The organism is Staphylococcus sp. HMSC34C02, from assembly GCF_001838705.1.
Classification (GTDB): Bacteria; Bacillota; Bacilli; order Staphylococcales; family Staphylococcaceae; genus Staphylococcus; species Staphylococcus borealis.
Genome location: NZ_KV838572.1, coordinates 57672 through 115342 on the forward strand (window position 1 = coordinate 57672; position 57671 = coordinate 115342).

At 32.4% G+C, this 57671-nt stretch carries 59 protein-coding genes (2 of these 59 cut by a window edge); 57 read left to right on the forward strand and 2 right to left on the reverse strand.

Annotation, left to right across the window (positions count from 1 at the left end):
- The 29 genes from HMPREF3239_RS05020 to holA all read left to right on the forward strand — a co-directional run.
- On the forward strand, positions 1-2086 hold the 3' portion of the coding sequence (locus tag HMPREF3239_RS05020; protein ID WP_070854928.1) for an SF1B family DNA helicase RecD2. Its footprint begins 347 nt before the window's first position; the window shows 2086 of its 2433 coding nt (coding positions 348-2433); its start codon lies off the left edge, out of view; the stop codon is at positions 2084-2086.
- Between the two features lie 297 nt (positions 2087-2383).
- The gene (alaS, locus tag HMPREF3239_RS05025) at positions 2384-5014 is read left to right on the forward strand and encodes an alanine--tRNA ligase (RefSeq protein WP_070854929.1); all 2631 of its coding nucleotides are present in this window, start codon (positions 2384-2386) and stop codon (positions 5012-5014) included.
- A gap of 66 nt (positions 5015-5080) precedes the next feature.
- The gene (locus HMPREF3239_RS05030) at positions 5081-5341 is read left to right on the forward strand and encodes an IreB family regulatory phosphoprotein (RefSeq protein WP_011275600.1); all 261 of its coding nucleotides are present in this window, start codon (positions 5081-5083) and stop codon (positions 5339-5341) included.
- 3 nt (positions 5342-5344) lie between these two features.
- Positions 5345-5773, forward strand: a complete 429-nt coding sequence (ruvX, locus tag HMPREF3239_RS05035; protein ID WP_070854930.1) for a Holliday junction resolvase RuvX — start codon at positions 5345-5347, stop codon at positions 5771-5773.
- 13 nt (positions 5774-5786) lie between these two features.
- On the forward strand, positions 5787-6107 hold the full coding sequence (locus HMPREF3239_RS05040) for a DUF1292 domain-containing protein (RefSeq protein WP_053029554.1): 321 nt from the start codon (positions 5787-5789) through the stop codon (positions 6105-6107).
- A gap of 413 nt (positions 6108-6520) precedes the next feature.
- Complete coding sequence (locus tag HMPREF3239_RS05045; protein WP_070854931.1) at positions 6521-7156, forward strand: O-methyltransferase; 636 nt, start codon at positions 6521-6523, stop codon at positions 7154-7156.
- Positions 7157-7158: 2 nt separating this feature from the next.
- Positions 7159-8082, forward strand: coding sequence for a peptidase U32 family protein (locus tag HMPREF3239_RS05050; RefSeq protein ID WP_070854932.1), 924 nt, complete (start codon positions 7159-7161; stop codon positions 8080-8082).
- Between the two features lie 15 nt (positions 8083-8097).
- Positions 8098-9366 carry a peptidase U32 family protein gene (locus HMPREF3239_RS05055; RefSeq protein WP_070854933.1) on the forward strand — a complete coding sequence of 423 codons (1269 nt, stop codon included), beginning with the start codon at positions 8098-8100 and terminating at the stop codon, positions 9364-9366.
- Complete coding sequence (udk, locus tag HMPREF3239_RS05060; RefSeq protein WP_011275606.1) at positions 9366-9989, forward strand: uridine kinase; 624 nt, start codon at positions 9366-9368, stop codon at positions 9987-9989. The genes HMPREF3239_RS05055 and udk overlap by 1 nt, the downstream gene beginning before the upstream one ends.
- Before the next feature lie 86 nt (positions 9990-10075).
- Positions 10076-10552 carry a transcription elongation factor GreA gene (gene greA / locus HMPREF3239_RS05065; RefSeq protein WP_053029550.1) on the forward strand — a complete coding sequence of 159 codons (477 nt, stop codon included), beginning with the start codon at positions 10076-10078 and terminating at the stop codon, positions 10550-10552.
- 619 nt (positions 10553-11171) lie between these two features.
- Complete coding sequence (pxpB, locus tag HMPREF3239_RS05070) at positions 11172-11900, forward strand: 5-oxoprolinase subunit PxpB (RefSeq protein WP_070854934.1); 729 nt, start codon at positions 11172-11174, stop codon at positions 11898-11900.
- Positions 11890-12891 carry a 5-oxoprolinase subunit C family protein gene (locus tag HMPREF3239_RS05075; RefSeq protein ID WP_070854935.1) on the forward strand — a complete coding sequence of 334 codons (1002 nt, stop codon included), beginning with the start codon at positions 11890-11892 and terminating at the stop codon, positions 12889-12891. Before pxpB ends, HMPREF3239_RS05075 begins: the two co-directional genes overlap by 11 nt.
- Positions 12892-12898: 7 nt before the next feature.
- Entirely contained in the window at positions 12899-13348 is a 450-nt protein-coding gene (locus HMPREF3239_RS05080; protein WP_070854936.1) for an acetyl-CoA carboxylase biotin carboxyl carrier protein, read from the forward strand.
- 14 nt (positions 13349-13362) lie between these two features.
- The gene (locus tag HMPREF3239_RS05085) at positions 13363-14724 is read left to right on the forward strand and encodes an acetyl-CoA carboxylase biotin carboxylase subunit (protein WP_070854937.1); all 1362 of its coding nucleotides are present in this window, start codon (positions 13363-13365) and stop codon (positions 14722-14724) included.
- A complete protein-coding gene (gene pxpA, locus HMPREF3239_RS05090) occupies positions 14724-15476 on the forward strand; it encodes a 5-oxoprolinase subunit PxpA (protein WP_070854938.1) in 753 nt (250 codons plus the stop codon). The genes HMPREF3239_RS05085 and pxpA overlap by 1 nt, the downstream gene beginning before the upstream one ends.
- A gap of 12 nt (positions 15477-15488) precedes the next feature.
- Positions 15489-16745, forward strand: a complete 1257-nt coding sequence (locus HMPREF3239_RS05095; protein ID WP_070854939.1) for an NRAMP family divalent metal transporter — start codon at positions 15489-15491, stop codon at positions 16743-16745.
- 363 nt (positions 16746-17108) lie between these two features.
- On the forward strand, positions 17109-17795 hold the full coding sequence (gene mtnN, locus HMPREF3239_RS05100; RefSeq protein ID WP_053029543.1) for a 5'-methylthioadenosine/S-adenosylhomocysteine nucleosidase: 687 nt from the start codon (positions 17109-17111) through the stop codon (positions 17793-17795).
- A gap of 23 nt (positions 17796-17818) precedes the next feature.
- A complete protein-coding gene (locus HMPREF3239_RS05105; protein WP_070854940.1) occupies positions 17819-18346 on the forward strand; it encodes a YqeG family HAD IIIA-type phosphatase in 528 nt (175 codons plus the stop codon).
- Complete coding sequence (yqeH, locus tag HMPREF3239_RS05110) at positions 18347-19447, forward strand: ribosome biogenesis GTPase YqeH (protein WP_053029541.1); 1101 nt, start codon at positions 18347-18349, stop codon at positions 19445-19447.
- A 12-nt stretch (positions 19448-19459) separates the two neighbouring features.
- Positions 19460-20266, forward strand: a complete 807-nt coding sequence (gene aroE, locus HMPREF3239_RS05115) for a shikimate dehydrogenase (protein WP_053029540.1) — start codon at positions 19460-19462, stop codon at positions 20264-20266.
- A gap of 1 nt (position 20267) precedes the next feature.
- Entirely contained in the window at positions 20268-20558 is a 291-nt protein-coding gene (gene yhbY, locus HMPREF3239_RS05120; RefSeq protein WP_016930857.1) for a ribosome assembly RNA-binding protein YhbY, read from the forward strand.
- Complete coding sequence (locus HMPREF3239_RS05125) at positions 20559-21137, forward strand: nicotinate-nucleotide adenylyltransferase (protein WP_053029539.1); 579 nt, start codon at positions 20559-20561, stop codon at positions 21135-21137.
- Complete coding sequence (gene yqeK, locus HMPREF3239_RS05130; protein WP_011275620.1) at positions 21127-21711, forward strand: bis(5'-nucleosyl)-tetraphosphatase (symmetrical) YqeK; 585 nt, start codon at positions 21127-21129, stop codon at positions 21709-21711. The genes HMPREF3239_RS05125 and yqeK overlap by 11 nt, the downstream gene beginning before the upstream one ends.
- Positions 21712-22065, forward strand: coding sequence for a ribosome silencing factor (gene rsfS, locus HMPREF3239_RS05135; RefSeq protein ID WP_070854941.1), 354 nt, complete (start codon positions 21712-21714; stop codon positions 22063-22065).
- Positions 22066-22791 (forward strand): class I SAM-dependent DNA methyltransferase, encoded by a 726-nt coding sequence (locus HMPREF3239_RS05140; protein ID WP_070854942.1) that lies wholly within the window; start codon positions 22066-22068, stop codon positions 22789-22791.
- 48 nt (positions 22792-22839) lie between these two features.
- Positions 22840-23544, forward strand: coding sequence for a helix-hairpin-helix domain-containing protein (locus tag HMPREF3239_RS05145; protein WP_070854943.1), 705 nt, complete (start codon positions 22840-22842; stop codon positions 23542-23544).
- A 70-nt stretch (positions 23545-23614) separates the two neighbouring features.
- The gene (locus HMPREF3239_RS05150) at positions 23615-24073 is read left to right on the forward strand and encodes a ComE operon protein 2 (RefSeq protein WP_070854944.1); all 459 of its coding nucleotides are present in this window, start codon (positions 23615-23617) and stop codon (positions 24071-24073) included.
- 117 nt (positions 24074-24190) lie between these two features.
- Positions 24191-26263 (forward strand): DNA internalization-related competence protein ComEC/Rec2, encoded by a 2073-nt coding sequence (locus tag HMPREF3239_RS05155; RefSeq protein WP_256323740.1) that lies wholly within the window; start codon positions 24191-24193, stop codon positions 26261-26263.
- 69 nt (positions 26264-26332) lie between these two features.
- Complete coding sequence (holA, locus tag HMPREF3239_RS05160; protein WP_070854946.1) at positions 26333-27307, forward strand: DNA polymerase III subunit delta; 975 nt, start codon at positions 26333-26335, stop codon at positions 27305-27307.
- 73 nt (positions 27308-27380) lie between these two features.
- Here the strand turns inward: holA and rpsT are convergent, their stop codons facing one another.
- Positions 27381-27632 carry a 30S ribosomal protein S20 gene (gene rpsT / locus HMPREF3239_RS05165; protein ID WP_053029533.1) on the reverse strand — a complete coding sequence of 84 codons (252 nt, stop codon included), beginning with the start codon at positions 27630-27632 and terminating at the stop codon, positions 27381-27383.
- 335 nt (positions 27633-27967) lie between these two features.
- Here rpsT and lepA point away from each other — a divergent pair, with 335 nt between their 5' ends.
- From lepA to recO, 19 genes are all read left to right on the forward strand, one after another.
- Complete coding sequence (gene lepA, locus HMPREF3239_RS05170) at positions 27968-29791, forward strand: translation elongation factor 4 (RefSeq protein ID WP_070854947.1); 1824 nt, start codon at positions 27968-27970, stop codon at positions 29789-29791.
- 132 nt (positions 29792-29923) lie between these two features.
- Positions 29924-31045, forward strand: coding sequence for a radical SAM family heme chaperone HemW (gene hemW / locus HMPREF3239_RS05175; protein ID WP_070854948.1), 1122 nt, complete (start codon positions 29924-29926; stop codon positions 31043-31045).
- Positions 31046-31146: 101 nt separating this feature from the next.
- The gene (hrcA, locus tag HMPREF3239_RS05180) at positions 31147-32124 is read left to right on the forward strand and encodes a heat-inducible transcriptional repressor HrcA (protein WP_070854949.1); all 978 of its coding nucleotides are present in this window, start codon (positions 31147-31149) and stop codon (positions 32122-32124) included.
- Positions 32125-32155: 31 nt separating this feature from the next.
- A complete protein-coding gene (gene grpE / locus HMPREF3239_RS05185; protein ID WP_053029529.1) occupies positions 32156-32782 on the forward strand; it encodes a nucleotide exchange factor GrpE in 627 nt (208 codons plus the stop codon).
- A gap of 51 nt (positions 32783-32833) precedes the next feature.
- Positions 32834-34669 carry a molecular chaperone DnaK gene (gene dnaK / locus HMPREF3239_RS05190; protein WP_053029528.1) on the forward strand — a complete coding sequence of 612 codons (1836 nt, stop codon included), beginning with the start codon at positions 32834-32836 and terminating at the stop codon, positions 34667-34669.
- A gap of 151 nt (positions 34670-34820) precedes the next feature.
- Entirely contained in the window at positions 34821-35954 is a 1134-nt protein-coding gene (dnaJ, locus tag HMPREF3239_RS05195; protein WP_070854950.1) for a molecular chaperone DnaJ, read from the forward strand.
- Between the two features lie 4 nt (positions 35955-35958).
- Positions 35959-36897, forward strand: a complete 939-nt coding sequence (gene prmA / locus HMPREF3239_RS05200; protein ID WP_070854951.1) for a 50S ribosomal protein L11 methyltransferase — start codon at positions 35959-35961, stop codon at positions 36895-36897.
- Between the two features lies 1 nt (position 36898).
- A complete protein-coding gene (locus HMPREF3239_RS05205; protein WP_053029525.1) occupies positions 36899-37651 on the forward strand; it encodes a 16S rRNA (uracil(1498)-N(3))-methyltransferase in 753 nt (250 codons plus the stop codon).
- 5 nt (positions 37652-37656) lie between these two features.
- A complete protein-coding gene (gene mtaB, locus HMPREF3239_RS05210; protein ID WP_070854952.1) occupies positions 37657-39003 on the forward strand; it encodes a tRNA (N(6)-L-threonylcarbamoyladenosine(37)-C(2))-methylthiotransferase MtaB in 1347 nt (448 codons plus the stop codon).
- 129 nt (positions 39004-39132) lie between these two features.
- Positions 39133-39309, forward strand: a complete 177-nt coding sequence (gene rpsU / locus HMPREF3239_RS05215; protein WP_000048060.1) for a 30S ribosomal protein S21 — start codon at positions 39133-39135, stop codon at positions 39307-39309.
- Between the two features lie 196 nt (positions 39310-39505).
- Positions 39506-40177: an NfeD family protein gene (locus tag HMPREF3239_RS05220; RefSeq protein WP_371106760.1), complete on the forward strand. Its 672-nt coding sequence runs from the start codon at positions 39506-39508 to the stop codon at positions 40175-40177.
- A gap of 12 nt (positions 40178-40189) precedes the next feature.
- Positions 40190-41176, forward strand: coding sequence for a flotillin-like protein FloA (gene floA / locus HMPREF3239_RS05225; protein WP_053029522.1), 987 nt, complete (start codon positions 40190-40192; stop codon positions 41174-41176).
- 18 nt (positions 41177-41194) lie between these two features.
- On the forward strand, positions 41195-41884 hold the full coding sequence (locus tag HMPREF3239_RS05230; RefSeq protein ID WP_053029521.1) for a hypothetical protein: 690 nt from the start codon (positions 41195-41197) through the stop codon (positions 41882-41884).
- Positions 41885-42162: 278 nt separating this feature from the next.
- Positions 42163-43110, forward strand: a complete 948-nt coding sequence (locus tag HMPREF3239_RS05235; protein ID WP_070854953.1) for a PhoH family protein — start codon at positions 42163-42165, stop codon at positions 43108-43110.
- Positions 43111-43572, forward strand: coding sequence for an rRNA maturation RNase YbeY (ybeY, locus tag HMPREF3239_RS05240; protein ID WP_070854954.1), 462 nt, complete (start codon positions 43111-43113; stop codon positions 43570-43572).
- Entirely contained in the window at positions 43568-43912 is a 345-nt protein-coding gene (locus tag HMPREF3239_RS05245) for a diacylglycerol kinase family protein (RefSeq protein ID WP_053029518.1), read from the forward strand. Before ybeY ends, HMPREF3239_RS05245 begins: the two co-directional genes overlap by 5 nt.
- 19 nt (positions 43913-43931) lie before the next feature.
- Positions 43932-44336 carry a cytidine deaminase gene (cdd, locus tag HMPREF3239_RS05250; protein WP_070854955.1) on the forward strand — a complete coding sequence of 135 codons (405 nt, stop codon included), beginning with the start codon at positions 43932-43934 and terminating at the stop codon, positions 44334-44336.
- The gene (gene era, locus HMPREF3239_RS05255) at positions 44337-45236 is read left to right on the forward strand and encodes a GTPase Era (RefSeq protein ID WP_053029516.1); all 900 of its coding nucleotides are present in this window, start codon (positions 44337-44339) and stop codon (positions 45234-45236) included.
- Positions 45237-45265: 29 nt separating this feature from the next.
- The gene (gene recO, locus HMPREF3239_RS05260) at positions 45266-46018 is read left to right on the forward strand and encodes a DNA repair protein RecO (protein ID WP_070854956.1); all 753 of its coding nucleotides are present in this window, start codon (positions 45266-45268) and stop codon (positions 46016-46018) included.
- 77 nt (positions 46019-46095) lie between these two features.
- Here recO and HMPREF3239_RS05265 read toward each other — a convergent pair whose 3' ends face one another.
- On the reverse strand, positions 46096-47487 hold the full coding sequence (locus HMPREF3239_RS05265) for a glycine--tRNA ligase (RefSeq protein ID WP_070854957.1): 1392 nt from the start codon (positions 47485-47487) through the stop codon (positions 46096-46098).
- A gap of 338 nt (positions 47488-47825) precedes the next feature.
- Here HMPREF3239_RS05265 and HMPREF3239_RS05270 point away from each other — a divergent pair, with 338 nt between their 5' ends.
- The 9 genes from HMPREF3239_RS05270 to HMPREF3239_RS05310 all read left to right on the forward strand — a co-directional run.
- Positions 47826-48449 (forward strand): transcriptional regulator CcpN, encoded by a 624-nt coding sequence (locus HMPREF3239_RS05270; protein ID WP_083324754.1) that lies wholly within the window; start codon positions 47826-47828, stop codon positions 48447-48449.
- Between the two features lie 11 nt (positions 48450-48460).
- Positions 48461-49276 carry a pyruvate, water dikinase regulatory protein gene (locus HMPREF3239_RS05275; RefSeq protein ID WP_053029513.1) on the forward strand — a complete coding sequence of 272 codons (816 nt, stop codon included), beginning with the start codon at positions 48461-48463 and terminating at the stop codon, positions 49274-49276.
- A 59-nt stretch (positions 49277-49335) separates the two neighbouring features.
- A complete protein-coding gene (dnaG, locus tag HMPREF3239_RS05280) occupies positions 49336-51141 on the forward strand; it encodes a DNA primase (protein ID WP_070854958.1) in 1806 nt (601 codons plus the stop codon).
- 307 nt (positions 51142-51448) lie between these two features.
- Entirely contained in the window at positions 51449-52555 is a 1107-nt protein-coding gene (gene rpoD / locus HMPREF3239_RS05285; protein ID WP_070854959.1) for an RNA polymerase sigma factor RpoD, read from the forward strand.
- 188 nt (positions 52556-52743) lie between these two features.
- Positions 52744-53433 carry a tRNA (adenine(22)-N(1))-methyltransferase gene (locus HMPREF3239_RS05290; RefSeq protein ID WP_070854960.1) on the forward strand — a complete coding sequence of 230 codons (690 nt, stop codon included), beginning with the start codon at positions 52744-52746 and terminating at the stop codon, positions 53431-53433.
- Complete coding sequence (locus tag HMPREF3239_RS05295; RefSeq protein ID WP_053029509.1) at positions 53423-54523, forward strand: Nif3-like dinuclear metal center hexameric protein; 1101 nt, start codon at positions 53423-53425, stop codon at positions 54521-54523. Before HMPREF3239_RS05290 ends, HMPREF3239_RS05295 begins: the two co-directional genes overlap by 11 nt.
- Positions 54524-54570: 47 nt before the next feature.
- Positions 54571-55896 carry a DEAD/DEAH box helicase gene (locus HMPREF3239_RS05300; RefSeq protein ID WP_070854961.1) on the forward strand — a complete coding sequence of 442 codons (1326 nt, stop codon included), beginning with the start codon at positions 54571-54573 and terminating at the stop codon, positions 55894-55896.
- A 30-nt stretch (positions 55897-55926) separates the two neighbouring features.
- The gene (locus HMPREF3239_RS05305) at positions 55927-56817 is read left to right on the forward strand and encodes a deoxyribonuclease IV (protein ID WP_053029507.1); all 891 of its coding nucleotides are present in this window, start codon (positions 55927-55929) and stop codon (positions 56815-56817) included.
- A gap of 232 nt (positions 56818-57049) precedes the next feature.
- Positions 57050-57671: the 5' portion of a metal ABC transporter ATP-binding protein gene (locus HMPREF3239_RS05310; RefSeq protein ID WP_053029506.1), read on the forward strand. Its footprint extends 155 nt past the window's final position; only the first 622 of its 777 coding nucleotides appear in the window; the start codon lies at positions 57050-57052; its stop codon lies off the right edge, out of view.

A 57671-nucleotide genomic window follows, 5' to 3' on the forward strand; every position in this document is an offset into this window, starting at 1 on the left:
GCTTGGTGAAAATGCGATCAATGATATTATGTCTGATGCATCTGTTTTAGAAAAAGTTTCCAATTTACCTAAAAAGAAGCAAAAGCAGATTGCTGATCAAATCAATGCCAATCAAGAGTCTGAAAAAATAATGATTCGACTACATGATTTAGGCTTTGGACCTAAATTATCAATGGCGATTTATCAATTTTATCAATCTGACACCCTTCAAGTACTTGAGAATAATCCATATCAACTCGTATATGATGTTAAAGGAATTGGTTTTCAAAAGGCTGATATTTTAGCGCGAAATAATGGGATTGCCTTTAATGATCAAGAAAGATTAAAAGCAGGATTGTTATATACACTTGAAGAAGAATGCATTAAGCAAGGTCACACGTATTTATCAAACGACTATATCATCGACGTAACGCAACAAATTCTAAGTAACAAACAGCAAGGTGAGGCCATAGAGCAACAACAATTAGAAGATGTTCTACAACAATTATCAGAAGAAAGCAAATTAATTCTCGATAATCATCGTGTTGCTATTCCTAGTTTATATTATTCTGAATTAAAAAGTGTTCAAAATTTATATCGCATTCAAACCTATAAGAACAAGTTAAAAGAAATAGAACAATCTGATTTACAATTGCATATAGGGGAAATAGAAGATAGCAATAATGTCAATTATGCACCATCTCAAAAAGAAGCTTTACAAACAGCTATTAATTCTAAAATTATGCTGTTGACAGGAGGTCCTGGTACAGGAAAGACAACGGTGATCAAAGGAATCGTTGAATTATATGCTGAAATACATGGCCTATCGTTAAATTATTCTGATTATCAAGATGATGATTATCCAGTCGTTTTAGCTGCACCAACTGGTCGTGCATCTAAGCGTTTACAAGAGTCAACAGGACTTGAAGCGATGACAATACATCGCTTAATTGGGTGGAATCAGGATACTCAACCTGAAGATATATTAGATAATGAAATAAAAGCTAAACTTATCATTATTGACGAAATGTCGATGGTGGATACTTGGTTATTTCATCAGTTTCTAAGTGCAGTGCCATTAGATGCACAGGTGGTATTTGTTGGTGACGAAGATCAATTGCCATCAGTTGGACCAGGCCAAGTATTTAAAGATCTAATCGATTCTAAAGCAATTCCACGTGTAAATTTAACTGAAGTTTACCGTCAACAAGATGGCTCTAGTATCATTGATTTAGCACACCGAATGAAGCATGGGGAACCTATCGATATTTCACAACGTTATCATGATAGAAGTTTTATTAATTGTGGCGTAGAACAAATACCTTCAGTTGTTGAGAAAGTAGTATCAAGTGCTGTAAATAAAGGATATGACATGAGTGATATTCAGGTGTTAGCACCGATGTATAAAGGTAGTGCAGGTATAAAACGATTAAATCAAGTGTTACAGGATATATTAAACCCTAAGGAAGATGATACGCGAGAAATAGAGTTCGGTGATATCAAATTTCGTAAAGGGGATAAAGTATTACAATTAGTCAATCGACCTAACGATAATATATTTAATGGTGATATTGGTGTTATAGTTGGAATCTTTTGGGCAAAAGAAAATGCACTTAACAAAGATGTGCTTGTAGTAGACTTTGAGGGGAATGAAATCACCTTCACAAGACAGGATTTACTTGAATTAACACATGCTTATTGTACATCTATCCATAAATCACAGGGTTCTGAATTTCCGATAGTCATCATGCCAATTGTAAAGCAATATTTTAGAATGTTGCAGAGACCTATTTTGTATACAGGACTCACTAGGGCAAAACAATCACTTGTTTTACTCGGTGATCCTAAAGCATTTGATATAGGTCTAAACACCCAAGGTCAAATACGTCAAACGCAACTTTGCCATTTAATTTTAAGCTATTTTGAAATTGAAAATAATAATGCTAACCGTCATCAAAATAGCGATAATTCATTAATAGATACAGAGGAAAAGTTGAATTTAGAAGTTGAGGAAAAAGAAATTATTTTAAGTGAATCTACAATATATCAAATCAATCCAATGATCAATATGGGTGATGTATCCCCATACGATTTTGCTGAGCGTTGACATTTAGCTTGAAAATACTTAAAATAATCTTAAGTTCGCATGAAGATGAGTAGACAATACATACTTATATAGAGATGTACTGGTTGGTGTAAAGTACAATGTATATTGTTGAACGCTACTTCATGTTATTTTCATATTGAATTTGAGTGATAATTGTCTTCTGCCTAACGATATTTTATCGATTAAGGGTAGACCATTTATAACTAGGGTGGTACCGCGAGAACGTTCGTCCCTTTTTGAGGATGAACGTTTTTTGTTTTATCTTCTTAATAAATTGATGAAATAGGAGTGTAAATAATGAAAAATTTAAAGGCTAGTGAAATTCGTCAAAAATATATTGATTTCTTTGTTGAAAAAGGACATATGGTTGAACCTTCAGCACCATTAGTACCGATTGATGATGATTCATTATTATGGATTAATTCAGGTGTAGCAACGTTAAAAAAATATTTTGATGGCAGAGAAACACCTAGAAAGCCTAGAATTGTTAACTCTCAAAAAGCAATCAGAACCAACGATATCGAAAATGTTGGATTTACTGCAAGACATCATACATTTTTTGAAATGCTAGGTAACTTTTCAATCGGTGATTATTTCAAAAAAGAAGCAATTCATTTTGCATGGGAGTTTCTAACAAGTGAAAAATGGATGGGAATGGAACCAGAAAAATTATATGTCACTATTCATCCAGAAGATACAGAAGCTTATCGTATTTGGAATGAAGAAATTGGCTTAGAAGAAAGTCGTATTATCAGAATTGAGGGTAACTTCTGGGATATTGGTGAAGGTCCTTCTGGTCCAAATACTGAAATTTTCTATGACCGTGGAGACGACTATGGACAAGATGATCCAGCCGAAGAAATGTATCCAGGTGGAGAAAATGAAAGATATTTAGAAGTATGGAATTTAGTCTTTAGTGAATTTAATCATAATAAAGACAATACGTATACACCACTTCCAAATAAAAACATTGATACTGGTATGGGTCTTGAACGTATGGCATCAGTGTCTCAAAATGTACGTACTAATTACGAAACAGACTTATTCATGCCAATTATTAATGAAGTTGAAAATGTCGCTGGCAAAACGTATTTAGAAAATAGTGAGCATGATGTAGCATTTAAAGTCATCGCAGATCATATTCGTACGATTGCATTTGCAATAGCTGATGGCGCATTACCTGCAAACGAAGGACGAGGCTATGTATTACGTCGACTTCTACGTAGAGCGGTTCGATTCAGTCAAACGTTAGACATTAATGAACCGTTTATGTATAAATTGGTTGATATTGTTGCAGACATTATGGAACCTTATTACCCTAATGTTAAAGAAAAAGCAGATTTTATTAAACGTGTAATTAAATCTGAAGAAGAACGTTTCCACGAAACACTTCAAGAAGGTTTAGCAATTTTAAATCATTTACTAGCTAAAGCCAAAGATTCAACAAACGAAATTAACGGATCAGATGCTTTTAAATTATATGATACGTATGGTTTCCCAATTGAATTAACTGAAGAATTAGCTAGTCAAGAAGGCATTTCTGTAGATATGGCTACATTTGAAGTAGAAATGGAGCAACAACGTACACGAGCTCGAGAAGCACGTCAAAGTTCACAATCAATGCAAATTCAAAGTGAAGTGCTCAAAAATATTACTACAAATAGTAAATTCGTTGGCTATGAAACGACAGATTATCAAACAACATTAACAGATTTAATTTATAATGGTGAATCAGTTGAAAGTGCTGAGCCTGGAGAAACAGTTTACTTCATTTTGGAAGAAACACCATTTTATGCAGTTAGTGGTGGACAAGTAGCTGATAAAGGAACCGTAGGCAATGAAAACTTTGAAATAGAAGTAACCGAAGTAACTAAAGCACCTAATGGTCAAAACTTACATCAAGGTGTAGTCCAATTCGGCCAAGTTACTATTAATAGTAATGTAGATGCAAGTGTAAATAGAGATGAAAGAAAAGATATTCAAAAAAATCACAGTGCCACTCACTTACTTCACGCTGCTTTAAAAGAGGTACTAGGAGAACATGTTAACCAAGCTGGTTCTTTAGTCGAAAGTGAACGTTTACGTTTTGACTTCTCACATTTTGGTCCTATGAGTCAAGAAGAAATAGATCGTGTTGAGAGACGTGTTAACGAAGAAATTTGGAGAGGTATTTCAGTTAATATTCAAGAAATGCCAATTGATGAAGCTAAACAAATGGGTGCTATGGCTTTATTCGGTGAAAAATACGGTGATATTGTACGCGTTGTAAATATGGCGCCATTTTCAATAGAACTATGTGGTGGTATTCACGTAAGTAACACTGCTGAAATTGGTCTTTTCAAAATTGTTAGCGAGTCAGGAACAGGTGCGGGTGTTAGACGTATTGAAGCATTGACTGGTAAGTCAGCATTCCTTTATTTAGAGGATATTCAAACGAAATTTAATGCTGTTAAAGATCAAGTTAAAGTAAAATCTGACAATCAAGTTTTTGATAAAATTGTGCAGTTACAAGAAGAAGAAAAACAACTTCATAAACAATTAGAGCAACGCAACAAAGAAATTACAGCACTTAAGATGGGTAATATTGAGGAACAAATTGACGATATAAATGGATTTAAAGTATTAGCTACAGAAGTCGAGGTATCAAATGCTAAAGAAATCCGACAAACAATGGATGATTTTAAATCTAAACAACAAGATGCTATCATTATCTTAGCAAGTAATTTAGGAGATAAAGTGTCATTAATCGCAACTGTACCTAAAGAACAAACTGACAGCATCAAAGCTGGGGATATTATTAAAAACATGGCACCTATCGTTGGTGGTAAAGGTGGCGGTCGCCCTGATATGGCTCAAGGTGGCGGTACGCAACCTGAAAATATCTCAGAAGCATTACGCTTTATTAAAGATTACATTAAAAAACTATAACTTTGTAATCAACTAGTGTAAAATTGGTGTATGTAAGATAAACCGTTATAGAGGAGTGTCGCACCTATGGATAATATTGATAAAACTATGAAGTTTGACTATGAAGAAATTCCTAAAGATAATGTCGAAACTGTGTTAAATAATGTACACCGAACATTAGAAGAACGTGGTTACAATGCTGTCAATCAAATCGTTGGGTATTTACTCTCTGGAGATCCAGCCTATATACCTCGTCAAAATGATGCTAGAAATCAGATTCGACACATTGATCGTGACGTTATTATGGAAGAACTCGTTTCAAATTACTTAAAAGAGAACAAGAAATAGTCCATGTTAACGCATAAAATTTTAGGTTTAGATGTAGGTAGTAAAACAGTTGGCATTGCTATTAGCGATTTAATGGGTTGGACTGCCCAAGGATTGGACACTCTGAGAATTAACGAGGAACAAGAAGATTTCGGTATAGACCAATTAGTAGCTATCATTAAAGAACATAATGTTGGTTCTGTAGTGATTGGTTTACCAAAGAATATGAATAATTCTATTGGCTTTCGTGGAGAAGCTTCGTTAAAATACAAGGAGTTACTTCAAGAAAACTTACCTGATATAGAGATTATAATGTGGGATGAACGATTAAGTACTATGGCAGCAGAGCGTTCATTACTTGAAGCAGATGTTTCAAGACAAAAAAGAAAAAAAGTAATTGATAAAATGGCAGCAGTATTTATATTGCAAGGCTATTTAGACTCAATCCAATAAAGGAGATATAAAGATGACTGAACATAATCATGACCACAACCATGACGTAGAATTAGATATTAGCAATGAAGAAGAATTATTAACTTTATTTGATGAAAATGGTAATGAAGTTTTATATCGCAAAATGTTAGAATTTTACCATCCAGAATTCAAAAAGGAATATGTTATTTTAGCAGAAGAGGGCGCACAATCAGACGACGATGATATGATTGAACTTATTCCAATGATAAATGAACCTGATGAATCAGGCGATGGTGGTAAATTAGTACCAATCGAAACTGATGAAGAATGGGACATGATTGAAGAAGTAGTAAATACAAATATGGAAGAGTAAATGATGCATTCATTCATCACATTTATAGATGAATGGAAGTTAAATTGTCAATTCGAAATTATGAATTAACGGACTTAGCGCATATGTTTAGCTGAGTTAACACAATAATTTTGTAGTGGGAGTGGACAAAGAATTCAAAACGAATTCTTTTCTGCTCCTTTTTGATTGACAAAATCATGTTTTTTTACTTGTTACACCTTAATTTACAATCAAATATGTGATAAAATATTTAAAGTTAAATTCTTATAACTAGACAAGTATTTTAATAAATATTTAAATCAGTCATACAATTATACATATAAGTTGACGTCATTTGATTTAGGTTATTTATAAGTCATCAGTGATTAAAACTTAATTAATAGAGACTGGTTTATTTTTTAATGTCATTTTGTCTTAAAAAAGGAAGTAAGTAAATGGAAGCTAATCAGCAATATTTATTGGAGATACAATCTAAAACAGATAATCAGATTGAATCATTAAGAAGCTATGCAGAAGAGAATGCTGTACCAATTGTAGACAGATTATCTCTAGAAATGATTAAACAATTAATTCGAATCCATGGTGCAAAAAATATATTGGAAATTGGTACTGCGATAGGGTATAGTTCAATGCATTTTGCATCCGTATCAGATGACATTCAAATTACAACAATAGAACGTGATGAGAAAATGATTACGCAAGCTAAAGCAAATTTTGAAACTTTTGGCTATTCATCACAAATACGATTAATAGAAGGCAATGCCTTAGAGCAATATAGTCAAGTCGATGACAAAGTATATGATATTATCTTTATTGATGCAGCTAAAGCGCAATCTAAAAAATTTTTTGAATATTATACATCATTATTAAAAAAAGGTGGACTAGTGATTACAGATAATGTTTTATATCACGGTTTTGTATCGAACATAGATATTGTTCGTTCCAGAAATGTTAAGCAAATGGTGAAAAAAGTCCAAAAATTTAATGAATGGTTAATGAATCAAGAAAATTACAGTACAAATTTTATCAATATGGATGATGGGTTAGCTATTTCAATTAAAGGAGAATAATTATGACGGAATTACTCGTTACTCCTAAATCTTTAACACATTTAGAAACACTAATCGATATTGGCGCGGATGCCTTTGTCATTGGTGAGCAAAAATTTGGGTTACGATTACCGGGAGAATTTAATCGAGAAGATATAAAAAAAGCAATTAAATTAGCACATGAACATGATAAAAAAATCTATGTCGCTGTAAATGGTATTTTCCACAACTATCATTTAAACGCATTGGAAGACTACATTAATTTCTTGCACGAAATCAATGTGGATCGTATTATCTTTGGCGATCCTGCAGTTGTTATGTACGTAAAAAATCAACAAAATCCAATACCTTTAAATTGGGATGCCGAAACAATTGTTACCAACTATTTCCAATGTAACTATTGGGGTAAACGCGGTGCGAAACGTGCACTTCTTGCCAGAGAATTAAACTTAGATGAAATTATAAATATTAAAGAGAATGCAAATGTTGAAATTGAAGTTCAGGTCCACGGGATGACATGTATGTTCCAATCTAAACGTATGTTACTTGGAAACTATTATACATTTCAAGATAGACAAATGAAGATTAAACGTGAAAATGATGAACGTGAACTATTACTCTATGACGAAGAACGTGATAATAAATATCCTGTATTTGAGGATTTTAATGGCACACATATCATGTCTCCGAATGACATTTGTTTAATCGAAGAGCTTGAACCATTGTTTGAAGCTGGTATTGATTCATTTAAGATTGACGGTATATTACAGAGTGAAGAATATATCAACGTTGTTACAGCTCAATACAGAGAAGCGATTGATTTATACAATGAAGATCCTGAAGCATATGAAGATGAAAAATTTATGCTAGTAGACCCAATTGAAGACATTCAACCAGAACATCGTCCATTTGACGAAGGATTCTTCTATAAACAAACCGTATATTAAAAGGAGGCGCTAAACTTGAAAACTTTAACTGACGTTCAATCTCAAGTAAAAAGTAAAATCAAAAAACCTGAATTATTAGCGCCTGCTGGTAATTTAGAGAAATTAAAAATTGCTGTTCATTATGGTGCAGATGCCGTATTTTTAGGTGGCCAAGAATATGGTCTACGTTCTAACGCTGATAATTTTACAATGGCTGAAATTAAAGAGGGCGTTGAATTTGCAAATCAATATAATGCTAAAATTTACGTGACTACTAACATTATTGCACATGATGAAAATATTGATGGGTTGGAATCGTATCTAATTGAATTAGAAAAAACTGGAGCTACAGGTATTATTGTAGCAGACCCTTTAATCATAGAAACTTGTAAGCAAGTTGCACCAAAATTAGAAATACACTTATCAACACAACAATCATTATCTAATACTAAAGCTGTAGAATTCTGGAAAGAAGAAGGATTAGACCGAGTGGTATTAGCACGTGAAACAGGCGCTATGGAAATGAAGGAAATGAAAGAGAACGTAGATATTGAAATTGAGGCTTTCATCCATGGTGCTATGTGTATTGCCTATTCAGGTCGTTGTACACTTAGTAATCACATGACAGCGAGAGACTCTAATAGAGGAGGATGTTGTCAAAGTTGTCGTTGGGATTATGATTTGTTAGAGGTTGACAATGATGGTGATTTAGATCTTTATTATCAAGAGGGCGACGTTATCCCATTCGCTATGAGTCCTAAAGATTTAAAATTAATCGAATCAATACCGCAAATGATGGATATTGGCATTGACTCGCTTAAAATAGAAGGTCGTATGAAATCGATACATTATATTGCTACTGTGGTTTCAGTTTATCGAAAAGTAATTGATGCCTATGCTGAAGATCCAGAGCACTTTAAAATAAATCCTGAATGGTTAATCGAATTAGATAAATGTGCTAATAGAGATACAGCGCCAGCTTTCTTTGAAGGTACACCAGGTTATGAAGAGCAAATGTTTGGTGTTCAGCAAAATAAAAAATCACCTTATGATTTTTGTGGATTAGTATTAGATTATGATGAGGCAACGCATATTGCTACTATTCAACAAAGAAATCACTTTAAACCTGGTCAAGAAATTGAATTCTTTGGACCTGAAATTGAAAGCTTTAGACAAGTGATTGATGCCATATACGATGAGGAAGGCAATCAATTAGATGCTGCACGTCATCCACTTCAAATTGTACAAATTAAGGTAGATCATCCAATTTACCCTAAGAACATGATGAGAAAGGAAATTAGATAATGGCAAACACAACAATTATTGGTATTGCCGGTGGCTCTGGATCTGGTAAGACAACAGTTACTAATGAAATCATGAAAAATTTAGAAGGACATAGTGTTGCACTTCTTGCTCAAGATTATTATTATAAAGACCAATCACATTTAACTTTTGAAGAGCGTCTTGAAACAAATTATGACCATCCCTTTGCCTTTGACAACGATTTGCTAATTGAAAACTTAAAGGATTTACGTAATGGTCATGCAGTTGAAGTTCCAACGTACGATTACACAAATCATACACGAAGTAATGAAACCATTGCATTTGAACCTAAAGATGTTATTATCGTAGAAGGTATATTTGCTTTAGAAAATAAAACACTTCGTGATATGATGGATGTCAAAATATACGTTGATACTGATGCAGACTTAAGAATTCTAAGACGACTCGTACGTGATACTAAAGAGCGTGGTCGATCAATGGAATCGGTCATTAACCAATATTTAAATGTTGTTAAACCAATGCACAATCAATTCATTGAACCAACAAAGAAATATGCTGACATTATTATTCCAGAAGGTGGAAGTAATAAAGTAGCAATAGATATTATGACAACAAAAATTCAAACATTGGTTAGTAAACAATAAGTAAGTTACAATGTATATTAAAAATAAATGTATTCAATAAATTTTAATTGACTCAAACATATTAACTGAAAAAGGAAGATGACATAATGGAAAATCAAAAACAATATCCAATGACTCAAGAGGGTTATGAACAATTAGAAAAAGAATTAGAAGAATTAAAAACGGTTAAACGTCCTGAAGTTGTAGAAAAAATTAAAGTGGCACGTTCTTTTGGTGACCTTTCTGAGAACTCTGAGTATGATGCTGCTAAAGATGAACAAGGATTCATTGAACAAGACATTCAACGTATCGAGCATATGCTTAGATATGCATTAATTATTGAAGATACAGGTGATAACAATGTTGTTCAAATTGGTAAAACTGTAACTTTTATTGAATTACCTGGAGATGAAGAAGAAAGTTACCAAATCGTTGGTTCTGCTGAAGCAGATGCCTTTAACGGCAAAATCTCAAACGAATCACCTATGGCTAAAGCACTAATTGGTAAAAGTTTAAAAGATGAAGTACGTGTGCCTTTACCAAACGGTGGAGAAATTAACGTTAAAATCGTAGATATCAAATAATCTCTCTTTATAACAATGATTAATTTGAGTCTGAGACAATAATATACAACTGCTTTTTTCAAAAAGTGCAGTAATTAACTAAACTGGGAGGATGCTTAAATTAAGCTTTTCTCAGTTTTAGTCATTTACCGGGAGTGGGACAATGAATTCAAGAAAAATTCTGTTCCAGTCCCGTTTTTAATGTCAAATTCTGTATCATTTTTGGTTAAGTTCAACTTATTTTTGACAACTAAATGGTTTATCCGACCGTGCTTGCTATCTTGGTTACATTTTAATCTTTTTAATATATAAGTATCATTAAAGTAACGAATATCTATTTATATTTTATCAAATTAATTTGAAAATCTGAACTTTTTCATGACAAATTTTGTTTTATATGCTTAAATAACATTGTGAATACAATTGAATGAATTGTTAAGTATACACAAAAGTAAGCGATTACATCATGCCTTACTTTTTTTATTATTCACAATTTGAAATACTTATTAAACAACTAAGATATGAAAATGTTATAATTTTTTATACATAATAGTAAAATTTGAAAGTTGATACTTTTGTTAAATCAATACTTTTAGAAATACAATATAATCAAATGAAAGTATAAAAGGGAGGCAATGGGTTGGAAGTTAAAGTTATAAATGAGCAATCGCTATTGCTATATTTCAAAGAAGAGATTAGCGAAGATAATTATCAAGAAGTTAATCTAACTACTCAATATATTCTGTCTAAAAATATACCAAACATTAAGGATGTAATCCCGTCTTATCGAGCAATTATGATAAATTTTAATAATGATTTAATTGATTACAAGCAATTAATTGAAAAATTAGAATTAGATAATCTAAAACTTTCAAAAGTTGATTCAACTTCAAATAAGAATATTATACATATTCCTGTACTATATAATACTGAGATGGGCCCAGATTTAGAAGAGGTAGCAAGTCATAATCATTTATCTGTAGAGGAAGTTATCCAAATTCATACAGAAAATGAATATCTTGTTTATATGCTTGGTTTTATGCCAGGTTTCCCATTCTTAGGTGGGTTAGATGAACGTGTTCATACACCTAGAAGAGCTGAACCACGAGTTAAGATAAATGCCGGTTCTGTAGGAATCGCTAATAATCAAACGGGATTATATCCATCAGATTCACCAGGTGGTTGGCAAATTATTGGTAGAACACCATTAAAAGTGTTCGATCAATATGCTGAACCTATGACATTGTACGAAGCTGGTGATTATATTAAATTTTATGCAATTGACGAGCAAACGTATAGCCAAATTAAAAAAGAAATTAACGACGGTCAATTTAATAAAGAAAAGTGGGTGACGTGTAATGGGCATTAAAATTATAAAACCAGGACTGTTCACCACGGTACAAGACAAAGGACGTTTTGGATTTCAACATTTAGGTTTTTCAGGTTCTGGTGCTATGGATCAATTTAGTTATGATCTAGGACGACAATTGATTGCTAACGATGGTCCAAGTCTGGAATTTACAATTATTGGACCAACAATACAATTCACTCAAAATAACACGTTTGTATTGACAGGCGGTCAATTTAATGCAAAATTAAACAACGCTAAAATAACAAATAACAGTGTTGTCTTGGCAAATAAAGGCGATATCCTTGAGTTAGGACCTGTAATACGTGGTGCACGTGGCTATATTTTCTTTGGCCATTCACTTGATATTGAAAAAGTTGCAGATAGCTATTCAACGCATACTAGAAGTGGCGTGGGTGGTTTTTACGGCAGAGCATTGAAAAAAGATGATCATATTCAAGTCGTCCAAAATAGTAATTATAAAGTAAATCTTGGAAAATCAATTGATTATGATGCAGTTGAACAAGACAATATAATTCACATTATAGAAGGTCCGCAAGTTGATGCCTTTTCTGAAGAGAAACGAAAAAATTTAGTTGAATCTGAATATAAAATATCTGATCAATCTGATCGTATGGGATATAGACTTATAGGCAATCAAATTCCACCTGAAAATGGTGCGGATATCATTTCTGAACCAGTAGGGTTAGGAAGTATTCAAGTACCTAACGATGGGAATCCAATCATTCTATTAAATGACAAACAAACAGTCGGTGGTTATACAAAAATAGCTACAGTAAGTCAATTGGACCTTAAAAAATTAGCACAATTCAAGCCAGGAGATATGATACAGTTCAAATGGACTTCTGTAGATGAAGCAAATGAGATGTTACAGTCATTTAATCAAAAGTTCAGTGACAAATTGGACTCTGTGACAAATGCACCAATATTTAATATGCATTCAATGCGACCAACATCACAAAAATTGGCAAAATTAATTGAAGAGGAGTAATAACAAAATGAATATTAAAAAAATTGAAGAAGTTATTAACTTAGTTAAATCAAATGGCGTAAAACGCTTTAAATTTAAAGATAATAAAAGTGAACTAGAATTAGACTTCACAGAGGGCGCTCAAGTAATCAGTGAATCTGCTAATCAAAGTGTAGCAAGTACAAGTGCTGTGAATAATGATAATCAACAACAAGCCGAATCTAGTTCAAATGAAGATGCTTCTAAAGAAATAGTTTCACCAATGGTTGGTACATTCTTTTTACAAGATAGTAAAGAATTAACTGATCCTCAAATTAAAGTTGGAGATAAAGTTAAATCTGGAGATATTATCGGTTATGTTGAAGCAATGAAAGTTATGAATGAAATTACAAGCGATGTAGATGGAGAAGTCGTTGAAATAGTAGCAGATCATGGTACAAATGTTGAATATGATCAAGTACTAGTTAAACTTAAATAAAGGGGGACAGCTAAATGTACCGTTGTTTAGTAGCAAATAGAGGAGAAATTGCAGTCCGTATTATTAGAGCCTGTCGTGAAATGGGCATAGAGACTGTTGCGATATATGCTAAAGGAGATGAGCAAAGTTTACATGTTAGCTTAGCTGATCAAGCAGTTTGTATTGGAGAAGCTAATCCTTTAGATAGTTATTTAAATATTGAACGTATCATTGGCGCAGCTGAAATAACAGGTGCGAATGCGATCCATCCAGGATACGGATTTTTATCAGAAAGTACAACTTTCGCTGAAAAGGTAGAAGAAAATGATATTCATTTCATAGGTCCAAGTAAAAAAACAATGGAGCTGATGGGTGATAAAATAACTGCGCGTCAAACAGTAGACGCTGCAGGAGTACCTGTCATTCCTGGATCAACAGCTGCTATCAATTCAGTGGAAGAAATTAAACAACTTGCTGATGAAATTGGTTACCCTGTCGTTTTAAAAGCAGCTAGTGGCGGTGGCGGTAAAGGTATCCGTATCGTTAAAGAACCTGAACAACTTGAAAAATCATTAAAAGAAGCAAAAAGCGAAGGGCAGAAGTACTTTAATGATGACAGAGTATATGTCGAAGCTTTTATACCTGTAGCCAAACACGTGGAAGTTCAAATCATTGGTGATGGAAAAGGTAACTATGTACATTTAGGAGAAAGAGATTGCTCTGTACAACGCAAAAATCAAAAGTTAATTGAAGAGTCTCCTTGTGCAGCATTAACAGAGGAAAGACGAAAACAAATTTGTGCAGATGCAGTTGCCGTTGCCAAAGCTTCAAATTATCGAAGTGCAGGTACAATAGAATTTTTAGTTACAAAAGATGCACATTACTTTATAGAAATGAATGCACGTATACAAGTAGAACATACTGTTACAGAAATGCGTGCTGATAGAGACTTATTACAAGCGCAACTGTATTTAATGCAACATGGTAAACTTCCATTCGGTCAAGATGACATCGTATTCAATGGTCACGTAATCGAAGCGCGTATCAATGCTGAAAATCCAGAGAAGAAATTCCAACCTACGCCAGGTAAAGTAAAAAAATTACATTTACCTCAAGGGTTCAATATTCGTGTTGATTCTTTACTATATCCAGGATACCAAGTATCACCATATTATGACTCACTTGTCGCAAAGGTTATAGTTAAAGATACGGATCGACAAACTGCGATTAACAAATTGAAAGTAGCGCTTGATGAAATGGTAATTGAAGGCTTTACAACAACTGCTGACTTTTTATACGCAGTTTTAAATTACCCATTATATGCAGATGATGATGCTAGTGAAGTAGATATTAAATTCCTTGAAAAACATCAAATTATTGAAGGAGTGGAGCTATAATGCGCATAGACTTGAATTGTGACTTAGGCGAAGCATTTGGAAATTATTCATTTGGCGGTGACAATCAAATCATTCCATTAATCACTTCAGCTAATATTGCTTGTGGCTTCCATGCAGGTGATGAAAATGTGATGTATGACACTATTAAACTCGCTAAAGACAATGGTGTTGGAATAGGTGCGCATCCAGGATTACCAGATTTAAAGGGATTTGGCCGCCGAAATATGGATATTTCACCTAAAGAAATTTATAATTTAGTTATCTATCAACTAGGTGCTTTAGATGGTTTCTGTAAAGTACATCAAACGCGCATTAATCATGTAAAACCACATGGCGCACTGTATAACATGGGGGCTAAAGATCAAAATATTGCGCGTGCTATTGCACAAGCAGTTTATGATTTTGATGCTTCACTTGTCTTAGTAGGATTGTCAAATACATTACTAATTACTGAGGCCGAAGCTTTAGGTTTACGCACTGCATCTGAAGTGTTTGCTGATAGACGATATGAAGATAATGGTCAACTCGTTAGTCGTAAAGAGGCAGATGCAGTCATCACTAACACTAAAGAAGCGTTAGATCAAGTTTTAAAAATGGTTATTGAAAACAAAGTGGTTAGCAAAAACGGAAAAGAAATCAATCTAAAAGCAAATACGATTTGTGTGCATGGTGATGGAGCTCATGCTTTAGAATTTGTATCACAAATTAGAGAAAAATTAACGAAAGAAGGCATTGATATTCAATCCTTATAAGGGGGACCAATTATGGGAGAAAACTTTAACCAAAATTCAAATCAAGAAATAAATCCGAATGAGAAGGAATTTAAATTCACGAAGAATCACAGACGATTATTATATGGTTCTGTATTCCTAATGGCAACTTCTGCTATTGGCCCAGCATTCCTTACTCAAACAGCTGTATTCACAGCTGAATTTTATGCTAGTTTTGCATTTGCAATATTAATTTCAATTATCATTGATATAGGCGCACAAATTAATATTTGGCGTGTCCTTGTAGTTACTGGTTTACGTGGACAAGAAGTGTCAAATAAGGTGATGCCTGGTTTAGGAACATTAATTTCAATATTAATTGCATTTGGGGGTCTTGCATTTAATATAGGTAATATTGCTGGTGCAGGCTTAGGTTTAAACGCCATGTTTGGATTAGATATCAAATGGGGTGCTGCAATTACAGCTATTTTCTCTATTTTAATTTTTGTTAGTAGAAGTGGTCAAAAGATCATGGACGTTGTTTCAATGATTTTAGGGGTTGTAATGATACTCGTAGTTGCATATGTTATGGTAGTTTCAAACCCGCCATATGGTGATGCATTAGTACACACATTCGCGCCAGAACAGCCGGTTAAATTAATTTTACCTATTATTACATTAGTCGGAGGTACTGTAGGCGGTTACATTACTTTCGCAGGTGCACATAGACTTTTAGATTCTGGTATGAAAGGTAAAGAGTTCTTACCATTTGTAAACCGCTCTGCAATTGCAGGTATATTAACAACAGGTATTATGAGAACTTTATTATTCTTAGCAGTATTAGGTGTAGTTGTAACGGGTGTAACATTAAGTGCCGATAATCCACCTGCTTCAGTATTTGAACATGCAATTGGACCAATTGGTAAGAATATTTTCGGTGTCGTTATCTTTGCGGCTGCCATGTCTTCTGTTATTGGCTCAGCATACACAAGTGCTACATTCTTAAGAACATTACATAAATCATTATTAACTAAAAATAATCTAATTGTAATCGTCTTTATCGTAATTTCTACGTTAATTTTCCTATTTATTGGTAAACCTATTAGTTTACTTATTATTGCTGGTGCAATTAATGGTTGGATTTTACCTATCACACTTGGAGCGATACTTATTGCAAGTCGTAAAAAAGATATTGTTGGAGATTACAAACATCCAACATGGATGCTAATCTTTGGTGTTGTAGCAGTCATTGTAACTATTGTAACAGGTATCTTCTCATTACAAGATTTAGCTGCACTTTGGAAAGGATAAATAGCTTTTCTACGGTATAAGACATATTGCATTAGATTTGCTTAAAATTCTGGGTTATAGATTAATACTTTTATAAAAATATCTGATTAAATTCACTATGAAATATTGAGCTAAGAAGTTAGTGGTAGTATGCTTTTCTCAATTTAAATTACACATAAGAAGGGTGAGATTTTGAATTCAAATTGAATTCCATCTCACTCTTTTTTTGTAGAATTTATTCTCTTTTTCACTAGTAAAATTTATAAAAAGAGATGAATGTGTAAGGAATTTATTATTTTAAATACGGAGTGATGAAACATTGTCGTGATGAATGAAATTATATGATAAAATAGCAATTGCTAAGATAAAGACTGAGGTGTAAATATGATAGGAATTATAGGAGCTATGGAAGAAGAAGTAGCTATTTTAAAAGATAAATTAACAGAGATGAATGAAATTTCTGTTGCACATGTTAAATTTTATAGAGGGAAATTAAATACAACAGAAGTTGTTTTAACGCAAAGTGGGATTGGTAAAGTGAATGCCGCTATTTCAACAACATTATTAATTGAGAAATTTAATCCTAGACTCATTATCAATACTGGATCGGCAGGTGCGCTAGATGAAAGCTTATCTGTAGGAGATATGTTGATTAGTAATGATGTACAATATCATGATGTTGATGCAACTGCATTTGGTTACGAATTTGGACAAGTACCTCAAATGCCTTCTAAATTTGAGTCAAATCACGAACTATTAAACCTAGCTGAACAAGTTATTAAACAACAAAATTACACTGCTAAAATAGGCCAAATTGTGAGTGGTGATAGTTTTATTGGAAGTGTTGAGCAACGTTTAACGATTAAACGACAATTTCCTAATGCTATGGCTGTTGAAATGGAGGCAACTGCAATTGCACAGACATGCTACCAATTCCATGTTCCATTTATCGTGACACGTGCAGTATCCGATTTAGCGAATGGTAAAGCAGATATATCTTTCGAGGAATTCCTCGGTAAAGCTGCTAAATCATCAAGTTCAATAGTTGAAGCACTCATTAAAGTTTTATAAATATTAATAAAGGTGATAAATAAATGGGATTAATAAAGAAATATTTTATGCCAAATGATTACGTTAAGTCTGTATTTCAAATCGATATTGAAAAATTAGCTAAGGCTGGTTTTAAAGGTATTATTACAGACTTAGATAATACATTAATTGGGTGGGATGTAAAATCGCCAACTATAGAAATACAACAATGGTTTAAAAAAGCAAATGAATTAGGTATTACAATAACTATTGTATCTAATAATAATGAAGATAGAGTTTCAAGCTTTTCTAAAGACTTAAATGTAGATTTCATTTTTAGAGCAAGAAAACCTATGGGCAAAGCATTTAAAAAAGCCATCAAACAAATGAATATCAAACCTGAGGAAACCATCGTAATTGGAGACCAAATGTTAACGGATGTTTTTGGTGGTAATCGTAATGGCTTATATACAATTATGGTTGTGCCTGTGAAACGTACAGATGGATTTATTACTAAATTCAACCGTATTATTGAGCGTCGATTATTAAATTACTTTAAAAATAAAGGCTATATCACATGGGAGGAAAATTGATTGGATGACACATTAAAATGTATTGGATGCGGTGCACCACTTCAATCTGATGATAAAAGTGCACCTGGATATGTTCCAGAACATAACCTTTTTAGAGAGGACGTTATTTGTCAACGTTGTTTCAGATTGAAAAATTATAATGAAATTCAAGATGTCGGAATGGATAGTGAAGATTTTTTAAATTTACTCAATGAATTATCTGACCGACAAGGAATAATTGTGAATGTTGTTGACATTTTCGATTTTGAAGGTTCATTTATCAATGCCTTGAAACGAATTGTAGGCAATAAAAAAATAATATTAGCCGCTAATAAATTAGATCTTTTACCTAAGCAAATTAATAAACGTCGTGTAAAAGAGTGGCTCAAAAAAACTGCTAGAAAATATGGTTTAGAAGCTGACGACGTTATACTTATTTCTGCACAAAAAGGTTGGGGAATCGAAGATTTATTAGCATCGATTGATAAGCATAGACATAATCAAGATGTGTATATTGTCGGTACTACGAATGTAGGTAAATCAACACTTATAAATAAATTGATTGAACAAAGTGTGGGCGAAAAAGATGTTGTAACCACTTCTAGATTTCCAGGAACTACATTAGATTTAATCGATATACCTCTAGATGAAAAAACATTCATGTACGATACGCCGGGTATTATTCAGTCTCATCAAATGACACACTATGTATCTGAGAAAGAATTAAAAATAATCGTGCCTAAAAATGAAATAAAACAAAGAGTTTTTCAACTTAATGAAGGACAAACGTTATTCTTTGGTGGACTGTCTAGAATTGATTATGTTTCAGGTGGAAAAAGACCACTCGTTTGTTATTTTTCAAATGATTTGAATATACATCGAACTAAAACGGAAAAGGCAAATGATTTATGGCGTAATCAAATTGGTAATGTTTTGACACCACCAAATAATCCTGACCACTTCGACATGAGTGAAACAAAAGCTGTACGTCTTGAAACTGGTAAGGAAAAGAAAGACATAATGATATCAGGACTAGGATTTATAACGATTGAAGCAGGTGCAAAAGTTATTGTACGTGTCCCTAAAAATGTTGATGTAATCCTAAGAAATTCAATAATGTAAGGTGGGTTATTTATGAAGTATGCAGTAATAGGTGATCCCGTATCGCATTCATTATCTCCAGTCATGCATCAAGTTAATTTTGAATCATTAAATATGGAAGACACATACGAAGCGTTGCACATTCCCACACAAGACTTCCATGATATTAGACAAATTATTGAAGATAACCATATTAATGGATTCAATGTTACGATTCCGCATAAGGAAAGAATTATTCCTTATCTGGATGAAATTGATGACCAAGCAAAAGCTGTTGGAGCCGTTAATACTGTGAAAATTATTAATAATAAATGGATAGGTTATAATACAGATGGTATTGGTTATGTGATGGGCTTGAAACAAGTTTATCCCGATTTAGAAAATGCTTATGTTTTAATCCTTGGTGCTGGTGGTGCTAGTAAGGGAATTGCAAATGAACTCAGTAAAATTGTACAACCCAAATTAACAATCGCTAACAGAACAATGCGTAGATTTGAGACGTGGGATATGGATATTAATGCAATTTCATTAGAACAAGCAGAACAATATTTAGATGAATTTGATATTATAATCAATACGACATCTGCTGGATTAAATAATAACGAGGATATTGTTATTAGCTTAGATAATTTATCATCAAGTACACTCGTTAGTGATATTATTTATATTCCATATAAGACTAAATTTTTAAAAGAAGCAGAACTCAAAGGCAATACGGTTTATAATGGCTTGGATATGTTCATAAACCAAGGCGCTGAAAGTTTTAAAATTTGGACCGGCAAACAGCCTAATATATTAGAAATGAAATATGCAGTACTAAACAAATTAAAAGGAGTTTAATATGTTAACTGGAAAACAAAAAAGATATTTAAGAAGTTTAGCTCACAATATAGATCCTATTTTTCAAATTGGTAAAGCAGGCATTAATGACAATATGATTGCTCAGATTGATGATACACTTGAAAATCGCGAGTTAATTAAAATACATGTGTTACAAAATAACTTTGATGATAAAAATGAATTAGCGTCAACATTAAGTGATGCAACTAATAGTGAAGTTGTTCAAGTGATTGGTTCGATGATTGTCATTTATAGAGAATCAGTTGATAATAAAGAAATCACATTACCATAAATGATGAATAAAAAATCAATAGTGCTTTATGGTGGTCAATTCAACCCAATTCATACTGCACACTTATTAGTTGCAAATGAAGTCTATCATCAACTTAAACCTGACAAATTTTATTTTTTACCAAGTTATATGGCACCTTTGAAAACGCATGATGACTATTTAGATGCTAAATATCGAATCAAAATGATTCAACTTGCTATTGAAGAATTAGGTTTTGGTGAAATATGTGAAATTGAACTTGAGAGAAAAGGTCAAAGTTACACTTATGAAACGCTAAAAGATATCGTTAATAATGAAAAAGATGCGGATATCTATTTCATTATCGGAACAGATCAGTATAAACAATTAGATAAATGGTATAAAATTGAAAAGTTAAAACAACTCATTACGTTTGTAATTGTGAACAGAGATGTTAATTATCAAGAGGTCGACGAGTCAATGATATCGGTTAATATACCGCGAATGGATATTAGTTCATCATTGATTCGAAATCGTGTAAAAAATAAACAACCAATAAATATCTTGGTTCCTCGTAGTATTCACGACTATATAAGAGAGGAAGGATTTTATGAAAATTGATAAAGCGATTGAACTCGTTAAAGATAAACTACCGGAGAAACGTTTTAAGCACTCATTGAGAGTAGCTGAAACCGCAGTAAAACTTGCAGAAATTTATGATGGTGATAAAGATAAAGCTAACTTAGCGGGTGTATTGCATGATTATTGCAAGTATGATGACCTAAGCACAATGTACCAAATTGTGAGACAACACGATTTAGATAGTGAACTATTAAGTTATGGTGGAGAAATCTTACACGGGCCAGTCTGTGCTGCTATCATGCAATCAGAATTTGGTATTGAAGACGAGGAAGTGCTTCTTGCAATCAAGAATCACACAACTGGTCGAAAAGAAATGACTAAAACTGAAAAACTTGTGTTTATTGCTGATTATATCGAGCCTGGAAGAAAAACCCCAGGAGTTGAAGAAATTAGAGATATGGCATACAATCAAGGTAGCTTAGATAAAACAATTTATGAAATTTCTAAGCGAACAGTACTGTTCCTAATTAGTAAGGATATAACCGTTTATGGCACAACGATTTCATGTTTAAACTATTATAATTATAGTGATCAAAGGATAAAGGATGATTAAATGAATTCAGAAGAATTATTAAATATTGCTGTCGATGCGACAGAAAATAAAAAAGCAGAAGATATTGTTTCTCTTAATATGAAAGGTATCAGTGACATGACAGACTATTTCGTTGTTTGTCACGGTAATAATGAGCGTCAAGTTCAATCAATTGCTAGAGCAGTTAAAGAGGCAGCACATGAACAAGCTATTGATGTAAAACGTATGGTAGGGTATCAAAGTGCTAGATGGGTTTTAATTGATTTAGCAGATGTTGTGGTCCACATCTTCCATAAAGATGAACGTAATTATTATAATATTGAGAAGCTATATCAAGATGCGCCAATAGAATCATATGGGCAGGTTGCATATTAGATGGCTCAATATGGTGAAATGAGCTTAGTTTATGATCAACTTACGCAAGATCAACCTTATGACAAGTGGTTTGAAATCGTGAACCATTATACGCAAGAACTCAGTCATAAGCCGAAAATTCTTGATATTGGTTGTGGAACTGGCAGTTTAACTGCTCAGCTAAGTACTATTGGTTCGGTTACAGGAATGGATTTAAGCTCAGAGATGCTCTCCATTGCTGCTAATAAATCTAATCAAGTAACATGGTTAGAAGGCGATATGACCGATTTTTCATTCAATACTAAATTTGATGTAATAACAATATTTTGTGATTCACTGAATTATTTACCTGATATCGAAGATGTAAATGAAACATTTATCAATGTTTTTAATCATTTATCAGAAACTGGTGTTTTTATATTTGATGTCCATACTATTCAAAAGATGAATACGTTGTTTCATAATCAATGTTACATTGATGAGAATGAGTCAATCTTTTTAGCATGGGAAGCTATTGTTGGTGATGAACCTTATAGTGTGTATCACGACATGAGTTTCTTTGTAAAAAATACTGATGATACTTATCAGCGATTTGATGAATCGCACTATCAAAGAACCTTTAAAAAAGATACTTACATTAGTTTATTAAAGACAATTGGATTTAAAGCATTCGAAACATTTATCGACTTTAATCGCAATAATCACGATGAAAACGGCGATCGTTTATTTATCGTAGCTTATAAATAAAGTAAACTCATCTCCTTAAACGTTTATATATATAAGGAGATGAGTTTTTTGTTTAAAGATAAAATAGAATTATTGGCGTTTATCAAGCAATGGAAATTTCAACTGATGATCACTTTGACCATTATAATAGCTATCGCATGTACACTAATGTTTCTTAAACCTGTTAAAGAAACAAGCAATGACATGCCAATCGTTTCATCGCAAAGCAATTCAAAAGAAAAAAATAATACACATCAATCATCTAGACATATTAATGATGCAACTAAGAAAGATGAGTTGAATAATGGTATTGATGAAAATAAAACGGTAATTGTAGATATCAAAGGCGCTGTTGAGCACCCTGATGTATATAAAATGAAAGGGTCAGATAGAATTAAAGATGTATTAGAAAAAGCTAAATTACAAAAAGATGCTGATTTGACACAAGTCAATTTATCTGAAAAATTAACAGATCAAAAATTGATTTACATACCATCCACCAGTGAAATGAAAAATACTATAACGCATAGTGATGATAATAATAAGCGTAGTAATACAAAACCTTTAAATTCATTAACTACTGACAAAATAAATTTGAATACTGCGAGTGAAACTGATTTGCTTAAGATTCCAGGCGTAGGACCGACAAAAGTCAAAGAAATTTTAGATTACAGGTCAAAGAATAACCAGTTTCATTCAATAGAAGATATAAAAAATATCAAGGGCATCGGTGACAAAACTTTCGAAAAGATTAAAGATTATATTACAATCTAACTTTGTTGATTGGCTTAAATATAAAGATATTCTATAATAATGATAATAAATTTGAATCGGAGTGAATTTAATGCAAAGATTAAAATGGGACGAATATTTCATGGCGCAAAGCCATTTACTTGCTCTAAGATCAACTTGCCAAAGATTGTCAGTAGGGGCAACTATAGTAAAAGACAATAGAATTATAGCAGGGGGATATAATGGATCTGTTGCTGGTGAGGTGCATTGTATTGATGAAGGATGCTTAATTGAAGATGGCCATTGTATCAGAACCATACATGCCGAAATGAATGCTTTATTACAATGTGCTAAGCAGGGTGTTTCAACAGATGGTGCTACTATCTATGTCACTCACTTTCCATGTCTTAATTGCACAAAATCTATTATACAAGCAGGCATTAAACAAATATATTATGCTGAAGATTATCACAATCACGAATATGCGCTGCAATTATTAAACCAAGCTGGTATTGAATACAAAAAAATACCTTTTTCAGCTCGAAATGTGGCTCAATATTTAACTAACTAATATATGATTTATTTTGCATTGTCCTTTCTCATAGGTATTCTATGGATACATTTAAAATTAATGTCGTGTTTGATTATTATTTTATTAGTTATCATTTCAACGCAAAGAAGATTTAAAATGCATCATATATTAATAATGATTATTTGTGTATTTTGTGGTGTGAGTTTTGAACATTTTCACTATGAAAACAGTATAAGTAAAGATGATTTCTTCAAGAAAAACCCTAACATATTTACCAAAGTCGAATTTGGATCTAATATCGATCGTCAAGGAAAGCAATTAAAAGGTAAATTTACTATCAAAGATCAATCGTACGTTTTTCACTTAAATACCAATCAATTAAGTGAAAAAGACATTGAAAATAAATCATGTGTTATTAAAGGTAAAATTGTTAATGTTTTAAATCACACCCCTTATGTTTCTGTTAACAAAGTAGTCACGAATACGTGCCAAATCACTAAAAATTCAAATGTATTTGAAAAGCATTCGTCGTATATTACTCAAAAATTGGCTCACTCAAGCCTATCGCATCCTGAATATATTACTGCTTTAATTAGTGGTGATATCCATGGCATTAGTACCGAATTTATTGATAAGGTCAAGGACATAGGCATTTATCATTTATTAGCAGTGAGTGGGTCGCATATTGCTACTATTTCTTATCTTATATATCAACCTCTAGTTAGACTTAATATACCCAAAGTGATTATTAACGGTTTAATTATCATATTTCTAATTATATTCGCATATTATACCGATTTTGCACCAAGTGCATTGAGAGCAATTTTAGCTACGATAACCGTCATTCTCATTTCTAATAAGTCTAAAATGTCGACCATTGATATTTTAGGTCTAATCTTTATCATTATGATTTTAATAACACCTGACTATTTGTATGATATAGGCTTTCAATTTTCATTTATTATTTCATTTTTTATTCTAGTTTCCTTTCCACTTATAAGACAGTTATCTTTTTTTAATAATATTATTATCCTTACTTTAATAGCTCAGCTTTCTTCTTCAATCATCTCAATTTTTCATTTTAACCAATTACAATGGATAGGCTTATTTTCTAATATACTATTTGTTCCTTTATATAGTTTTATTATTTTCCCATTAGCAATATTATTATTTTTTACTTATCATTTTGTTAATGATATACCTTTATTTGGTGCAATATTCAATAAAATATATATCTTACACGATTACCTCTTAGAATTATTTTTGAAATTTAAATTTTATCAAGTTTTTATTGCACCTAAATCATCTTTTGAATATGTGCTTTTTGTAGTATTGATAATACTAATATTCATCTTTTTATGCCATAAAAAAATAAAATCACTCGTATTACTATGTGTCTTGTTTATATCTTTATGCATTTTTAATATCCAACCTAACACGAGTACAATTACTTTTTTTAATGTTGGGCAAGGGGATAGTTTAATATTTCAAACAAGTACGAAAGAAACTGTTATGGTTGATACTGGTGGTAAGGAAATTAGAGAAGGTACGATAGATAATCATAATATAGCCAAATATCATATTTTACCTACATTAAAACGTAAAAGTATTACCTCAATAGATCATTTAATTATTACGCATCCACATGCAGATCATATTGGCGAGCTACCTTACATCATTCAACACATAAGAATCAAAAAGTTATATATTCATGTATATAGCTATTCAGAAGTAGAACTAACAAGACTCATACGTTTGTGTAAAAATAACAATATCCAATTAGTAGATGCTAAAGAAATAGATTCTATCCAATTCAATAACGGTAAAATTTCATTCCTTCACGGAGATATTCCTTCAAGTGATGATAAAAATGAGCATAGCATTATTTTACTTATTGAATATCAAAACTACAAAATGATTTTATTGGGTGACGCGACGAAAAATAATGAAGCTAAATTGATGAAATTATATCAACTTCCTACCGTGGATATATTGAAAGTAGGACATCACGGAAGTAAAACAAGTAGTTCGGAAGTATTTATAAAGTCTATTAAACCGACTATTAGTATTATCTCAAGTGGTAAAAACAATAAATATCATTTGCCAAATAAAGAAACGTTGCAGACGTTAAAGTCGGTAAACAGTAAAATTTTGAACACTCAAGACGTTGGAGAAATAACAATAGATTTGGATCACAATATGAATATTACATCTAATCAAATTGATTGAACTGGTGACGCTTTACCCAAGCATGATATAATTATCAATGTTTGATATTTTAAAAGGGAGTTCACAATTATGACAAACAATATTATGGCTATATATGGTGAAGTGCCTGAATTAGTAGAAAAGAAAAGTAACGAACTGACAAATGCATTCTTAAATGAGGACAGAGATGACTTTAATTTTATAAAATTTAACCTTTATGAAACAAATATTTCGACAATTATTGAAGAGGCATTAACAATGCCATTTATATCTGAAAAGAAAGTAATTGTTGTTAAAAATTCATTTATATTTACTGGCGAAAAAGTTAATAAAGATTTACAGCCGAACAATGAACAAGTTATAGAATTTTTAGAGAAGTATGATGGTGATAATTTAGTCATTTTTGAAATCTATAGCAATAAATTAGATGAAAGAAAGAAATTAACTAAATCATTAAAAAAGACCAGTAATCTAACCAAAGTAGAACAAATGTCAGAACAAGAAATTAAGTCCTGGATTCAAAATCAACTACATGAGAATTTCAAAGATATAAAGCAAGATGCGCTAAACCTATTTATTGAATTAACTGGTGTGAATTTCAATATCGTTTCTCAAGAACTAGATAAACTCATTTTATTCTTAGGTGACAGATCTACTATTAATAAAAATGATGTAAGTTTAATTATTAACAGAAGCTTAGAACAAAATGTTTTTCTATTAACAGAATATATTCAAAAAAATGAAAAAGACAAAGCTATACAACTTGTAAAAGATTTAATCGTTATGAAAGAGGAACCTATTAAATTACTTGCACTTATTACAAGTAACTATAGATTGTATTACCAATGTAAAATATTAGCTCAAAAAGGGTATAGTGGGCAACAGATTGCTAAAACAATTAATGTGCATCCATATAGAGTTAAGTTAGCATTAAATCAAGTTCGTTATTATGAGTTAAAAGAATTATTAAATATAATAGATAACTGCGCAGAAACAGATTACAAACTAAAGTCGTCATATATGGACAAACAACTAATACTTGAGTTATTTATTCTATCCCTTTAAATTTGTAATCAATCCCTAGTTATATATTTAAATGCAAAAAAGCACGGAACATAGTTCCGCGCTTTTTTACACATTATTTACTTGATGACATTAATTGTGATTTAATGCGATCAGCTTTGTTTGAGTGAATTAAGTTACTTTGTGAAGCTTTATCAACTGATTTGATTGCGAAGTTAACTAATTCAGCTTTGTTATCAGCGTTATTGTTGATTGCTGTTTTAGCATTTTTCACAGCAGTACGCATAGCGTTTTTTTGTGAAATATTACGAGCTTCTGCGTTTTCAGTTGTTTTAACACGTTTAATAGCAGATTTAATATTTGGCATTACTGTCACCTCCTAAAAGTGATCTTAAGCATATCAAATTTTATTTTGATTACAACAAGAAATATTTTATCAAAACTAACATATTTGTGCAATCCTTAATTAAATATAGCATAATTAAAATCTCAATTAAATCATAATTACTGTTGGAATGCCCACTTTAACACTTTATAATGAGTATATATTCTAAAATTATATACGACTAACGCAAGTGATTTTATAATCATGTTTTAACATTTAATAGTAAGGATACGTTTGCAATTAATCATTAAAAACGATATCATATCAAAGATGTATACATATACGGGCTAATTTTATGAAAGCGAGAATGATAGGCTATGGATATGCAAGAACGCTATAACAGAAGAGAAAATATACGAAATTTTTCTATTATTGCTCATATTGATCATGGTAAATCAACATTAGCAGATAGAATATTAGAAAATACTAAATCTGTAGAAACAAGAGAAATGCAAGATCAATTATTAGATTCAATGGATCTTGAAAGAGAACGTGGTATTACAATCAAATTAAATGCCGTACGATTAAAATATGAAGCAAGTGATGGACAAACTTATACTTTCCATTTAATTGATACACCAGGACACGTAGACTTTTCATATGAGGTCTCTAGATCCCTAGCTGCATGTGAAGGTGCAATTTTAGTAGTAGATGCAGCACAGGGTATTGAAGCACAAACATTGGCAAATGTGTATCTAGCACTTGATAACGATTTAGAATTATTACCAGTCGTTAACAAAATCGATCTCCCTGCCGCTGAACCTGAAAGGGTTAAACAAGAATTAGAAGATGTGATTGGTTTAGATCAAGATGATGTCGTACTTGCTAGTGCTAAATCAAATATTGGTATCGAAGATATTTTAGAGAAAATTGTAGAAGTAGTGCCACCACCTGAAGGTGACCCAAGCGCCCCATTAAAAGCTTTAATTTTCGATTCAGAATATGATCCTTATAGAGGCGTTATTTCATCAATTCGCGTGATGGAAGGCGTTGTTAAAGCTGGAGATAGAATTAAAATGATGGCAACAGGTAAAGAATTTGAAGTTAGTGAGGTAGGTATCAACACACCTAAACAATTACCTATTGAAGAACTAACTGTAGGTGATGTTGGTTATATTATTGCAAGTATCAAAAATGTCGATGATTCACGTGTAGGTGATACGATAACACATGCAAACAGACCAGCTGAAGCACCGCTAAAAGGATATAAAAAAATGAACCCAATGGTTTATTGTGGTTTGTTCCCAATTGAAAACAAGGACTATAATGATTTAAGAGAAGCTCTTGAAAAGTTACAATTAAATGATGCGTCATTAGAGTTTGAACCAGAATCTTCTCAAGCACTCGGTTTTGGTTTTAGAACTGGATTTTTAGGCATGCTTCACATGGAAATTATTCAAGAGCGCATTGAAAGAGAATTTGGCATTGAATTAATTGCTACTGCGCCATCAGTTATTTATCAATGTGTAATGAAAGATGGTTCAGAAGTCACAGTAGATAATCCCGCACAAATGCCAGAAAGAGACAAAATTGATGCGATTTATGAACCTTATGTGAAAGCGACCATGATGGTTCCGAATGACTATGTAGGAGCAGTAATGGAGTTGTGTCAACGTAAACGTGGTCAATTTATTAATATGGATTATTTAGATGATATTCGAGTGAATATCGTTTATGAAATACCACTTTCTGAAGTTGTTTTTGATTTCTTCGATCAACTTAAATCTAATACTAAAGGATACGCTTCGTTTGATTATGAGTTTATTGAAAATAAAGAAAGTAATTTAGTGAAGATGGATATTTTATTAAATGGTGATAAAGTAGATGCACTAAGCTTTATCGTTCATAAAGATTTTGCTTATGAACGAGGCAAAGCATTAGTTGAAAAATTAAAAACACTTATTCCGCGTCAACAATTTGAAGTTCCAGTGCAAGCTGCAATTGGACAAAAAATCGTTGCAAGAACTAATATTAAATCAATGGGTAAAAATGTTTTATCTAAATGTTATGGTGGGGATATTAGTCGTAAGCGTAAATTACTCGAAAAACAAAAAGCAGGTAAAGCGAAAATGAAAGCAGTTGGTAGTGTTGAAATTCCACAAGATGCATTCCTAGCTGTACTAAAAATGGATGATGAATAGAACATAAAAGAGGTCGAGACGAATATAAATTGGTAGATACCATAACAATAATGAATATTATTGATAAAGAAACTACTAACTTATATTACTAAGTCTCAATCTCTTTTTTTAAGTTATAGAAGGGGTGTAACATTGGAAGTTAAAAGTGCGTACATACACATACCTTTTTGTGTCAGAATTTGTACTTATTGTGATTTTAATAAATATTATATTGATAAACAGCCAGTAGATGAATATTTATCCGCATTAATAAAAGAAATGTCGTTTAGTAAAACAAAACACCTTGAGACAATGTACGTTGGAGGAGGTACGCCAACAGCACTGAATGACATGCAACTTGAAAGATTATTACAAGCTATTACTTCAACTTTTTCAATCAATGGAGAGTTCAGTTTTGAAGCAAATCCAGATGAACTAACTTTTAATAAAGTAAAGTTACTTAAACAGTATGGTGTTAATCGTATTTCAATGGGTGTTCAAACATTTAAACCAGAGCTATTAAAAATATTAGGACGAACACATAACACTCAAGATATCTATAATGCAGTAAATAATGCTAGGAAAGCTGGTATCAATTCTATAAGCCTTGATTTAATGTATCATTTACCTGAACAAACGATAGAGGATTTTGCAGACAGCTTAAATCAAGCAATCAATATGGATATTGACCATATTTCAAGTTACGGTTTAATACTTGAACCTAAGACACAGTTTTATAATATGTATCGAAAAGGGAAACTAAAATTACCAAATGAAGATTTAGGTGCTGAAATGTACCAATATCTAATGAAAGCATTAAGTCAAACCGACTTTAAGCAATATGAAATTTCTAACTTTGCTAAAACGAATCATGAATCTGAACATAATAAAGTGTATTGGTTAAACGAAGAATATTACGGTTTTGGAGCAGGTGCAAGTGGATACGTTGAAGGCGAACGCTATACAAATTTAAATCCGGTTCAACATTATATTAATGCAATTAATGATGGCAAACGGCCTATACTAACTTCTAATCGACCAACCTTGAATGAAAAGATGGAAGAAGAAATGTTTTTAGGTCTGAGAATGAATCAAGGTGTAAATCGCGAACGTTTCGAGTTGAAATTTGGTCAATCACTTGATGCAATATTTGGAGAAACGGTTAAAGATTTAAAATCAAGACACCTTCTAATTGAAATGAATGGAAATATCTCACTAACCCCAAGAGGAAAGGTTATAGGAAACGAAGTATTTGAGGCTTTCTTACTAAACTAATAAAAAATTAAAAAAGTAAGGCTTTAACGTTGACTTACTTTGACCAATTTGATAAATTATAATTAGCACTTAGGACAAAAGAGTGCTAATGAGGTGAAAACATGATTACACAAAGACAATTAAGCATTTTAAATACAATTGTTGAAGATTATGTTGATTTAGGACAACCTATAGGTTCTAAAGCTTTAATTGATAGACATCATTTAGATGTCAGTCCTGCAACAATAAGGAATGAGATGAAGCAACTTGAAGATTTGAACTTTTTAGAGAAGACGCATTCTTCTTCAGGGCGTTCACCTTCCGAAGAAGGGTTTAGACTTTATGTCGATCAATTGTTAAAACAAACCTCTCGTCAAAACAAAAATAAAATACAACGTTTAAATCAACTATTGATTGAGAATCACTATGATATTTCTTCAGCATTAAGTTACTTCGCAAATGAGTTATCAATGAAATCTCATTATGCAACATTAGTTGTTCGTCCAAAACATAGTGAAGAAATGATTAATAATGTTCATTTAATTAAGGCAAATGATTCAATCATGATTTTAGTAATTATTTATAATTCTGGTCATGTTGAGCATTTTCACTTGAATTCTTCACTTGAGTTATCATCCAATAGATTAATCGCCATTTCTAATTTTATTAGTAATAATAATATAGAAATAAGCGCTAAACTATCAGATAAAATTCGTTCTTTCGCGAACTCAAATGAAGAAAATCAATTCATTAATGACATTGTTAAGATGATAAATTCTCATATTAGCAAACAAAGTAATAGCATTTTCTTAGGTGGAAAGGTTAAACTAATTGATGCGTTAAATGAATCTAATGTTTCGTCAATTCAACCAATTTTGCAATATCTAGAATCTGAAAGAATCACTGAATTACTACAGACAATTTCAACTAATGATATTAACGTTAAGATTGGAAAAGAGATTGATGAAAGCCTTAGTGATATATCGATTGTAACGAGTCAATATCACTTCGACAATTCATTGAAAGGTCAAATTGCGGTTATTGGACCTACAGCAATGCGTTATCAGAATGTGATTCAATTACTTAACCAAATATGGTGATTTTAATCGTAATTATATTGGAGGGTAAAAAATGACAGAAAAAGATGAATCAGTAAAAAGTAATTCTGAATATACTGAAGAACAAGAAGTAAAGAACGAAGAAACATCAACAGTTGAAAATGTTGAAGATACTACTTCTGATAGTGATAATTCATCTAACGACAGTTCGAACGAAGAAAGTTCTGAAGAAACTGCAGTTGATCCTAAAGATGAAGAAATTCAGCAATTACAATTAAAAGCTAATGAAAATGAAGAAAAATATTTAAGATTATACGCTGAATTCGAAAATTATAAAAGACGAATTCAGAAAGAAAATGAAACAAATAAAACTTATCAATCTCAACGTGTTTTAACGGATATTTTACCAACGATTGATAATATTGAACGTGCACTACAAATTGAAGGTGATGATGAATCATTTAAATCACTTCAAAAAGGTGTTCAAATGGTACACGAAAGTTTACTAAGAGCACTTAAAGATAATGGTTTAGAAGAAATTGAAACAGAAGGTCAAGCTTTTGACCCTAACTTCCACCAAGCAGTAGTTCAAGATGATAATCCAGATTTCAAATCTGGTGATATTACTCAAGAATTACAAAAAGGTTATAAGTTAAAAGATAGAGTATTAAGACCATCAATGGTAAAAGTAAATCAATAAATTGACGAAAATACCATATATCAAAATTTTTAAAATTGGAGGAATTTTATTATGAGTAAAGTAATCGGTATTGACTTAGGTACAACAAATTCATGTGTAGCTGTATTAGAAGGCGATGAACCAAAAGTAATTCAAAACCCAGAAGGTGCTAGAACAACACCATCAGTTGTAGCATTTAAAAATGGTGAAACACAAGTTGGTGAAGTAGCAAAACGTCAAGCTATCACTAATCCAAACACTGTTCAATCAATTAAACGTCATATGGGGACTGACTATAAAGTAGATATTGAAGGTAAATCTTATACACCTCAAGAAATTTCAGCTATGGTATTACAAAACCTTAAAAACACTGCTGAAAGTTATTTAGGAGATAAAGTAGATAAAGCTGTTATTACAGTTCCTGCATATTTCAATGATGCTGAACGTCAAGCAACTAAAGATGCTGGTAAAATTGCTGGTTTAGAAGTTGAACGTATTATTAACGAACCTACTGCTGCAGCATTAGCATATGGTTTAGATAAAACTGATCAAGACCAAAAAGTATTAGTATTCGACTTAGGTGGCGGTACGTTTGACGTATCTATTCTTGAATTAGGTGACGGTGTATTCGAAGTACTATCAACTGCTGGTGATAATAAACTTGGCGGTGATGACTTTGACCAAGTAATTATTGACTACCTAGTGTCTGAATTCAAAAAAGAAAATGGCGTAGATTTATCTCAAGATAAAATGGCATTACAACGTTTGAAAGACGCTGCTGAAAAAGCTAAAAAAGACTTATCTGGCGTTTCACAAACTCAAATTTCATTACCATTTATTTCAGCTGGTGAAAGTGGTCCATTACATTTAGAAATTAGCCTTACTCGTTCTAAATTTGAAGAATTAGCTGATTCATTAATCAGAAGAACTATGGAACCAACTCGTCAAGCATTAAAAGACGCTGGTTTATCAACTTCTGAAATTGATGAAGTTATTCTTGTTGGTGGTTCAACACGTATCCCAGCAGTTCAAGAAGCTGTTAAAAAAGAAATCGGTAAAGATCCTCATAAAGGTGTAAACCCAGACGAAGTTGTAGCAATGGGTGCTGCGATTCAAGGTGGCGTTATCACTGGTGATGTTAAAGATGTTGTATTATTAGACGTAACACCATTATCATTAGGTATTGAAATTATGGGTGGACGTATGAATACGTTAATTGAACGTAATACTACAATCCCAACTTCAAAATCTCAAGTTTATTCAACTGCAGCTGATAACCAACCAGCAGTAGATATTCACGTATTACAGGGTGAACGTCCAATGGCAGCTGATAACAAAACATTAGGAAGATTCCAATTAACTGATATTCCACCAGCTCCACGTGGTGTTCCACAAATCGAAGTAACATTTGATATTGATAAAAATGGTATCGTAAATGTTACTGCGAAAGACTTAGGTACTAATAAAGAACAAAATATTACTATTCAATCAAGCTCTGCGCTTTCTGATGAAGAAATCGATCGTATGGTTAAAGATGCCGAAGAAAACGCTGAAGCAGATAAAAAACGTCGTGAAGAAGTAGATTTAAGAAATGAAGCAGATAGCTTAGTATTCCAAGTTGAAAAAACAATTACTGACCTTGGCGACAATATTAGTGAAGAAGATAAATCTAATGCGGAAAGCAAAAAAGATGCTTTAAAATCTGCGCTTGAAGGACAAGACATCGAAGATATTAAAGCGAAAAAAGAAGAACTTGAAAAAGTAATTCAAGATTTATCAGCAAAAGTATATCAACAAGCTCAACAAGCTCAGCAACAAGCACAAGATGGTGCTCAACAAACTCAAAACGATAGTAATGTTGAAGATGCTGAATTTAAAGAAGTTAAAGATGATGAAGATAAAAAATAATTGCTAAGCGTTTATAGTGTATGCTTATATTAGCAAACTATTATGAATGTAAGCCAAAAAGTCAAAGTCAATTGAACATTGGCTTTGACTTTTTCTTTTATAACTTCGTTCTTTTAAACATATTAAATAATTAAGTTAAGGAGAGATGGTCGTGGCTAAAAGAGACTATTATGAAGTCTTAGGTGTAAGTAAAAGCGCATCTAAAGATGAAATCAAAAAAGCATATCGCAAACTATCAAAAAAATATCACCCTGATATCAATAAAGAAGAGGGTGCAGATGAAAAATTTAAAGAGATTTCAGAAGCTTACGAAGTTCTAAGCGACGATAATAAAAGAGCAAATTATGACCAATTTGGCCATGATGGACCTCAAGGTGGTTTTGGTGGCCAAGGATTTAGCGGCCAAGACTTTAGTGGATTTGGCGGAGGTGGATTTGAAGACATCTTCAGCTCATTCTTTGGTGGTTCACGTCAAAGAGATCCTAATGCACCTAGAAAAGGTGACGATTTACAATATACGATGACTCTAGAATTTGAAGAAGCTGTCTTCGGAACTAAGAAAGAAATCTCAATTCGTAAAGATGTGACATGCCATACATGTAAAGGTGATGGTGCTAAACCAGGTACTAGTAAAAAAACATGTAGTTATTGTAACGGCGCAGGTCACGTATCAGTAGAACAAAATACAATTTTAGGCCGTGTACGCACGCAACAAACATGTCCAAAATGTGATGGAACAGGTCAAGAATTCGAAGAGCCATGTCCAACTTGTCATGGTAAAGGTACCGAAAATAAAACAGTTAAATTAGAAGTAACTGTACCTGAAGGTGTAGATAATGACCAACAAATCAGACTTGCCGGTGAAGGAACACCAGGAGAAAACGGCGGACCTCATGGTGACTTATATGTCGTATTTAGAGTAAAACCGTCTGACAAATTTGAACGTGATGGTGACGATCTTTATTACAAACTTAATGTTAGTTTCCCACAAGCATCACTAGGTGATGAAATAAAAGTTCCAACACTTAACGGAAACGTAATGTTAACTATTCCTTCTGGCACTCAAACTGGTAAGCAATTCCGCTTAAAAGATAAAGGTGTTAAAAATGTTCATGGATATGGTCATGGTGATTTATTTGTTAATATTAAAGTAGTTACACCTACAAAATTAACAGATAGACAAAAAGAAATTATGAGAGAGTTTGCTGAATTAAATGGTGAGTCAATTGAAGAACAGCCATCTAATTTTAAAGATAGAGCACGCAAATTCTTTAAAGGAGAATAACTAAATGAACTGGACAGAACTTTCGATTGTTGTAAACCATGAAGTTGAACCTTTAGTGACTGATATATTAGAAAATTATGGATCAAACGGCGTTGTAATTGAAGATTCTAATGATTTAATTAATCAGCCTGCCGATAAATTCGGCGAAATTTATGAACTTAAACAAGAAGATTATCCTGAAAAAGGTGTTCGATTAAAGGCTTATTTCAACGAATTAAAGTTTGATGAATCTCTAAGAAATAAAATTAAAACAGATGTTACAAAACTTGAAAATATTGATTCATCTGTATTGAATTTTTCTGAAAAAACAATAGCTGAAGTTGATTGGGAAAATGAATGGAAAAATTATTTTCATCCCTTTAGAGCATCAGAAAAATTCACAATTGTTCCAAGTTGGGAACAATACACTAAAGAAGATACTTCTGAAATGTGTATTGAATTAGACCCAGGCATGGCATTTGGAACTGGAGATCATCCAACAACAAGCATGTGTCTTAAAGCAATTGAAACCTATGTTAAACCAGAGCATTCCGTTATCGATGTTGGAACAGGTTCAGGTATTTTAAGTATTGCCAGTCATTTACTTGGAGTAAAACGGATTAAAGCTCTGGATATTGATGAGTTAGCTGTTAACGTTGCTAAAGAAAACTTTGCTAAAAATCATTGTGAAGATGCAATTGAAGCTGTACCAGGAAACTTATTAAAAAATGAAACAGAAAAATTTGATATTGTTATTGCAAACATTTTAGCTCATATTATTGAAGATATGATTGAAGATGCTTATAATACTCTAAATGAAGATGGTTATTTTATAACATCAGGAATTATAGAGGAAAAGCATGAACAAATATTAAATCAAATGGAACATGTAGGATTTGATATTATATCAGTAAATCATGACAATGGTTGGGTATGTATTGTAGGTCAGAAAGTGAGTGAATAATTTGCAAAGATACTTTATCGATCAAAACGCTGATGACAGTCAGCGTTTTTTTATAACAAATAAGGAAGATATACATCATATTACTAATGTGATGAGAAATACAGTTGGTAACCAGATTATTGTAACGTTTAAAGATAAAACCGTGTTTAAATCGGAAATCATTACTGTTGAGAATGAATCAATTGAAATTAAATTGATTGAGCACATTGATATCAATTCAGAGTTACCTGTACAAGTTACTATATGTAGTGGCTTAATCAAAGCAGACAAATATGAATGGTTAATTCAAAAAGCAACAGAATTAGGTGCTGATAGTTTCATAGCTGTAGAAATGGACAGATCTGTAGTCAAACTTAATTCAAATAAAGTTCAAAAAAAATTAGAACGTTGGCAAAAGATAATTAAAGAAGCAGCTGAACAAAGCTACCGTTTAATTATTCCTAAAATCAATTTTAAGTCGAATTTAAATGAAATTTGTGATACTATAAATCATTATGACTATATTTTGTTAGCATATGAAGATGAAGCAAAACGTGGTGAAGTTAGTCTTTTTAAAGAAACCTTGAAAAAATTTAAGACTAACGATCGTATTTTATTAATATTTGGTCCTGAAGGTGGCTTTTCAGAGAAAGAAATCTCTCTGCTTAAAGAAACGAGTGTTAATGTTGGTTTAGGACCTCGAATTTTACGGGCAGAAACGGCGCCACTTTATGCTTTAAGTGCTATCAGTTATGAAAATGAATTAATGGGGTGAATATTATGTCAACAGTTGCGTTTCACACATTAGGTTGCAAAGTAAACCATTATGAAACTGAAGCAATTTGGCAATTATTTAAAGACGCTGATTACGATAGAGTTGATTTTGAAACGAATGCAGACGTCTTCGTAATCAACACTTGTACAGTAACAAATACTGGAGATAAAAAAAGTAGACAAATCATTAGAAGAGCAATTCGACAAAATCCTGATGCAGTAGTATGTGTGACTGGATGTTATGCGCAAACATCTTCTGCAGAAATTATGGAAATTCCTGGCGTAGACGTAGTGGTAGGTACGCAAGATAGACACAAATTATTGGACTACATCCAACAATTTAGAGAAGAACGCCAACCAATTAATGGTGTTGGTAATATTATGAAAAATCGTACATATGAAGAATTAGATGTACCATATTTTACAGATCGAACAAGAGCTTCACTAAAGATCCAAGAAGGGTGCAATAATTTCTGTACATTTTGTATCATACCATGGGCTCGTGGATTAATGCGTTCACGTGATCCTGAAAAAGTGGTTGAACAAGCTACACAATTAGTTAATGCTGGCTATAAAGAAATTGTTTTAACTGGAATTCATACTGGTGGTTATGGTCAAGATTTAAAAGATTATAATTTAGCACAGTTACTTCGTGATTTAGAAGAAATTGATGGTCTTGAACGAATTAGAATTTCATCTATTGAAGCTAGCCAATTAACTGATGAAGTTATTGATGTTTTAAAACGTTCAAATAAAGTTGTTAGACATTTACATGTTCCATTACAATCCGGTTCAGATACTGTATTAAAACGAATGAGACGTAAATATACTATGGAACATTTTTCAGATAGAATCACAAAATTACATGATGCGTTACCAGATTTAGCTGTTACAAGTGATGTGATTGTAGGATTCCCAGGAGAAACAGAAGAGGAATTCCAAGAAACTTATGACTTTATTGTTAAACACAAATTTTCTGAATTACACGTTTTCCCATATTCAGCTAGAATTGGTACGCCTGCAGCGCGTATGGATGATCAAATTGACGAATCTATCAAAAATGACCGTGTGCACAAATTAATCGCGTTAAGTGATCAATTAGCTAAAGAATATGCATCTAAATTTGAAGACGAAGTTTTAGAAGTGATTCCTGAAGAAGCTGGCGAAGTAGAAGGTACATTAGTTGGTTACGCTGACAACTATATGAAAGTTCAATTTGAGGGTAATGATTCTTTAATCGGACAAATTGTAAAAGTAAAAATCGTTAAAGCTGATTATCCTATTAATACAGGTAAAGTTGTTAGAATTGTAGAACACGCAACAAACAAGTCTGAAGAAGGCGTATTATTATAATTTTTAAAAATTATAATAATTTGGAATTGACCATAATAAATTCATATATTATACTAAGTAAAGCATAGTTGTATATTACTATGTATTGACTTTAAAGTTCCGTTGATATTTGGAGGGAGGGAAATACAGATGTCTAAAACAGTAGTACGTAAAAATGAATCACTTGAAGATGCATTACGTAGATTTAAACGTTCAGTATCTAAAAGTGGTACTATCCAAGAAGTACGTAAACGTGAATTTTACGAAAAACCAAGCGTAAAACGTAAAAAGAAATCAGAAGCTGCACGTAAACGTAAATTCAAATAATTAATAACTCTGTTGACTCCCTCAACAAGAATATTAATTATATATATGCTCTCGATTAGTTAAACTAGTCGAGAGTTTTTTTATATTAAAGCGTCTACTATCACTATTATAACGAAGTGTATTCATGTATAATCGGAATTGAGAGCGAGGTGAAATTGTGAACTATTTCAATGCGATACATACAGTTATCAATTCCATTTTAACTACTAATCATTTATTCAATAATCTATCTCAGATTGTAACGAGTCCATTAATATCACTTATATTAACGTGTATCATTTTTTTAGGCTTTTTATATCAATTGTATTCGAAGCGTATTAATTTTGCAGGAATTATCGCAATGCTTGCACTTTTAATTCTCTTCCTCGGCTTTTTAATTAACGGTGATGTTAATCTTATTTCTGTATTGCTATTCTTCGTTGGAGCAATACTCGTTATTATCGAATTATTTGTCATTGGTGCAGTCATAGGTATTATTGGCATATCATTGATTATACTTAGCATCATTATGTTAGGAGATAACATTCTTTTAATGCTATTAAATGTTGTGATTGCATCAATATTGGCAATTATTGAATGGGTGATATTAGTGAAATGGTTTAAAAGGAAAATTCCATTTTTAGATAAAGTTGTGTTAAAAGATTCTACTAATTCAGAAGCAGGATATAGATCTCACGATGATCGTTCTCATTTAGTTGGTCAAACAGCTCGTACTGTGACAGATTTAAGACCTGCAGGAATTATAACGCTTGATAATGAAAGAATAGATGCCGTATCAGATGGCGCTTTCATTTTAAGAAATAAAGAAGTTAAAATTCTTGAGGTAGAAGGATCTAGAGTTGTTGTTAGAGAAATTGAAAACACATAAAGGAGTGGTTAAATGTTTGGATTAGGCATTATAGTGATTGCAGTTATTATTGTTATTGCATTATTAGTGCTATTCTCATTTGTTCCAGTAGGACTTTGGATATCTGCAATTGCTGCTGGAGTTAAAGTAGGTATTGGAACATTGGTAGGTATGAGATTACGTCGAGTATCTCCACGTAAGGTAATTGGTCCATTAATTAAAGCACATAAAGCTGGTTTAAACCTTACAACAAATCAATTAGAATCACATTATTTAGCGGGTGGTAATGTCGATAGAGTCGTCGATGCGAATATAGCCGCTCAACGTGCAGACATTAACTTACCATTCGAACGTGGTGCAGCGATTGACTTGGCTGGACGTGACGTATTAGAAGCTGTTCAAATGTCTGTTAATCCTAAAGTAATTGAAACACCGTTTATAACTGGTGTAGCAATGAATGGTATAGAAGTAAAAGCGAAAGCTAGAATTACAGTACGCGCCAACATCTCTCGTTTAGTTGGTGGTGCAGGAGAAGAAACAATCATTGCTCGTGTAGGTGAAGGTATTGTTTCTACTATTGGTTCAAGTGAGCATCATACACAAGTACTAGAGAACCCTGATAACATTTCTAAGACTGTCTTAAGTAAAGGTCTTGATTCAGGTACTGCGTTCGAAATTTTATCTATCGATATAGCTGACGTAGATATTGGTAAAAATATTGGTGCTGACTTACAAACAGAACAAGCACTTGCAGATAAGAATATTGCGCAAGCGAAAGCCGAAGAACGCCGTGCTATGGCCGTAGCTTCAGAACAAGAAATGAAAGCGCGTGTTCAAGAAATGCGTGCTAAAGTGGTTGAAGCTGAATCTGAAGTGCCACTTGCAATGGCAGAAGCTTTACGTGAAGGTAATATGGGTGTCAAAGATTACTACAACCTAAAAAATGTAGAAGCTGACACTGGTATGAGAAATGCGATAAATAAACGTACTGAACAAAATGAAGATGAATCACCAAAGTAAATGTTAAGGGGTGATTAGATGAATATTGGTATTATAATTTTTATAATATCCATTATTGTAACAGGTATTAGTGCGATGAGGGATAAGAGTCATGAGCAAAGAAAAAATCAGAGACCACCACAACATAAGCCAACAACGTCTGATAAAAAAGAGACGCAAGGGAAAGGTTTCTTTGAGCAAATAGAAGAAGCATTTAGTGAATTAGAAAAAGAATTTACTAATGATGATGAGCCCTCTAAACAACAAAAGAAAACCGCACAACAAGAATCAAAACGCGTTTATCAAGATAAAGAACTTGAAAAAGAAATTATTGAGGAAAGTGTACCTGAAGAATTAGAGCGTTCAACTAGGCAACGTAATAGATTTGAAAGGGAAGCGCGCCAATCAACCAATACAAGAGAGCGTACTAGAGATGTTAATCATCTGAAAAAAGAACTTGAAAAACAACTCGTAGACGACTTATATAATGTACGCTCAGAAATTGATCGTGAAAAAGAAAAGCAACTTACAAGAATTGAAAATAAAGCAAGAGCGATTATTAATGATAAAAATCTATCTGAACGTACTAAACGTTATAGATTGAAGCAATTGTTAAATAGTAAGTTAATTGAACAAGATATGACACATCAAAAATTTCAATTCGATAATGATCCAGTCGTCAATGGTATTCTTTGGCAAGAAATTCTCAATAAACCTAAGCAATTATAATTAATATTTTAACCCGAAATTCATTTTCACATGATTTTCGGGTTATTTTTCTAATAAATATTAAAAGCTTATACTACAATTTAATAAAAAAAGCACACTAAGCCAAATAAATTTGTATACTTTAACAGACTTTAGTAAAATTTAAATGAAAGTTAATTTACTAAAGTAACTTAAATCTTAGCTTTTTAAAGATTTAGACATCATGTTTTATTTTTAAAACATAAGTGAACTAATATAATCTAAATATATACATTGTTTTAGTGAAAAGGAGCGCTTATATGCCAGGAATAATTCAAATAGACGACATTAATCATTCTCAAGCACTGTTAGGTAATAATGATGAACATATTAATGCGATTGAGGAAGCGTTTGATGTCGAAATACATGCTCGTGGCCAAGAAGTAGCAGTTAAAGGTCAAAAATTAGAGCTTGTAGAAAAATCAGAATTAGTTCTTAAAAATTTATTAAAAGTCATTGAAATGGGCAAAACCATAACTTTAAAAGATGTTGAAGCTGCTATAAAAATGGCTGAAAATGATACGATACATCATCTCATCGATTTATATGATGAAGAGATTACAAAAGATGCTTTTGGAAAGACGATAAGAGCAAAAACGATGGGCCAAAGATTATACATTAATGCTATGAAAAACAATGACCTAGTCTTTGGAATTGGGCCTGCAGGTACGGGTAAAACATTTTTAGCGGTGGTGTATGCAGCTAAACAACTTAGAAAAGGTGCAGTTAAACGTATTGTATTAACAAGACCTGCTGTAGAAGCTGGGGAGTCTCTAGGATTTTTGCCTGGTGATTTAAAAGAAAAAGTAGATCCTTATTTGAGACCTCTTTATGATGGATTAAATACAGTATTGGGTAGAGAACAAACTGCAAGATTTATCGAGAGAGGCACAATCGAAATTGCACCATTAGCCTATATGCGTGGCCGTACACTTGATGATGCTTTTGTCATTTTAGATGAAGCTCAAAATACAACGCATGCGCAAATGAAAATGTTCTTAACACGATTAGGATTTGGCTCTAAAATGGTAGTTACAGGAGATCAAACCCAAATTGATTTACCTAAAGGCGTCAAAAGTGGATTAAAAGAAGCAGTCAAAAAATTACATGGGGTTAAAGGAATTAATATTATGCAATTAGATCAAAGTGATGTTGTAAGACACCCATTAGTAAGTAAAATAATTGATCGCTATGAAGGAGACAATTAAATGTTTACAATTGATTTTAATGATCATACAGACCTTGTAGAAGAAACTTGGTATCAACAAATTGATGACTTACTTAATTTTGCTAAAGAACAAGAACAAATCGAAGAAGACGCTGAGCTTTCTGTTACTTTTGTTGATAAGAGTGAAATTCAAGAAATCAATAAAACATATCGAGATAAAGATAAAGTAACTGATGTAATTTCGTTTGCACTTGAAGAAGATGAGCCTGAAATTATTGGTTTAGACATGCCAAGGGTTCTTGGAGATATCATCATCTGTACAGATGTAGCTAAAGACCAAGCTGATTCATATGGCCATTCTTTTGAAAGAGAATTAGGTTTTCTAGCACTACATGGATTTTTACATTTACTAGGTTATGATCATATGAACGAAGAAGATGAAAAAGAAATGTTTGGACGTCAAGAGACAATATTAAATGCATATGGATTGACTAGAGATTAAGCAATTAAAGCGTTTCAAATATACGTTTGATGGGTTTAAAACACTTCTTCTTAAAGATCATAATTATTTACTACATATTGTAATTGCGATTATAACTATCATTTTAGGTTATATCTGCCAATTAAGTGCAACTGAATGGTTATTTATAATATTGGCTATCTTCTTAGTACTTACGATAGAAGCAGTTAATACTGCAATAGAATGTGTAGTTGATTTAGTCACAAGTGACTATCATGAACTTGCTAAGCAAGCTAAAGATATTGCTGCGTTTAGTGTTATGTTAGCATCAATTTTCGCATTAATAACTGGATTAGTTATTTTTTTACCACATATTTTTTAATATTAAAGGGGATGTTTTGATGAGTTATCAATCACATTATTTTCAAGAGGCACGAGAAGCACAAAGTCGGGCATACGTGCCATATAGTCAATTTAAAGTAGGTGCTTATTTAAAGACTAAAGATGGTCGAACATTTTATGGTGCCAACGTTGAAAATGCTGCCTATCCTGCTACAATTTGTGCCGAACGTTCAAGTTTAGTAGCAGCCATATCTGAAGGTTATCGACCTGGTGACTTTGAATCAATAACTGTAACGGTTGATGCTGAAAAGCCATCATCACCTTGCGGAACATGTAGACAAGTTCTTAAAGAATTATGTGATGATGATATGCCAGTATATATGACAAATCATAAAGGGGAATTACTTGAGTCAACTGTGGGCGAATTGTTACCACATGGCTTTTCAGGAAAGGATTTAGAATAGATGACAGAACATAAGTCAGGATTTGTATCAATTATAGGAAGACCCAATGTAGGTAAATCTACATTTATGAATAGAGTAATCGGACATAAAATTGCAATTATGTCTGATAAAGCTCAAACTACACGTAATAAAATCCAAGGTGTAATGACTCGAGACGATGCGCAAATCATCTTCTTAGATACACCTGGCATTCATAAACCTAAACACAAATTAGGTGATTATATGATGCGTGTTGCTAAAAATACATTATCTGAAATTGATGCAATCATGTTCATGGTTAATGTAAATGAAGAAATTGGGCGTGGCGATGAATATATCATGGAAATGCTAAAAAACGTTAAAACGCCAGTTTTCTTAGTGCTAAATAAAATTGATTTAGTACACCCAGATGCTTTAATGCCTAGAATAGAACAATATCAACAATATATGGATTTCACTGAAATCGTGCCAATCTCCGCATTAGAAGGATTGAATGTCGATCACTTTATAGATGTACTGAAACGTTATTTACCTGAAGGTCCAAAGTATTATCCGGACGATCAAATTTCAGATCACCCTGAACAGTTTGTTGTAAGTGAAATTATACGTGAAAAGATTTTACATTTAACGAGTGAAGAAATTCCTCATGCAATCGGCGTTAATGTAGATAGAATGATTAAAGAGAGTGAAGAACGTGTCAGAGTAGAAGCTACTATTTTCGTTGAGAGAGATTCACAAAAAGGTATAGTCATCGGAAAGGGTGGCAAAAAATTAAAAGAAGTAGGTAAAAGAGCAAGACATGATATCGAAATGTTATTAGGCTCAAAAGTGTATTTAGAACTTTGGGTAAAAGTTCAGAAAGATTGGCGTAATAAAGTTAATTTCATCCGTCAAATGGGATATATCGAAGATCAAGATTAATGGATCGAAGTTAGAAGGGTCGTGATACTATGCTCGAAAAACAAAAGGGAATCATTATAAAATCCGTAGATTACGGAGAATCTGATAAAATTATTACAATTTTAAACGAGCATGGTGCCAAAATACCATTGATGGTTAGACGAGCCAAAAAATCAAAAACAGGTTTACAAGCCCATACGCAACTCTTTGTGTATGGCTTATTTATTTATAATAAATGGAAAGGTATGGGGACTTTAAGTTCAGTGGATGTAATTAATCAATATTACGATCTACGGTTGGATATATTTAATAGCAGCTATGCAACATTGTGTGTTGAGGCCATTGAGCGTTCAATGGATAGTGATGACATTTCTCCATTCCATTATAAACTGTTACACTTTGTACTCGAAAAAATTTCATCTGGAAATTCAGCGCAACTTATGTCCATTATAGTAATGTTAAAATGTATGAATCTCTTCGGTTTTACAGCATTTTTTAATCATTCAGCTATTTCAGGTAGTTATGATCAATCACAATTAGCTGCATATAGTTTTGTTTATGATGGAACGATTCTTGAATCAGAATTATATAGAGATCCACATGCTTTACGTATATCTAACAAAACATTATATTTATTAGATGTCTTACAAAAATTACCTATAGATAAAATGAATCAATTTAATATTAGTCAAGGTATTCTGGATGAAATGTCGGAACTGCTTCTATTAATATACAAAGAATATGCAGGTATGTACTTTAAAGGTCAAAAGTTAATCAATCAATTGAAACGAATTGAATATTGATAAATCTTCCAATATAAATACAAAAACCCACCTCAAAAAATGATTTGAGGTGGGTTTTGTACTTTATATAATTATAGTTAGAAAGCAACTTTTTCAGCTAAGAACGTTTCCAATTCAGAAATAGGCATACGTACTTGTTCCATAGAGTCACGGTCACGCACTGTTACTTGATTATCTTCTAATGAATCAAAGTCAAATGTAATACAATATGGCGTACCAATTTCATCTTGTCTACGGTAACGTTTACCAATTGATTGAGATTCATCGAAGTCTATTGCAAATTTAGAACTTAATTGTTCGAAGATTTTAATCGCATCTTCAGATAATTTTTTGCTTAATGGTAAAACTGCAGCTTTATATGGTGCAAGGGCAGGGTGGAAGTGCAATACTGTTCGTGAATCTTTACTTCCTTCAACGCCTTCTTCTTCATATGCGTCACATAAGAATGCTAATGTAACACGGTCTGCACCTAATGATGGTTCAATACAATATGGCACATATTTTTCATTTGTTTCAGGATCATGGTATTTGAAATCTTCGCCTGAATGTTCACTGTGTTTTTTCAAGTCAAAATCAGTACGGCTTGCGATACCCCATAATTCACCCCAACCAAATGGGAAGCGATATTCAATATCTGTAGTTGCGTTTGAATAGTGTGATAATTCTTCTTCGTCATGATCACGTAGGCGCATATTTTCTTCGTTAATATTTAAATCTTTTAACCATTGGCTAGCAAATGTTTTCCAATAATTTTGCCATTCAATTTCTTCACCTGGTTTACAGAAGAATTCCAATTCCATTTGTTCAAATTCTCTAGTTCTGAAGATGAAGTTACCTGGTGTAATTTCATTACGGAATGATTTACCAATTTGACCAATACCAAATGGTAGTTTTTTACGCATTGAACGTTGAACATTTTTGTAATTTACAAAAATACCTTGTGCAGTTTCAGGTCGTAAGAAAATTTCATTTGTAGAATCTTCGGTAACACCTTGGAAGGTTTTGAACATAAGATTGAATTGACGAATATCTGTCCAATTAGCAGTACCACTTACAGGACAAACGATACCTTCATCGTCAATAATACGTTTCATTTCATCAAAACTTAAACCATCGGCGATAAAGTTTTCATCACCTTTTTCATTTTGCATGTAATCTTCAATTAACTTATCGGCACGATAACGGATTTTACTATCTTTATTATCAATCATAGGATCATTAAAGTTACCTAAATGACCTGATGCTTCCCATGTTTTTGGGTTCATTAAAATCGCTGCATCAATACCTACGTTAAATGGTGATTGTGTGATGAACTTTTGCCACCATGCTTTTTTAACATTATTTTTTAATTCAACACCTAATGGGCCATAATCCCACGTGTTTGATAATCCACCATAAATATCACTACCAGGAAAAACAAATCCTCTGTGTTTTGCTAATGATACAATTGTTTCCATATCTTTAACCATATAATCTCTCCTTATTAAATACATAAAAACGCCCCAAGACAATAAATAAATGAAAATATCACATTTATCATTATCTTGGGACGAGTTAATTTATTTCACTATATCAATTAAATATAGTTGATAACTTAATAACCCGCGGTTCCACCCAATTTAGTGTAGCCACTCACTTTTATCAAATTTTACGATTAGCCAAATTGAAGTTGTTAAGCTTACACCATCCTTAACTCGCTTACCATTAGTTTAATAGATTGATTATTTAATAGCAAGAAATTATATGTATTTGTAGGTACAATAATAAATAGGTATAATAGACGTGAACAATAAAGGGGTGAAGACCTATAGAACTTAGTAAAAGACAAGAACAAATTATTGAGATAGTCAAAAGTGGAGGACCTATTACCGGGGAACACATTGCCGAAAAACTAGACTTGACACGTGCTACTTTGAGACCTGATTTAGCAATTTTAACAATGTCAGGATTTTTAGAGGCTAGACCTCGAGTGGGGTATTATTATTCTGGCAAATCTAAAAACAAGTTAATGACTGATAAATTACGTCAATATGTTGTTAGAGACTATATGTCTCCACCAGTCATTGTAAAAGAGGATATGTCTGTTTATGATGCTATTTGTACGATCTTCTTAGAAGATGCTAGTACCTTATTTATTATTAACGAACACAATGATTTTATTGGTGTTTGTTCTAGAAAAGACTTGTTACGTGCATCTATGATTGGTGAAGATATTCATACCATGCCAATCAGTGTTAACATGTCTAGAATGCCAAATTTAACTTATCTTGAAGAAGATGAACTTATCATTTATGCAGCAGATCAAATGATAGAAAAAGAAATTGATTCAATACCAATTGTTAGAAGTAAAGGTAATCATAAATATCAAGTAACAGGTAGAGTATCAAAAACAATAATCGCAAATTTATTTGTATCATTATTTAAAGAATAGGTGGTAAAACGATGGAAAATATAAAGATAATCATCGCATCTGATTCAATTGGAGAAACTGCTGAATTAGTAGCTAGAGCGTGTATTTCACAATTTAATCCAAAAGAATGCAAACATGATTTTTTAAGATATCCATATATTGAAACTAAGGAAGATATAGATGAGGTTATTCAAGTAGCGAATGATAGAGAAGCAATTATCGTTTATACATTAGTAAAACCAGAAATGAAAACATATATGGAAAGCAAAATCGATTCCAATCAGTTACGCTCTATTGATATTATGGGACCATTAATGGAATATTTGAAAGAAGCATTTGAAGAAAATCCATATAATCAACCTGGTAGAGTACATCGTTTGGATGATGCTTACTTCAAAAAAATTGATGCGATTGAATTTGCCGTAAAGTATGACGATGGCAAAGATCCTAAGGGTCTACCTAAAGCTGATATCGTATTAATTGGTGTTTCTAGAACCTCAAAAACGCCGTTATCACAATACTTAGCCCATAAGAGTTATAAAGTGATGAATGTTCCAATAGTACCTGAAATAACACCTCCAGACATGTTATTTGAGATAGATCCAGCGAAATGTATCGCGTTAAGAATTAGCGAAGAAAAGTTAAATCGTATAAGAAAACAACGTTTAAAACAACTGGGACTAGGAGATTCAGCGAGATATGCAAATGAGTTGCGTATTAAAGAAGAGATTAAATATTTCGAAGATATCGTCAACAAAATCGGATGCACTGTGATTGATGTTTCCGATAAAGCAATTGAAGAAACTGCCAATGACGTTATTAATATAATAGAACGTCAATCAAAATAGTTTCAATTTAAACTTTAAAAATGTATAATATTATGATAAATATTTATGGGTGATGTACTTTGCGCATTGAACAATCAGTAATTAATGAAATTAAAGATAAAACAGATATTTTGGATTTAGTAAGTGAATATGTAAAATTAGAAAAAAGAGGACGCAATTACATCGGTTTGTGTCCTTTTCATGATGAAAAGACCCCTTCATTCACTGTTTCTGAAGATAAACAAATTTGCCATTGTTTTGGGTGTAAAAAAGGTGGCAACGTCTTTCAATTTACACAAGAAATTAAAGATTTATCATTCGTAGAGGCTGTTAAAGAACTAGGTGAACGTCTAAATATATCTGTTGACATTGGCAATTCAAGTGACTATACAAGTCAAATTGCGTCTGATGACTTAGCTATGATAGAGATGCATGAATTAATGAATGAGTATTATCAGTATGCTCTACTTAAAACGGTTGAAGGTGAAGACGCCTTAAACTATTTGACAAATAGAGGCTTTACTGAAGAACTTATTAAAGCGCGTGGAATAGGTTATGCACCGAATCACACGCATTTCTGTCATGACTTTTTACAACAAAAAGGTTATGATATTGAACTCGCATATGAAGCAGGCCTTCTATCTCGAAACGAAGAAAATTTTAGCTATTTTGATCGTTTTAGAGATCGCATTATGTTTCCATTAAAAAATGCGCAAGGTCGTATCGTTGGCTATTCTGGCAGAACGCACAATAATCAAGAGCCTAAATATTTAAACAGTCCGGAAACACCGATATTTCAAAAAAGACGATTATTGTATAATCTTGATCAAGCTAGAAAATATATACGTAAAAATGACGAAGCCATTTTACTTGAAGGATTTATGGATGTTATAAAATCTGATTCTTCCGGCTTAAAACCTGTTATTGCTAGTATGGGTACAGCGCTATCAGATGAACACATAACCGTTCTCAAGAAATTAACATCTCATATAACACTAATGTTTGATGGTGATTTCGCAGGGCAAGAAGCAACGATTAAAACAGGACAACACCTTCTTCAACAAGGGTTAAATGTTTTTGTGGTTCAATTACCTAAAGACATGGACCCAGATGAATATATTACAAAATATGGTAATGAAAAATTTCTAGAATATGTTAATAATGAAAAGAAATCATTTATTTTATATAAAGTAAATCGACATAAAGACGAAATTACTAATAATGATTTAGCTTATGAACGTTACCTTAAAGAAGTTACACAAGACATTGCAATGATGAATTCACAAATATTACAAAATAAAGTCATTAAAGATGTTGCTAATATATTTAACGTAGATCCTAGTACATTAAATGGTAATGTATTAGGCCAACAGCAATATGTTCAGAATGACCCTTATTTTAACGATTATCAATCGTATGATAGTGAGATTCAACAAAACGTAAATGCAATGTTCTCAAATTTATCAAAGCAAGAGAGTGCTGAGAGAGCGCTACTTAAACATTTTATGCACGATAAAGATTTGTTTTTAAATTATCATAAGCAACTTGAAAGCGACGATTTTAGCAATCAATTTTTCAAGCGCATCTATAGTATTTTAGAAGAATTTTACGCAGAAAATGACAAATATTCGATAAGTGATATGATATTATACACAGACAACGATGATTTAAGAGATGCAATTATTGCATTAGACAATTATGATTTAAATGAAGAACCATATGATAGCGAAATTGAAGATTATATGAATGTTATAAATGAAGCTAAATATGGTGACACCATTGAAGAATTAAATCATAAGTTGCGCGAAGCATCGCGACTAGGTGATGTAGAATTACAAAAATATTATTTAGAGCAAATCGTTAATAAAAATAAAGCAAGAATGTAACATCATTATTAAAATAAATACGTATTTGAAGCATACAGGTTTTAACAAATCATATAAATTGTATTTCTATTTAATAACCATTATTGTATAATGGTTATTATGCGTTTTTAACGGGTAGAAATGGAACATAAGTAATATTTAACGAATGTAGTAGTTTTGAAAACAAATTAGTATTTAACATTCAAATATTGAATATGAAATGTTACCATTGTTATGAATTTTTATTAATACTTTTCTTATTATATTGAAATATTATATAATTAAATATCTTGTTTGAAAGCATATATTACTATTGGGAGGCCTTTTCATGTCTGATAACCAAGTTAAAATTAAAAAACAAACAATAGATCCGACATTAACATTAGAAGATGTTAAAAAACAATTAATTGAAAAAGGGAAAAAGGAAGGTCACCTTAGCCATGAAGAAATAGCCGAAAAATTACAAAATTTCGACATGGATTCTGATCAAATGGACGATTTCTTTGACCAATTAAATGATAATGATATCAGTTTAGTAAATGAGAAAGATAGCTCAGATACTGATGAGCACTTAAATCCTAATGATTTAAGTGCTCCTCCTGGCGTTAAAATAAATGACCCTGTCAGAATGTATCTAAAAGAAATCGGGCGAGTAAATCTACTTAGTGCTCAAGAAGAAATTGAACTCGCGAAACGTATTGAGCAAGGTGATGAAATTGCTAAGTCTCGTTTAGCAGAAGCTAACCTACGTCTTGTTGTAAGTATTGCAAAAAGATATGTAGGCCGTGGCATGTTATTCCTTGATTTAATTCAGGAAGGTAATATGGGATTAATCAAAGCAGTAGAGAAATTCGACTTTAGTAAAGGGTTTAAATTCTCAACATATGCTACTTGGTGGATTAGACAAGCAATTACTAGAGCGATTGCTGACCAAGCCCGTACAATCAGAATTCCAGTACACATGGTTGAAACTATCAATAAATTAATTCGTGTTCAAAGACAATTATTACAAGATTTAGGTCGTGATCCAGCACCTGAAGAAATTGGGGAAGAAATGGACTTACCACCAGAAAAGGTACGCGAAATTCTTAAAATTGCTCAAGAACCGGTATCTCTTGAAACACCAATTGGCGAAGAAGATGATAGTCATTTAGGTGATTTCATCGAAGACCAAGAAGCGCAAAGTCCATCTGATCATGCTGCATATGAACTATTAAAAGAACAACTTGAAGATGTATTAGATACACTTACTGATCGTGAAGAGAATGTTCTACGATTACGTTTCGGCTTAGATGATGGTAGAACGCGAACACTTGAAGAAGTTGGTAAAGTCTTTGGAGTTACGCGTGAAAGAATTCGTCAAATTGAAGCGAAAGCTTTAAGAAAGCTTAGACACCCAAGTCGTAGCAAGCGACTAAAAGACTTTATGGATTAATAAATAAAATAATTCGAGTTTAAATTGATTTATTTTTCATTGCTCATTATAGATTGAACACTTATAAACGCGTTGGATTAGTAATGATTACACTTTGTTATAGGTGTTACTATAATGTGCTTTAGAAAAATGCTAGACTGAGACACTTAACTTTGTCCCAGTCTCTTTTTATAGTAAAGGAGATATCTATGATAACTTTAAACCAAAGATTAACTACTGTGTGCAACTATCTTGTTCCAGGAAACTTAGCCGACATTGGTTCAGACCATGCCTATCTTCCTATCTATGCGATTCAACATGGTCTAATTACACATGCTATTGCAGGTGAAGTCATAAAAGGGCCTTTTGAAGCAGCGAAAAAGAATGTGTCAGAAAATCAGCTCAATGATGTTATCGATGTTCGATTAGGGGACGGATTAAGTGTACTTCGTCAGAATGAATCTATTCAAAATATAACCATTTGTGGCATGGGTGGTCCGCTTATAGCAAGGATATTGAATGAAGGGCGCATTCATTTAGCAAATGGTCCTAGATTAATCTTACAAAGTAATATTCAAACTGAAGTATTAAGATACACGCTCATGACACTGAATTACCAAATTATAGAAGAAGTCATTATGGAAGAGAAAGGACATATCTATGAAATTGTGGTTGCAGCGCATATGGATCATCAGGATCATTTAGACAAAAAAGAATTAAAATTTGGGCCGAAATTATTACAAAATAAAAATGAAATATTTTATAAAAAATGGCGTCATGAATTAGAAGCCTTAAATCACATTCGTAATCAATTGAATTCAGAGTTACATCATGAGAGACTTAAAGAGATAGATAAGGATATATCATTAATTACAGAGGTGTTAAATAATGAAAATTAAACAATTAATGTCTATTATCGATACACATGTGCCATTAGAGACAGCTGAGAATTGGGACAATGTTGGATTACTCATAGGTAATCATGAATCTGAAATCAATGGTATATTAACGACGTTGGATTGTACAGATGCAATCGTTAACCAAGCTATCGACAAAGGCTATAATACGATTATCGCTCACCATCCTTTAATTTTTAAAGGGGTAAAATCAATCATTGATGATGGCTATGGTCAATTAATTCAAAAAATAATTCGTCACAATATCAACCTTATTGCGTTGCACACAAATCTTGACAATTACGTTTACGGTGTTAACCAAATGTTGGCTAATAAATTAAAATTGCAAGATATACAATTTTTAAATCAAGAGAATGAAACGTATTATAAAGTTCAAACATATATACCTAAGGATAATGTAGAAAACTTTAAAGATCGTCTTGATCAACATGGACTTGCCAAAGAAGGTAATTATGAGTATTGTTTTTATGAAACTGAAGGTAAAGGCCAATTTAAACCTGTAGGAAATGCTAATCCACATCTAGGTCAGCTGAATAACATAGAATATGTAAATGAAGTTAAAATTGAATTTATGATTAAAGCTAGCCAGTATGCATTAGCTGAAAAAGCAATTATCGACAATCATCCTTATGAAACGCCTGTCTATGATTTTATTAAAATGACTAAAACGGCAAATTATGGTCTTGGCAAAATTGGCATTTTAGAAGATGCGATGTCATTAACAGACTTTGTAAAATTTGTAAAACATGAACTTGATATCCCAAGTGTTCGATACACAGGCGATGCTAATAAACGTATCCAAAAAGTAGCTATCATCGGCGGTGCGGGAATTGGTTATGAGGCACTTGCATTTAACAAAGGCGCAGACATCTTTATAACTGGAGATGTTAAACACCACGATGCACTTGATGCACAAACGTATGGTATGACCATTTTAGATATCAATCATTACAGTGAGTATGTGATGAGAGAGGGACTTAAAGAATTATTAGAACAATGGCTATATGATGAAAGTATAGATTTTCCAATTGATGCTTCTAATATCAATACCGATCCATTCAACTACATGTAAATTGGACTAAAACAACTTCAACTGAATATTTTAAGGAGGCCAAATCGATGGCAACTCACCCATTTGAATTATTTAATTTAGACTCAAAACTTATAGAAGCAATTAAAGACTTAAAATTTGATAAACCAACTGAAATACAAAATAGAATAATTCCAAGAATTAAAAAAGGCGTCAATTTAATAGGTCAATCCCAAACAGGTACAGGAAAATCACATGCATTTTTATTACCACTTATGGATAAAATAGACGAAGAAAACAAAGAACCTCAATCTATTGTGGTAGCGCCAACTAGAGAATTAGCGCAGCAATTATATCAAGCAGCTAGTCATTTAGCTCGTTTTAAACAAGGGGTTAAGGTAAGCCTTTTTATAGGTGGTACAGATATTGAAAAAGATAGACAACGAACTAATAATCAACCTCAATTAGTCATTGGAACACCGACTAGAATTAATGATTTAGCTCAAAGTGGTCATTTACATGCGCATTTGGCATCATACCTCGTTGTTGACGAGGCTGATTTAATGATTGACTTAGGCCTTATCGAAGATGTAGATTTAATTGCTTCACGCCTAGATGAAAATGCACATATAGCAGTTTTCAGTGCTACGATTCCTAAATCATTACAACCATTTTTAAATAAATATCTAAGTAATCCGGAATATGTAGAAGTGGATTCCAAGTCTCAAAATAAAAAAAATATTGAATTCTATTTAATTCCAACTAAAGGAACTGAAAAAGTAGATAAAACACTTCAATTAATCGATATTTTAAATCCATACCTATGTATCGTTTTCTGTAATAGTAGAGATAATGCGGATGAACTGGCAAATTCACTCAATGCTGCTGGAATTAAAGTTGGCATGATACACGGAGGTTTAACACCAAGAGAGCGTAAGCAACAAATGAAACGTATACGTAATTTAGAGTTTCAATTTGTAATCGCAAGTGATTTAGCTTCTCGAGGTATAGACATTGAAGGCGTTAGTCATGTTATTAATTTTGACGTACCTAAAGATATTGACTTTTTCACTCACCGTGTTGGTAGAACAGGTAGAGGTAACTATAAAGGTGTAGCAATCACACTTTATAGTCCTGATGAAGAGAATCTAATTACGTTAATTGAGGATAAAGGCTACCATTTTGAAAATGTTGATGTAAAACATAATGAATTAACACCAATTAAAGCGCATAACACACGACGTAAACGTGAAAGAAAAGATGACCACTTAACAAACGAAGTCAAACATAAAGTACGTAGTAAGACTAAAAATAAAGTAAAACCAGGTTATAAGAAGAAATTTAAACAAGAAGTTGAACGAATGAAAAGACAAGAAAGAAAACAATTTAGTAAGAGACAAAATAGACAGCAATGAAAAAATAATAAAAAAGGTTAGGTGAACATCATGTTAATTGGATCACATGTATCAATGAGTGGGAAAAAAATGTTAGAAGGCTCTGCTGAAGAAGCGCATAAATTAGGTGAATCAACATTTATGATTTATACAGGTGCACCTCAAAACACGCGACGAAAAAGCATTGAAGATCTAAATATTGAAAAAGGCCACGAAGTTATGAATAAATATGGTTTATCTAATCTAGTGGTTCATGCACCATACATTATCAACATTGCAAACACTACAAAGCCCGAAGTTTTTCAGTTAGGTGTAGACTTCCTTCAAAATGAAATAGAACGTACACAAGCACTTGGTGCCAAAGACATCGTTCTGCATCCAGGTGCCCATGTTGGTGCTGGTGCTGAGAAGGGCATTCAACAAATTATCAAAGGGTTAAATGAAGTTTTAACTCATGATAATGATGTGCGTATTGCATTGGAAACTATGGCTGGAAAAGGTTCTGAAGTAGGACGCACGTTCGAAGAAATTGCTCAAATCATTGATGGTGTCACACATAATGATCGATTATCAATCTGTTTTGATACATGTCATACGCATGATGCAGGGTATAATATCAAAGATGATTTTGATGGTGTATTAAATGAATTTGATAAAATTATTGGTTTAGACCGAATAAAAGTGGTTCATGTCAATGACAGTAAAAATGAACAAGGCGCGCATAAAGATAGACATGAAAATATTGGTTTCGGACACATTGGTTTCGATGCACTTAATTATGTAGTGCATCATGATGCTTTTAAAGATATTCCTAAAATTTTAGAAACGCCTTATGTCGGTGAAGATAAGAAAAATAAGAAAGCACCTTATAAATTTGAAATTGAAATGTTAAAGGCACAACAATTCGATTCTGAGTTAAAAAATAAAATTCTTCAGCAATAGTTGTATTATACTGTAAAGTAGTTAGCGATAGTTTTAAGCATTGACTTTGTAATTGCTTAGCACCTAACTAACTCTAAAAATAAAACTTTATTGCTCTAGTTAGCCATATGGGTGGTACAATCAATTCTAAATGAATTTTGTATCACCCTTTTCTAAATAACAAAAACAAGTCGTAAACATTACTATTTACAATATATGAAGTTAATTGTATAGTATTAAACGAGGTGAAATAATGAGCCAACCTGTATTTGAATTAAAAAACATAGATTATTATTTTGAAAATAAGCAAGTATTAGATAACATCAACATTCACATAAATAAAGGTGAATTTTTGGCAATTGTCGGCCCTAATGGCGCTGGTAAGTCAACTTTACTTAAAATCATATTAGGATTACTGCCTTTACAAAAAGGCGAAATATATATTGATGGCAAATCATATAAGAAGCAAAATCAATCGGAATTAAAAATTAGTTATGTTTCACAAAAAGCTACAGCTTTCAATGCTGGATTTCCAGCTAGCGTTAAAGAAGTTGTTCTCAGTGGACTTACAAAAACGAAGAAGTTATTTCAAAGATTCAATAAAAAGGATGAAGCATTAGTTGATACCGTATTAACGAGATTGAATATTCAACATCTTATCAATAAAAATATTGCAGAACTTTCAGGTGGACAACAACAACGTGTATTAATTGCTAGGGCATTAATATCTAATCCCTCCGTACTTGTATTAGATGAACCTACAAATGGTATCGATGCTAAACATGTTAGTGAATTCTATGAAACACTTGAGCAATTAAAGCATGAGGGCATTACAATTATACTAGTTACGCATGATATTGGTGTTGTAGCAGATA

Coding starts and splice junctions, on each gene's coding strand:
- HMPREF3239_RS05305 (WP_053029507.1), top strand. CDS start 55,927: ATGTTAATTGGATCACATGTATCAATGAGTGGGAAAAAAATGTTAGAA.
- grpE (WP_053029529.1), top strand. CDS start 32,156: ATGACAGAAAAAGATGAATCAGTAAAAAGTAATTCTGAATATACTGAA.
- HMPREF3239_RS05105 (WP_070854940.1), top strand. CDS start 17,819: ATGGGATTAATAAAGAAATATTTTATGCCAAATGATTACGTTAAGTCT.
- pxpA (WP_070854938.1), top strand. CDS start 14,724: ATGCGCATAGACTTGAATTGTGACTTAGGCGAAGCATTTGGAAATTAT.
- rpsT (WP_053029533.1), bottom strand. CDS start 27,632: ATGCCAAATATTAAATCTGCTATTAAACGTGTTAAAACAACTGAAAAC.
- HMPREF3239_RS05030 (WP_011275600.1), top strand. CDS start 5,081: ATGGATAATATTGATAAAACTATGAAGTTTGACTATGAAGAAATTCCT.
- HMPREF3239_RS05095 (WP_070854939.1), top strand. CDS start 15,489: ATGGGAGAAAACTTTAACCAAAATTCAAATCAAGAAATAAATCCGAAT.
- ruvX (WP_070854930.1), top strand. CDS start 5,345: ATGTTAACGCATAAAATTTTAGGTTTAGATGTAGGTAGTAAAACAGTT.
- HMPREF3239_RS05150 (WP_070854944.1), top strand. CDS start 23,615: ATGCAAAGATTAAAATGGGACGAATATTTCATGGCGCAAAGCCATTTA.
- greA (WP_053029550.1), top strand. CDS start 10,076: ATGGAAAATCAAAAACAATATCCAATGACTCAAGAGGGTTATGAACAA.
- HMPREF3239_RS05050 (WP_070854932.1), top strand. CDS start 7,159: ATGACGGAATTACTCGTTACTCCTAAATCTTTAACACATTTAGAAACA.
- yhbY (WP_016930857.1), top strand. CDS start 20,268: ATGTTAACTGGAAAACAAAAAAGATATTTAAGAAGTTTAGCTCACAAT.
- rpsU (WP_000048060.1), top strand. CDS start 39,133: ATGTCTAAAACAGTAGTACGTAAAAATGAATCACTTGAAGATGCATTA.
- yqeK (WP_011275620.1), top strand. CDS start 21,127: ATGAAAATTGATAAAGCGATTGAACTCGTTAAAGATAAACTACCGGAG.
- holA (WP_070854946.1), top strand. CDS start 26,333: ATGACAAACAATATTATGGCTATATATGGTGAAGTGCCTGAATTAGTA.
- aroE (WP_053029540.1), top strand. CDS start 19,460: ATGAAGTATGCAGTAATAGGTGATCCCGTATCGCATTCATTATCTCCA.
- mtaB (WP_070854952.1), top strand. CDS start 37,657: ATGTCAACAGTTGCGTTTCACACATTAGGTTGCAAAGTAAACCATTAT.
- cdd (WP_070854955.1), top strand. CDS start 43,932: ATGAGTTATCAATCACATTATTTTCAAGAGGCACGAGAAGCACAAAGT.
- HMPREF3239_RS05300 (WP_070854961.1), top strand. CDS start 54,571: ATGGCAACTCACCCATTTGAATTATTTAATTTAGACTCAAAACTTATA.
- lepA (WP_070854947.1), top strand. CDS start 27,968: ATGGATATGCAAGAACGCTATAACAGAAGAGAAAATATACGAAATTTT.
- HMPREF3239_RS05230 (WP_053029521.1), top strand. CDS start 41,195: ATGAATATTGGTATTATAATTTTTATAATATCCATTATTGTAACAGGT.
- HMPREF3239_RS05125 (WP_053029539.1), top strand. CDS start 20,559: ATGATGAATAAAAAATCAATAGTGCTTTATGGTGGTCAATTCAACCCA.
- HMPREF3239_RS05265 (WP_070854957.1), bottom strand. CDS start 47,487: ATGGTTAAAGATATGGAAACAATTGTATCATTAGCAAAACACAGAGGA.
- prmA (WP_070854951.1), top strand. CDS start 35,959: ATGAACTGGACAGAACTTTCGATTGTTGTAAACCATGAAGTTGAACCT.
- HMPREF3239_RS05140 (WP_070854942.1), top strand. CDS start 22,066: ATGGCTCAATATGGTGAAATGAGCTTAGTTTATGATCAACTTACGCAA.
- HMPREF3239_RS05275 (WP_053029513.1), top strand. CDS start 48,461: ATGGAAAATATAAAGATAATCATCGCATCTGATTCAATTGGAGAAACT.
- floA (WP_053029522.1), top strand. CDS start 40,190: ATGTTTGGATTAGGCATTATAGTGATTGCAGTTATTATTGTTATTGCA.
- dnaK (WP_053029528.1), top strand. CDS start 32,834: ATGAGTAAAGTAATCGGTATTGACTTAGGTACAACAAATTCATGTGTA.
- HMPREF3239_RS05085 (WP_070854937.1), top strand. CDS start 13,363: ATGTACCGTTGTTTAGTAGCAAATAGAGGAGAAATTGCAGTCCGTATT.
- HMPREF3239_RS05295 (WP_053029509.1), top strand. CDS start 53,423: ATGAAAATTAAACAATTAATGTCTATTATCGATACACATGTGCCATTA.
- HMPREF3239_RS05235 (WP_070854953.1), top strand. CDS start 42,163: ATGCCAGGAATAATTCAAATAGACGACATTAATCATTCTCAAGCACTG.
- HMPREF3239_RS05290 (WP_070854960.1), top strand. CDS start 52,744: ATGATAACTTTAAACCAAAGATTAACTACTGTGTGCAACTATCTTGTT.
- HMPREF3239_RS05075 (WP_070854935.1), top strand. CDS start 11,890: ATGGGCATTAAAATTATAAAACCAGGACTGTTCACCACGGTACAAGAC.
- HMPREF3239_RS05040 (WP_053029554.1), top strand. CDS start 5,787: ATGACTGAACATAATCATGACCACAACCATGACGTAGAATTAGATATT.
- hrcA (WP_070854949.1), top strand. CDS start 31,147: ATGATTACACAAAGACAATTAAGCATTTTAAATACAATTGTTGAAGAT.
- era (WP_053029516.1), top strand. CDS start 44,337: ATGACAGAACATAAGTCAGGATTTGTATCAATTATAGGAAGACCCAAT.
- mtnN (WP_053029543.1), top strand. CDS start 17,109: ATGATAGGAATTATAGGAGCTATGGAAGAAGAAGTAGCTATTTTAAAA.
- ybeY (WP_070854954.1), top strand. CDS start 43,111: ATGTTTACAATTGATTTTAATGATCATACAGACCTTGTAGAAGAAACT.
- HMPREF3239_RS05045 (WP_070854931.1), top strand. CDS start 6,521: ATGGAAGCTAATCAGCAATATTTATTGGAGATACAATCTAAAACAGAT.
- rpoD (WP_070854959.1), top strand. CDS start 51,449: ATGTCTGATAACCAAGTTAAAATTAAAAAACAAACAATAGATCCGACA.
- recO (WP_070854956.1), top strand. CDS start 45,266: ATGCTCGAAAAACAAAAGGGAATCATTATAAAATCCGTAGATTACGGA.
- rsfS (WP_070854941.1), top strand. CDS start 21,712: ATGAATTCAGAAGAATTATTAAATATTGCTGTCGATGCGACAGAAAAT.
- HMPREF3239_RS05080 (WP_070854936.1), top strand. CDS start 12,899: ATGAATATTAAAAAAATTGAAGAAGTTATTAACTTAGTTAAATCAAAT.
- alaS (WP_070854929.1), top strand. CDS start 2,384: ATGAAAAATTTAAAGGCTAGTGAAATTCGTCAAAAATATATTGATTTC.
- HMPREF3239_RS05155 (WP_256323740.1), top strand. CDS start 24,191: ATGCATCATATATTAATAATGATTATTTGTGTATTTTGTGGTGTGAGT.
- udk (WP_011275606.1), top strand. CDS start 9,366: ATGGCAAACACAACAATTATTGGTATTGCCGGTGGCTCTGGATCTGGT.